Consider the following 56,657-nt stretch of genomic DNA (forward strand, 5'->3'; position numbering starts at 1 on the left):
CTGCGCTGAACACATGATCGATGGCCACCGACAGACCCTGTGGGAGCGGGCTTGCCCGCGAAGGGGCCTTCACATCCAGCATCCATGCAAGCTGATCCACCGCCTTCGCGAGCAAGCTCGCTCCCACAGTGGAATTGCGCTGAACACATGATTGATGGCCACCGACAGACCCTGTGGGAGCGGGCTTGCCCGCGAAGGGGCCTCAAGCTGATCCACCGCCTTCGCGAGCAAGCTCGCTCCCACAGTGGAACTGCGCTGAACACATGATCGATGGCCACCGACAGATCCTGTGGGAGCGAGCTTGCTCGCGATAGCCATTCCCGAACCACCCTCATTATCCAGCCATGTGCCTGCGCCGATACTCATCCGGCGTGGTGCCCATCATTTTGCGAAACATGCTGATGAACGCCGAGGCGCTGCTGTAGCCCAGGTCCAGGCCGATGGTTTCCACGCTCTGGCCACGTTCGAGCAGGGCCAGGGCTTCGATGACCTTCAGGCGCTGGCGCCATTCCACCAGTGACATGCCCAGGTCCCGCTGGGCCCGGCGCATCAGTGTGCGTTCGGTGGTGTTGGCGGCGCGGGCCAGTTGCGGCAAGGAGCGTGGGTCGCTGGGATTCGCCTCAAGGGTCCGCAACACGGGGCCCAGCAGTGGATCATCCGAGGAGGGCAAGTAACTGCCGGCATGGGGCGCCTGGATCAGCTTGTCCACCAGCACCTGCAACAAGCGCTGCTGCTCGGGCGTCTGAGGTTGGCTCGGCGGGTCGCTGCGCAGCTCTTCCAGCAACGCGCGGATCAGCGGGCTCAAGGTCAGCGCGCAAGGTACGGCCGGCAGCGCAGCGCACAGTTCGGCCGCCAGGTACAACGAACAATGACAGGCTTCATGCCGATTGAACCCAACGTGTTCCATGTCCGGCGGTAACCAGATGCCGTACTGCGGTGGTGCCAGGTAATGGTGCTGGGCGATCTCGATTTCCATCACCCCACTGTAGGAGTAGACGAACTCTCCCCAGGCATGCCGGTGCCGAGGGTAAGTGGCGTGGGCCGGCATGCAGGCGCTGCGAAAGAAAATCGGCGAGGGCAGGGCCGCGTCGAACGGAGGAATCTTCAGATGTTGAGCTGGAGGCTGCATATCGACCGTAATGGCGGATTACCGGGATGGCTTGTCGGGTAATCACTATATCCAGCAAAGGTGTCAGGCAGACAATCCTTTCATCCATTTCTGCCCAAGGACCTTTCCCATGACCACCCGCCGCGCCCTGGATGGCCAGGTCAGTGCCCTGATGACGGGCCTCTGTGCCATCTGGGGTTTCCAGCAAGTCGCGATCAAGGCCAGCGCCGCCGACATGGCGCCGATGCTGCAACTGGGCGTGCGCTCGGCCATCGCTGCGGTACTGGTCTGGCTGTTGGTGCTGGCGCGCGGTGAACGCCTGTCCCTGGCCGATGGCAGTTGGCGTCCCGGCCTGTTGGTGGGGCTGTTGTTTGCCCTGGAGTTCGTGATGGTGGGTGAAGGCCTGCGCCATACGACGGCTTCGCACATGGTGATTTTCCTCTACACCGCGCCGATGTTCGCCGCTCTGGGCCTGCACTGGAAACTGCCGAGCGAACGTCTAAAACCTCTGCAATGGCTGGGTATCGCCGTGGCATTCGGCGGTATTGTTGTGGCGTTCAGCGGAGGGACGGGGGCGGCGAACGGCAGTTCGTTACTGGGTGATGGCATGGGGCTGCTGGCCGGTGCGCTCTGGGGGGCTACGACGGTGACAGTGCGTTGTTCACGCTTGACGAACCTGCCCGCCAGCCAGACGTTGCTGTACCAATTGGTCGGCGCCGGGGTGCTGCTGGTAGGGATGTCGGTGGTGCTGGGGCAAACGTCGATCAACCCCACACCGCAACTGCTGGCCAGCCTGGCCTTTCAAGTGTTGCTGGTGTCTTTCGCCAGTTTTCTGATCTGGTTTTCCCTGCTGCGCCGCTACCTGGCTTCGCAGTTGGGGGTGCTGTCGTTCATGACGCCGCTGTTTGGCATCGGTTTTGGTGTCTGGTTATTGGATGAACCGCTGGAGCCGAACTTCATCGTCGGTGCCGCTCTGGTGCTGAGCGGTATTGTGCTGGTCAGTGGTGCCGGGTGGTTTTACCAGCGCTGGGGGCAATGGGGATTATTGCGTCGGGGGTAGTAGGTACAGATCCATGTGGCGACGGAGCAAGCTCCCTCGCCACATGAGCGCTGCTTAGACCTTGACGATCCAGCCAGCCGGCGCTTCCACGTCGCCGGTCTGCACGCCGGTCAGCTCTTTGTAGAGCTTCTGGGTGATCGGGCCGACTTCGGTTTCGCTGTGGAACACGTGCAGCTTGTCCTTGTAGCTGATGCCGCCAATCGGAGTGATGACCGCAGCGGTACCGCAGGCGCCGGCTTCCTTGAAGTCCGACAGTTTGTCGATGAACACGTCGCCTTCGATCACTTCCAGGCCCAGGCGCGATTTGGCCAGTTCGATCAGCGACAGGCGGGTGATGCCCGGCAGGACCGAAGGGGATTTGGGGGTGACGAATTTGTTGTCATGGGTGATGCCGAAGAAGTTCGCCGAGCCGACTTCCTCGATTTTCGAATGGGTCATCGGGTCCAGGTAGATGCAGTCGGCGAAACTGGCCTTTTTAGCCTGGGAGCCGGGCATCAGGCTGGCGGCGTAGTTGCCACCGACCTTGGCCGCGCCAGTGCCTTGTGGGGCGGCACGGTCGTAGCTGGAGATCAGGAAGTTGTGCGGGGTCAGGCCGCCCTTGAAGTAGGCGCCGACCGGGATGCAGAAGATCGAGAAGATGAACTCGGGTGCGGTGCGCACGCCGATGTTGTCACCCACGCCGATCACGAACGGGCGCAGGTACAACGCGCCGCCAGTGCCATAAGGCGGGATGAAGCGCTCGTTGGCGCGGACCACTTGCTTGCAGGCTTCGACGAACTGCTCGGTCTCGACTTGCGGCATCAGCAGGCGCGCGCAGCTGCGCTGCATGCGGGCGGCGTTCTGGTCAGGGCGGAACAGGTTGATCGAACCGTCCTTGCAGCGATAGGCCTTCAGGCCTTCGAAACACTGCTGACCGTAGTGCAGCGCGGTGGAGCCCTCGCTGATGTGCAGCACGTTGTCGTCGGTCAGGGTGCCGGCGTCCCAGGCGCCATCGCGCCAGTGCGACAGGTAGCGCTTGTCGGTCTTGATGTAGTCAAAGCCCAGTTTGTCCCAATTGATGCTCTCGTTACCCATGACACCCTCTATTTCTTAACAACCGTCGAAACGGTTCAAGGCTTCTGACGTTTTTTGGATGGGGACAACAATACTTCATTCCGGGGCTGTTTCGCAGCCTGTGGCGAGGGGATTTATCCCCGCTGGGCTGCGAAGCAGCCCCATTAGCTCAGATATCTGACGCCCGGCGGTGACAGGTTTTGGGGTTGCTGCGCAACCCAGCGGGGATAAATCCCCTCGCCACAAGGTTATTCACCCACAACTGTTACAGATGCAACGCATGCCCCAACGCTCGCAACGCCGCTTCCTGCACCGCCTCGCCCAGCGTCGGGTGGGCGTGGATGGTGCCGGCGATGTCTTCCAGGCGTGCGCCCATTTCCAGGGACTGGCCGAACGCGGTGGACAGCTCCGAGACGCCAACGCCGACCGCTTGCCAACCGACGATCAGGTGATTGTCCCGCCGTGCCACGACCCGCACGAAGCCACTTTTCGATTCCAGGGTCATGGCCCGGCCATTGGCGGCGAACGGGAAGCTGGAAACGATGCAGTCGAGCCCGGCGGCCTTGGCCTCGTCCGGCGTCTTGCCGACCACCACCAGTTCCGGATCGGTGAAGCACACCGCCGCGATGGCCGTCGGGTTGAACTCGCGATGCTGACCCGCGATCAGCTCGGCAACCATTTCGCCCTGGGCCATGGCCCGGTGGGCGAGCATCGGTTCGCCGCTCAGGTCGCCGATGGCCCAGACATTGCGCATGCTGGTCTGGCAACGGTTGTCGATTTTCACTGCCGAACCGTTCATCGCCAAGTCCAACGCTTCGAGGTTCCAGCCCTGGGTGTTAGGTTTGCGACCAACGGCCACCAGCACCCGGTCGGTCTCCAGGTTCAGCGTCTCGCCAGCGGGATCGCGCACTTGCAACGTGCTGGCCTGGGCATCGAAACCTTCGACGCTGTGCTTGAGGTACAGCTTCACGCCCAATTGCTTGAGTGCCTCGTGCACCGGTTGGGTCAGTTCGCCGTCGTAGGCTGGCAGGATCCGTTCCTGGGCCTCGACCACGCTGACTTCGGCGCCGAGCTTGCGGTAGGCGATGCCCAGTTCCAGGCCGATGTAGCCACCGCCCACCACCACCAGGTGCTTGGGCACCGAGGTAGGGGCGAGGGCTTCGGTGGAGGAAATGATCGCCCCGCCAATCGGCAGCATCGGCAGGTCGACGCTTTTCGAGCCGGTAGCCAGCAGCAGGTGTTCGCACTGGATGCGCGTCTCGCCGACGTCAACGGTTTTGCCATCGACTACATTGGCCCAGCCGTGAATGACCTGGACCTTGTGCTTTTTCAGCAGGGTCGCGACGCCGGTGGTCAGCCGATCGACGATGCCGTCCTTCCATTCCACGCTCTTGCCGATGTCCAGGCTTGGCGCTGACACCGTGATACCTAGGGCCGAGCCCTGGCTGTGGTGCCGTGTCTGATGGAACTGCTCGGCGACGTGAATCAACGCCTTGGACGGGATGCAGCCGATGTTCAGGCAAGTTCCGCCCAACGCCTGGCCCTCCACCAGAATGGTCGGGATGCCCAGCTGACCGGCGCGAATCGCCGCCACATAGCCGCCGGGGCCGCCGCCGATGATCAGCAGCGTGGTGTTCAAAGTTTGCATGGCCTGCTCCATTGATGATTAGTCCACAAACAGCGTGGCGGGCTGTTCGAGCAGGCCGCGCAGGGCCTGGATGAATTGCGCCGCGTCCATGCCGTCGACCACTCGGTGATCGAAGGAACTGGAGAGGTTCATCATCTTGCGGATCACGATCTGGCCTTTGATCACCATGGGCCGTTCGACAATCTTGTTCACGCCGACGATCGCCACTTCCGGCAGGTTCAGCACTGGGGTGCTGACGATGCCGCCCAACGCACCGAGGCTGGTCAGGGTGATGGTCGAGCCGGACAGCTCATCGCGGCTGGCTTTGCCATTGCGGGCCGCCGTTGCCAGACGCGAGATTTCTGCCGCGCTGTCCCACAAGCTACGGGCTTCGGCGTGACGCACCACCGGCACCATCAGGCCCACATCGCTCTGGGTGGCGACGCCGACATGCACAGCGCCCGAACGGTGGATGACCTGGGCCTCGTCGTCATAACGGGCGTTCATTTGCGGGAAGTCCCGCAAGGCTACGACCAAGGCGCGGACCAGGAATGGCAGCAAGGTCAGCTTGCCGCGATGGGCACCGTGCTTTTCATTCAAATGCACCCGCAGTTCTTCCAGGGCAGTGACGTCGATTTCCTCAACGTAGCTGAAATGCGCGGCGCGCTGGGTCGCTTCCTGCATGCGCTGGGCGATCTTGCGGCGCATGCCGATCACCGGGATCTGCTGTTCGTCGTGGCGTTCGGCATAACCCGAGCCGCCTTTGGCCGGGGTCGATGAACCCTGCGCCAGATAGGCTTCGAGGTCTTCATGCAGGATACGCCCGGCCGGGCCACTGCCCTGGACCAGACGCAATTGAATGCCCAGGTCCAGCGCATGTTTGCGCACGGCCGGGGAGGCCAGCGGCCGCTCGTCCGGATCGCGGGCCACCGGCGCTTGCGGCGCGGGGCGTGGCGCAGCAGCGGGTTGTTCTATCGTCGGCTCAGGCGTTGCCACCGGCGCGGGTTTCGGCGCTGGCGCGGCGACGGCGGGTTGCGCCGATTCCTTGAGGTTGCCGGCACCTTCGACTTCAATGCGGATCAGTTCGCTGCCCACCGCCATGACTTCGCCGGGCTCGCCACCCAGGGCGATCACCCGACCGTGTACTGGCGAGGGAATGTCCACCATCGCCTTGTCGGTCATGACATCGGCCAGCACCTGGTCTTCGACCACCATGTCGCCAACCTTGACGTGCCACACCGACAGTTCAACTTCGGCGATGCCTTCGCCAATGTCCGGCATCTTGATAACGTGCGTGCCCATTCAGACCTCCATGACCCGTTTCAACGCCGCGCCCACACGGGACGGCCCTGGGAAATACGCCCATTCCTGCGCGTGCGGGTAGGGGGTGTCCCAACCGGTGACACGCTCGATGGGCGCTTCCAGGTGGTGGAAGCAGTGTTCTTGCACCAACGACACCAGCTCGGCGCCGAAACCGCAGGTGCGGGTGGCTTCGTGGACGACCACACAGCGGCCGGTTTTTTTCACGGATTTGACGATGGTCTCAAGGTCCAGTGGCCAGAGGCTGCGCAGGTCGATGACTTCGGCGTCGATGCCGGTTTCTTCGGCGGCGGCCTGGGACACATACACCGTGGTGCCGTAGGTGAGGATGGTCACGTCCTTGCCCGGGCGGGTGATGGCGGCGACATCCAGCGGCACTGTGTAGTAGCCGTCCGGCACCTGCGCCGACGGGTGTTTCGACCATGGGGTTACCGGGCGGTCGTGGTGGCCGTCGAAGGGGCCGTTATACAGGCGCTTGGGTTCGAGGAAGATCACCGGGTCATCGTTTTCGATGGAGGCGATCAGCAGGCCCTTGGCGTCGTAAGGGTTCGACGGCATGACGGTGCGCAAGCCGCAAACCTGGGTGAACATCGCTTCGATGCTCTGGCTGTGAGTCTGGCCGCCATAGATGCCGCCGCCGCAGGGCATGCGCAGGGTCATCGGCGCGGTGAACTCGCCGGCCGAGCGATAGCGCAGGCGCGCCGCTTCGGAAATGATCTGGTCCGAGGCCGGGTAGACATAGTCGGCGAACTGGATCTCGGCCACCGGCCGCAACCCGTAGGCGCCCATACCCACGGCCACGCCGACGATACCGCTCTCGGAAATCGGCGCGTCGAACACCCGCGAGGTGCCGTACTTGTTCTGCAGGCCTTCGGTGCAGCGGAAGACGCCGCCGAAGTAGCCCACGTCCTGGCCGAACACCACGACGTTGTCGTCGCGCTCGAGCATCACGTCCATGGCCGAGCGCAGGGCCTGGATCATGGTCATGGTGGTAGTGGTCATGGCGGTGTCCAGCTGGATATTGTTGTTGTGATCGTTCATGTCAGATCCCCAACTCCTGACGCTGGCGCTTCAAGTGCTCCGGCATCTCTTTGTAGACGTCTTCGAACATGGTCGCGGCGCTTGGGATCTGCCCGCCAGCGAGGGTGCCGTACTGCTCGGCTTCCTTCTGCGCAGCGATCACCTCGGCTTCGAGTTCGGCGCTGACGGCGGCATGTTCCTCTTCGGACCAGTGGCCGATTTTCACCAGGTGCTGCTTGAGGCGCGCAATCGGGTCGCCCAGCGGGAAGTGGCTCCAGTCGTCGGCGGGACGGTATTTGGACGGATCATCGGAAGTGGAGTGCGGGCCGGCGCGGTAGGTCACCCATTCGATCAGCGTCGGGCCGAGGTTGCGGCGGGCGCGTTCGGCGGCCCAGCGCGAAGCGGCGTAGACCGCCATGAAGTCGTTGCCATCCACCCGCAGCGAAGCGATGCCGCAGCCGACGCCGCGTCCGGCGAAGGTGGTGGCTTCACCGCCGGCAATGGCCTGGAAGGTGGAGATCGCCCACTGGTTGTTGACCACGTTGAGGATCACCGGCGCCCGGTAGACGTGGGCGAAGGTCAGGGCGGTGTGGAAGTCCGATTCGGCGGTGGCGCCGTCACCGATCCAGGCCGAGGCGATCTTGGTGTCGCCCTTGATCGCCGAGGCCATGCCCCAGCCCACGCCCTGGATGAATTGCGTGGCGAGGTTGCCGGAGATGGTGAAAAAACCGGCGTCCTTGACCGAGTACATGATCGGCAACTGCCGGCCCTTGAGCGGATCGCGCTCGTTGGACAGCAGTTGGCAGATCATGCCCACCAACGGCACCTCGCGGGCCATCAGGATGCTTTGCTGGCGATAGGTGGGGAAGCACATGTCATCGATGTTCAGCGCCAGGGCCTGGCCGCTGCCGATGGCTTCCTCGCCGAGGCTCTGCATGTAGAACGACATTTTTTTCTGGCGCTGGGCGACCACCATGCGGTTGTCGTAGATGCGCGTCTTGAGCATGGCGCGCATGCCTTTGCGCAGGATCTCGAGAGGCACGTCTTCGGCCCATGGACCGTGGGCATTGCCCTGGTCATCGAGCACGCGAATCAGCCCGCGGGCCAGGTCGGCCGTGTCGGACGGTTCAACGTCGATGGAGGGTTTGCGCACCGTGCCGGCATCGCTCAGATGCAGGTAGGAGAAGTCGGTCTGGCAGCCGGGACGGCCCGAGGGTTCGGGGACGTGCAGGCGTAGCGGTTCATACGCTGGGTTCATGGCTTTCTACGCTCGATCTTGTGAATTTCTTGTAGTGGGCGCGCTAGCTGACGAACTTTCCCGGGTAAGGAAAATTGTCCTACAACAATCATAGGCTCGACGCAGAAGAATATTTTTCTCTGTTGGGTTGCTGTTCAGATCATTTGCAGATAAAAAATCTGCACAACGATAAAAAACAGGATTATTTGTCTCATGCGTAAATTGGATCGCACCGACATCGGCATTCTGAACAGCCTTCAGGAAAACGCCCGCATCACCAACGCCGAGCTTGCCCGGTCGGTCAATCTATCGCCCACGCCTTGCTTCAACCGGGTCCGGGCCATGGAGGAGCTGGGGGTGATACGCGAGCAAGTCACGCTGCTGGATGCCGATCTGCTGGGCCTGCATGTCAACGTGTTCATTCACGTGAGCCTGGAAAAACAGGTGGAGGAGGCGTTGCAGCACTTCGAAGAGGCGATCTCCGACCGACCGGAGGTGATGGAGTGCTACCTGATGGCAGGCGACCCGGATTACCTGATCCGCGTACTGGTGCCGTCGATCCAGTCGCTGGAGCGGTTCATGATGGACTTTCTGACCAAGGTCCCGGGGGTGGCGAATATCCGTTCAAGCTTTGCGCTCAAGCAGGTCCGATATAAAACGGCGCTGCCGTTGCCGGCCAACGGTTTGACCTTGGGGACCTGAGGCCCAGCCGAGCGGGAGAGAAACCTGTCTGGAGGGGTTACAGGAGTCGACACTGCATCGAAAACCCCAGCGTCACTGACTGCCCTTGCTCCAGCAAGCGCAACCCTGGCCGCCCTGGCAGGTGGTGGGCATTGACCGGATGGCTGACCGGTTCGACGCAGAAGAAATCCAGGCCCACGGGACAGTACAGCAAGAAGTATTCGCTGCCGCTGGCTCGGCATTCCAGTTCATAACCCAGGTCCGGTTGCTGGATCAGGCAATGCCCGTCCCAGCCGCCAAAGCCGTTGTCCACCAGTGTGTCCGGCAGCAAGCGGGGTTGTTGGAAGTCCCAGATTCGAGGAACGCTGCCCAACGTGGTCGGCAGTTTTTTCTCATCGCACATCCAGACTTCGGTCGCACGGGTTTGCAGGCGTGTGCCAGCAGTGCGCGGGAAGTACGGGTGCAAACCCAGCCCGTGCCACGCGGCCTGTTCGGCCAGGTGGGTGACGTGCATCGCGATCTGTAACTGACCGCCGCTCAAGCGAATCCGCAGGCTGGCGCAATAGGCGAATGGATGTTGGCTGTCGAGTTGCAACAAGGCTTCCTGGGCGCTTTGCTCTATCACTTGCCACGGTTGTTGCCAGGCGCTGCCATGGATCGGGAACGGGTCGTTGGGGCTGTTGGCGTCCAGACCGAGCCAGCCGCCGGGGCAATCGAAACCGCCCTGGGCGATCCGGTTCGACCATGGGATAAGCGGGAAGCAACCGAGTTTGCCCGGCAGGCCGTTTTCCAGCGCTTGCGGCGCGGGCGGGCGTAGCAGGGGAGCACCAGTGCTGCGCAATGTCCATTCAACGAGACTGGCGCCCAGGTGCGGGGCCAGGGTGAGGCGGGTCAGTTCGTCTTCGAGGTGGAGAAGGGGAGGCGTCATGGTGACCTTGTTTAGCAAGGTTGAAAAAACGGTTGTGGGGAAAACCGGATTTTTGTGTGCGAACCCTGTGGCGAGGACTTGTGGGAGCAAAGCTTGCTCGCGATGCAGGCTCCTCGGTTTCCTGGGAGACTGCGTCATCTTTATCGCGGGCAAGCCTTACTCCCACAAGGGGATTGTCGTTGTTTCTTACAGCACCAGACGCGGCAACCACAGCGAGATCGCCGGAATGTAGGTCACGGCCAGCAACACCAGGAACAGCACGCCGTAGAACGGCAACAGGGCCTTGACGGTGCTTTCGATACTGACCTTGCCAATGGCGGAGCCGACGAACAGCACTGCCCCCACCGGCGGTGTAATGAGCCCGATACCCAGGTTCACCAGCATGATCATGCCGAACTGCACAGGGTCCACGCCGATGCCCATGATCACCGGCATCAGGATCGGTGTCAGGATCAGGATCAGCGGCGCCATGTCCATCACCGTACCCAGGACCAGCAGCATCGCGTTGATGCACATCAGGATCACGTAGCGGTTGTCGGAGATAGTCAGGAACAGGGTGGTGATTTTCGCCGGGATCTGCATCAGCGTCATGATGTAGCCGAAGCTGGCGGCGAAGCCGATCAGGATCATCACGATCGAGATGGTACGCACCGTGCGATGCATCAGTTTCGGCAACTCACTCCACTTGTAGTCGCGGTAAATGCACATGGTCACGAAGAATGCCCAGAGCACAGCGATGGCGGCCGATTCGGTGGCGGTGAAAACACCCGAGAGGATGCCGCCGAGGATGATGAACATGGTCATCATGCCCCACATGGCTTCCCGGCAGATTTTCAGTGCCTGCTTGAGGGGAATCACTTCGCCCTTGGGGTAGTTGCGCTTCTTCGCGAAGATCAGGCACAGCACCATCAGGCAGGCGTTCATCAGCAGGCCCGGCACGATGCCGGCCATGAACAGCGCACCGATGGAAACCGTACCGCCGGCTGCCAGGGAGTACAGCACCGCGTTGTGGCTGGGCGGGGTCAGCAGGGCTTGTACCGAACCACTGACGGTCACTGCGGTGGAGAACTCCCGCGGGTAGCCGCGGCGTTCCATCTCCGGGATCAGTACCGAACCCACCGAGGCGGTGTCGGCCACTGAGGATCCGGAAATGGCACCGAAGAACGTCGAGGCCATGAGGTTGACCAGTGACAGACCGCCGCGCACGAAACCCACCAGCACACCGGCGAAGGCCACCAGCCGGCGAGACATACCACCCTCGGCCATGATTGCACCGGCCAGGACGAAGAACGGAATGGCCAGCAACGAAAATTTATTCACCCCGCCCGCGACCTGGATCATCACGGCCTGGAATGGAATATCGATCCACCACGCGCCGATCAGCGCAGCGGCACCCAGGGCGTAGGCGACCGGCATGCCGATCAGGATCAACAGGAAAAAACTGCCCAGCAGAATCAGAGCGTCCATTAAGCGGCACCTTCACTTTCTTCGACCAGGTCGAACTGCACGACCCGGCGCTTGCTCTGATCACCGAGCAAGAGTTTTTCCAGGACAAAAATCAGGGTCAGAAAACCACCGACCGGTATGGGCATGTACGTGATGCCGACCCGCAGTGTGGGCAGGGCGCTCATGTACTGGTTCCAGGTGGACAGGCAGAGTTTGGTGCCGCCGCTGATCATGAAGATGCAGATCACCGCCATCAGCAGTTGGGAAAACACCGATGCCGCGGTTTTCAAGTGAGGGGGCAGGCGGTTGGTGAGCATGTCCACGGCCATGTGCGCACCAGCGCGGTAACTGGCGGCGGCGCCGATGAACGTGAACACGATCATCAGCAAAATCGCGGTGGGTTCCGGCCAGCTTGAGCCGGTACCCAGCACGTAGCGGGCGAACACGCCCCAGGGAATCATCAGAGCAATTGCCAGGACAGAGAGGCCGGCGACCCAGATGCAAGTCATGTAAATCTTGTCGTTGATGCGCAGCAGCAAATTCTTCATCGGGTTCCACCGTAACCGGGCGCGCCCGTGACATCGGGCGCACCTGGCCTTTTCAAGTACAGATTGAGAGGTGTTACTGAACGGCTTCGATACGCTTGATCAGGTCGGCGTACGGTGCACCGTATTTGGCCCGGATCGGTGCGGTGGCGTCATAGAAGGGTTTCTTGTCGACGGTGATGAACTCAACGCCCGCGGCCTTGAGTTTCTCTTCACTGGCGGCAGTCTTCTTGTCCCACAATTCGCGCTCGTCCAGCTGGGATTGTTTGGCCGCTTTTTTCACCAGGGCTTGCTGCTCGGGGGTGAGTTTTTCCCAGGTGAACTTGGACATCACCACCGGCTCCGGCAGGATCAGGTGGCCGGTCAAACTGTAGTACTTGGCGTTCTGGTAGTGGTTGTGCTCGAGCATGGTCGGCGGGTTGTTTTCCGCACCGTCGATCACGCCGGTCTGCAGAGCACTGAAGATTTCACCGGTGTCCATGGCAATCCCGTTACCGCCCATGGCGTTGAGGGTCTCGATGAACATCGGGTTGCCCATGACACGAATTTTCATGCCATGCATGTCTTCGGGCTTGTGCACGGGTTTCTTGGTGTAGAGGTTGCGAGTACCGCCGTCCATCCAGGCCAGGGCCACCAGGTTGAATTCGGAGTTGGTGATCTTGTCGAGGATTTCCTGGCCGATTTCACCGTCGATGATCTTGCGCATGTGTGCCTGGTCACGGAACACGAATGGCATGTTGAAGACGTTTACGTCCGGCACCACCGGCCCAACGATGCCCAGGCTGACGCGGGCCATCTGGACGGCACCGACCTGAAGCTGCTCGATGACTTCTTTTTCCGAGCCCAACACACCGCCGGAATACATCTTGAAGGTGAACGGGTCTTTTTGGCCTTTGCTTTCCTCGACCAGCGTCTTGCCAAGGATTTTTTCCGCTTCCACGGTTGGATAGCCATCAGGATGGATATCGGCAAACTTGATCTCAAGAGCCTGTGCCGCTTGCGCAAGGAAGGCCAGGGGGAGGGCTGCGATCAGAAGCGTGCGTTTGAAATTCATGGTCAATCTCCAGTGTTGTTGTTTTTATGTCTATCGAATGAAGCGGCAATGCAGGTCAGTTGGCGGCGGGTTTCGATCCTCCGAAAGCCGTTTCAGCAAGGCCCTTGACGCCGGGGTTGAGGGCAAACACGCCCCCGGCCAGGGACTGCGGATCAGTGTCGTCGCCAGGGCGGATCGAGGTGACGAACAGGGTGTCCAGACGGCTGCCGCCAAAGGCGCACATCGTCGGTTTCTTCACCGGCACCGCCAAAGAGCGATCCAGTCGGCCATCCGGGGTGAAACGATGGATGAGGCCGGCATCGTTGGCGCAGATCCAATAGCAACCTTCTGCGTCCACCGCCGCGCCGTCCGGGCGTCCGGCCAGGGGCATCATGTCGACGAACAGCCGTCGGTTGGAGGGCGTGCCGCTGTCGATGTCGTAATCGAAAGCCCAGATCTGCTGGATCAACGGATGTGAGTCGGAGAGGTACATCGTGCGCCCATCCGGGCTGAAGCCCAGGCCATTGGGCACGATGAACCCGCTCAGTTGTGCCTCGACCGGCCCGCGCTGTCCGCCATCGAAGCGGTACATCCGCCCCTGGTCGGCGTTGGCCCCCATGTTCAGCACCATGCTGCCGGCCCAGAAGCGGCCCTGGCGGTCGCAACGGCCATCGTTGAGGCGCATGTCGGTGCGGGCGTGCTCGACACTGGCGCACAATTCGCTGTCCAGGCTGCCGTCATCAAAGGGGTGCAGGCGAAAGAAACCGCTCTCCATGCCGGCGATCCACCCCCCGTCCTGGTGACGGGCGATGCAGGCGAGCATTTCGGGGGTTTCCCAACCTTTGAGCTGTCCGGTTCCGGCATTCCAGCACTGCAACCCACCGCTGGGAATGTCCACCCAGTACAGGGCGTTCTCCTCGGGAACCCACACTGGGCTCTCACCGACGGCGTTGCGTGCATCGACAATCAATTCGGCTTGCATGGCGATTCCTTGGTTCGTTCGTATCCCATGAAAAACAGGCGAATCAGTCGTCGAACGGGCCGGCTGCGACAAAGGCGCCACCCTGGTAGACCCTGGCCGGGTCATCGGCGGCTGGCATCGGCTGCGCTTCGACCTTGTCACGGAAGACTTCGGAGCTGTCCTTGGGCTGGTAGCCCAGGTGCGCGGCCTGGCTGTTGTCCCACCAGACGTCGCGGTTGGCGGACATGCCATACACCACGGTGTGGCCGACTTTCGGGGTATAGAGCGAGCATTCGATCAGTTGGGTGAGATCGTCGAAGCTCAGCCAGGTGCTCATCATCCGGCGGTTTTGTGGCTCGGGGAACGACGAGCCGATGCGGATGCTCACGGTTTCGATGCCGTAGCGATCGAAGTAAAAACTGGCCATGTCTTCGCCGTAGGACTTGGACAAGCCGTAGTAGCCATCCGGACGGCGAGGGGATAGGGCATCGAGGGCCTCGTCCTGCTTGTAGAAACCGATGACGTGGTTGGAACTGGCGAAGATCACGCGCTTGACGCCATGCTTGCGGGCGGCTTCATAGATGTGGAACACGCCGCTGATGTTGGCGCCGAGGATTTCTTCGAACGGACGCTCTACCGAAACACCGCCGAAATGCAAAATGGCATCGACGCCTTCCACCAGTTGATGCACCGCCTGTTTATCAGACAGGTCGCACGGCACCACTTCTTCACTTTCATCAATGGCCGGGGCCATGTTGGCGATGTCCGACAGGCGAATGTGGCGGGCGAAAGGCTTGAGGCGTTCACGCAAGACTTTGCCCAGGCCGCCGGCAGCACCGGTCAGCAGCAGACGATTGAAGGGGTGGCGAATGTGTGTCGTAGTCATGAAATTACCTGAGCAAACGGTGAGAGGTATCAGTTGTTATAAGTTGTCGTACGACCGAGAGGGAATATCCTTATCCTACCGCTACCTTGTCAACGTTTGATCGACGAATCGCTCTACAACGGCGTCCCTGCCTTTGGCTGTCGCGTCGCCATGGCCCTTTTGAAAAGCGGCCATGGCGACCGATCCCGGCTTAAAGAAGCGAAATCGGGTAGCTGACGATCAAGCGGTTTTCATCGAACTCGTTGTTACTGAAGTCTCGACGAATCGACGCGTTACGCCATTTCACATTGAGGCTCTTCAACGCACCGCTTTGTACGGTGTAGGCCAGTTCGCTTTCGCGACCCCATTCCTTGCCGTCATTAACAGTAGCGGTGTGTACGTTGTCACCGCTGATGTAGCGGTTCATCAGGGTCAGGCCCGGTACGCCGACGGCGGCGAAGTTGAAGTCGTGGCGCACTTGCCAGGATTTTTCCTGGGCGTTGTCGTAGCTGGAGTTGTAGCTGTCGTTGGCCAGGGTGCCGCCGCTGGTGCCGTTGACGCGCATCCAGCCATCGTCGCCGCTGAGTTTTTGCAGGCCGACGTAGAAGGTGTTGCCACCGTATTTGGCCGAGAGCATGGCGAAGGCGGTCTTGTTGTCCAGGTCGCCCGCCAGGGCACTGCCTTCTTCCTTGCCGATGAAGTAGCCCAGGTTGGCGCCCAGGGTCCAGTCACCGATGGGCTGGCTGTGGGTCAGGTTGAAATATTTTTGCTGGTAGATGTCCGACAGTTCCGCGTACCAGACGCCGACCTGGGTGCGCTTGTCGTTGAAGGCGTATTCGCCGCCGCCGAAATTGAAGCGGTCGGACGTGAACGCGCCGCGGCCGTTCATCGACATGTCTTCCATGCTCGCGTCGTTACGCGGGCTGTTGGCGCGGAACTGGCCGCCGTACAGGCTCAGGCCGTTGATCTCGGTGGAGGTGACCTGACCACCGCGGAAAGTCTGCGGCAGGGAGCGGCCATCGTCAGAGCGCAGGATTGGCAGCACCGGCATCCATTCGCCCACTTTCAGCTCAGTTTTCGACACCTTGGCCTTGAGTGCGACACCCAGGCGACCAAAGTCATCGGCCGGACGGCCATCGTCATGCACCGGCAACAAGGCGGTATTGGCAGTGCCGCGACCGCCGTCGAGCTTGAGCGAGTACATGCCCAGCACGTCCATACCGAAACCGACTGTGCCCTGGGTGAAGCCGGACTTGGCGTCGAGAATGAAACTCTGGGTCCATTCCTCGGCTTTGCCTTGGGCGTTATCCGGGTTGGTGAAGTTGCGGTTGATGTAGAAGTTGCGCAGGTTGAGATTGACCTTGGCGTCATCGACGAAGCCTTCGGCGCTGGCGGTCATTGGCAGGAACGCGGCAAGGCTGCTGCAACCGAGAAGGACCAGGGCGGGGCTGGCGTTGAGAAAGGTACGGCGATTTTGACGGTGGTTGGGCGAAAAACGGACACGTGTGCTCACTATGACGCTCCCTACTTTTTTGTTGTTTTTATTTGTCATACGTCGTCGTACAACATGAGGTGGATTATTTGGAAACTGCTCCTCGTTGTCAACTGGCCATTATCGGAATTGTCCAACTCGGATGTGCTCAAAATGAGACGTTTCAATGGCTGGCGCTGGCCGAGCTCAAGATTGCAGGCCGTGGCGCCGTGTCGAAGCGTGGTTTGAGAGTAGCGGGGAGGGTGCTTGGTTGTGCGATGACTGGTCTAAGACATTAGTCGAATGCTGGCGATTGGAAGTCTTAAGGGAGCTCTTGCTCCCTCGCCACAGAAGCTTTCCCACAAGCAGCGCCGGTGTTTTTGATCGTTCCCACGCTCGGCGTGGGAATGCATCCAGTGACGCTCTGCGTCACCTTCCAGAAGCGGAACGCGGAGCGTCCCTGGCGACATTCCCACGCAGGAGCGTGGGAACGATCAAACAAGAAGGCTCTTGTGGCGAGGGTGCGTTGTTTAACCCTATGCCGGGTCCAAACGGGTTTGTGTTTATCCAGATGTAGGATCGTTCGGGGTCGGGCTACGTTGTCTTGCGCCCTTGCCTACAACTGCGCCAGAATCCGCCGGCTTGTGCGCCTGGGGGGCAGGGTTCTATCGTTTCCGGGTCGCTGATTGAATCAGTGATCGGGTTTGGTAGCCCGGCTTTTGACTTGACGCATAGCCCCTGTCATACAGTCCGTTTTGGTATCTGTTTTATGGCGGTCATGCGCAGGGCGTTTTCGGACGCGCCGGTTCTCCAAGTCACCGGTCTACCAACCCGCGTATGGCCGCCACCCTTCGTTTGGTAGCGAGAGTGATGGCTCCATTTTTCGATTTGGAGATTCACCTATGTTCAAAGTAACCCCCAACCCACCCGGGACAGATCCATCCAATTCCAAGGCGTTCGACAAAGCCGCCGACCGCATCCTCGACCACTACCTCAAGCCCAAACCCAAACCCAGCAAATCCGAGGCCGATCCCGGTCAACTGTTCACCGTCGCCAATGGCGTCGACACCGAAACCCTGCTCGCCAACCTCAGCGAAAACCTGGCCTCGGCCAATGCCATGGTCAGTGACTTGGCCTTCGACCTGGAAGGTCCCAGGCGCCACATCGCCCTGGGCATCCAGCAATTGATCGAATTGAGCGGATTGCTGGCGAACCGTGTGCTGGATAACGTCGAAGCGCACTAGCTGACTCACCCCTTGATCGTTCCCTCGCTCTGCGTGGGAATGCATCCCGTGACGCTCTGCGTCACTGCCAGAAGCGGAACGCGGAGCGTCCCTGGCGGCATTCCCACGCAGGAGCGTGGGAACGATCATCGGGAGACATGGTTAACACCTGTGTTTTCGACAGTGGGTGAATGCTAGTCTTGACCAACGCTGTCGTCAGGGAGCCCTCATGGGCAATCACAAGATCGAGATTCGTCGCAGTAACGTCGAGAAAATCCTGCTGGCCGCCGAAAAGGTCTTTGCCGAAAAGGGCTTCGGCGGCACCGCCATGGCCGACATCGCCGCCGAGGTGCAACTGCCCCGATCCAACCTGCATTATTACTTCAGCACCAAGAGCGAGCTGTACAGCGCCGTGCTGTTCGATCTGTTGGAGGTCTGGAAGCAGGATGCCTTGTGCTTCGAGATGTTCGATGACCCGCGGGTGGTGCTCAGCAGTTACATCCGCGCCAAGATGAACCACTCCCGTAGCCGGCCCTACGGCTCGAAGGTCTGGGCCAACGAAATCATCCACGGCGCCCCGACCCTGGGCCAGGCGCTGGATGCCAGCCTCTATGACTGGGCCAAGATGAAAGAGGCAAAAATCCGCCAGTGGGTGGAGGACAAACGCATCCTCCCCGTAGAGCCTTCAAGCCTGCTCTACATGATCTGGGCCTCGACCCAGCACTACGCCGACTTCGATCACCAGATCAACATCCTCAATGATCACCAGCCACTGTCCGACATGCAGTTCGAGCGGGCAGTGCAGACGGTGACTAGTGTGATTTTGCGGGGGATTGGGTTGGAGCCTTGAGATCTGTGTTGAGGCTGATGGCCCTATCGCGAGCAAGCTCGCTCCCACAGTGGATCTCTGGCGTACACAACATCTGTGAACGACACGATCCTCTGTGGGAGCGAGCTTGCTCGCGATGGCGCCCGGCCAGACACCGCAAATTTCAGACCGCTACATGATAGGGATTACGCGGATCATGGTTCCAATCCAGGAACGGCTTGCCCGTTTCCACCGTCACCATCTCGATGCAGTCCTGCACCGGGCAGGTGATCTGGCAGAGGTTGCAGCCCACGCACTCTTCATCGATCACTTCATATTTGTGCGTCCCGTCCGCTTGCTTGAGGCTGGCGATGGCCTGGTGGGACGTGTCTTCACAGGCGATGTGGCAGCGACCGCAACCGATGCAGGCCGCTTGGTCGATCTTCGCGATGACTTGATAGTTGATGTCCAGGTACTTCCAGTCGGTGGTGTTGCCCACCGCGCGACCGGAAAATGCCTGCAGGTTGGCGTGGCCGTGATCGTCCATCCAGCGTGACAGACCGTCCTTCATCTCTTCGACAATACGAAAACCGTGGAGCATCGCCGCCGTGCACACTTGCACGGCGCCACTGCCCAGGGCGATGAATTCCGCCGCGTCGCGCCAACTGCCGATGCCACCGATGCCGCAGATCGGCAAGCCCTGGGTCTGCGGGTCGCGGGCGATTTCCGCGACCATGTTCAGCGCGATCGGCTTGACCGCCGAGCCGCAGTAGCCGCCGTGGGTGCTCTGGCTGCCGACGATGGGCAGGGCGACCATGCGGTCCAGGTCGACGCTGGTGATGGAGTTGATGGTGTTGATCAACGACACTGCATCGGCGCCGCCCCGATGGGCCGCCCGGGCAGCGACGCGGATGTCGGTGATGTTCGGCGTCAGCTTGACGATCACCGGCAGCGAGCAATAGGTCTTGCACCAGCGCGTGACTTGCTCGACGTACTCCGGCACCTGGCCGACGGCCGCGCCCATGCCCCGCTCGGGCATGCCGTGGGGGCAGCCGAAGTTCAGCTCGATACCATCGGCACCCGTGGCCTCCACCAGGGGCAGAATGCGTTTCCAGGATTCTTCCACGCACGGCACCATCAACGACACGATCAGCGCCCGGTCCGGCCAGTCCTTTTTCACCTGGGTGATTTCCCGCAGGTTGATCTCCAGCGAACGGTCGGTGATCAGCTCAATATTATTGATGCCCAGCACCTCGCGATTGGCGCCGAAGTGGGCCGAGTAACGCGACGACACGTTCACGGCCGCCGGATCCTCTCCAAGGGTTTTCCAGACCACGCCACCCCAACCGGCCTCGAAGGCACGTACCACGTTGTAGGCCTTGTCGGTCGGCGGCGCGGAGGCCAGCCAGAACGGATTGGGGGCTTTGATGCCGGCGAAGACAATCGACAGATCGGCCATTTACGCAGCCTCCACGTTGAGCATGAGTTGAGCGTTGATCGCCTCGGCGGCAAGCTTGCCGTGCTGCACGGCCTGCACCGTCAGGTCCTGGTCCAGGCTGGTGCAGTCACCGCCGGCATACACGCCGGCGATGCTGGTGCGCAAATGCTCGTCTACCAGGATCCGTCCATCCTGGCGTTTGAGTTCACGGGCCAGCGGGTCCGCCAGCGCGTGGTCATCGAAGGCCTGGCCAATGGCTTTGAAAATCCCGTCAGCGGGCAGGTCGAAGGTGTCGGCGCCGGTGACCAACCGACCGTTCTCCAGGTGGGTGCGGGAGAAACGCATGCCGCGCACATTCCCGGCCTCGTCCAGCAGCACTTGTTGCGGTTGGGCCCAGGTCAGCAGACGCACCTGATTGGCCTTGGCGATGTCTTGCTCATGGCCGGTGGCGCCCATGTCCTCAAGGCCGCGCCGGTACACCAGGCTGACGTCCCGGGCACCGAGCCGGGCCATCTGCACGGCCATGTCGATGGCGGTGTTGCCGGCACCGAGGACGATGCAGCGATCGGCCAGCGGCAACTGGCTAAGGTCGTCAGCCTGGCGCAGTTCGCGGATGTACTCGGTGGCGGCCAGCAGCCCCGGCGCCTGTTCATCGCTCAGGCCCAGTTGTTTGCTGGCGGCCAGGCCGAGGCCGAGGAACACAGCGTCGAATTGCTGATGCAAGTCGCTCAAGCTGAGGTTTTCGCCCAGCTTTTGCCCATGGCGGATTTCGATGCCGCCGATGCCCAGCAGAAAGTCCAGTTCGCGCTGGGCATAATCGTCCACCAGCTTGTATTTGGCGATTCCGTATTCGTTGAGGCCACCGGCCTTTTCCCGGGCCTCGAACACCACCACATCGTGGCCGTGCATCGCGCTGCGGTGAGCGCAGGACAACCCCGCAGGACCCGCGCCGACCACGGCAATGCGCTTGCCGGTGGCGGCGGCGCGTTTGAACGGGTGTTCGCTGAAGTGGGCGTTGTCCACGGCGTAGCGTTGCAACAGGCCGATCAGTACCGGCGCGCACTCCTGAGCGTTGTTGCGCACGCAGGCTTGCTGGCAAAGGATCTCCGTGGGGCAGACCCGGGCACAACTGCCGCCGAGGATATTGGCCGAGAGAATCTTCTGCGCCGCGCCCTGGACGTTGTCCTGATGGATGTTGCGGATGAACGAAGGGATGTCGATCTCGCTCGGACAGGCGTTCACGCACGGCGCGTCGTAGCAGTACAGGCACCGGGATGCTTCCAGGTGCGCCTGTCGTGGGTTGAGCGGCGGCGCCAGGTCGCTGAAGCGCGCAGCCAGGGTGGTCGGGTCTTCCTGGGAATGGGGGAGGTGACTCAAGGGCTGGATCATGGAATTGGCCTCACGGTGTTTGAGGTGCTGCCTCTGGTGGGCAGTGTTTTTTGTGTCCGGACTGGCCTCATCGCGAGCAGGCTCGCTCCCACAGGGATCTGCGGTGCACACAGATTTTGTATCCATTCAAAATCCAGTGTGGGAGCGAGCCTGCTCGCGATAGGCCGTAGGCCGCTATCAGCGTTTCACTGCAACCGGCCGGTGCAACTCCGCCCGCTTGCTCAACAAATCGAACACCGCCGGGTAAGCCGGTCGTTCGATGTAGCGTCCGGCGCCGCGTTCGGCCCGCAGGTCGCCATCGACCCAGACCAGCCGGCCCTGGCTGATGGTGTGGCTGGGCACGCCGCGCACGGTTTTGCCTTCGAAGATGTTGAAGTCCACCTGTTGATGGTGGGTCTTGGCCGAAATCGTGCGGCTGCCTTGCGGGTCCCAGAGCACCAGGTCGGCGTCGGCGCCGACGCGAATGGCGCCTTTGCGCGGGTAAAGGTTGAAGATCTTCGCCGTGTTGGTGGAGGTGAGGGCGACGAAATCATGCATCGACAATTTGCCGCTGTTGACCCCTTCATCCCACAGCACCGCCATACGGTCTTCGATACCGGCGGTGCCGTTGGGAATCTTGCTGAAGTCTTCCCGGCCGGCGGCTTTCTGTTCGGCGCAGAAACAGCAATGGTCGGTGGCGGTGGTGTGCAGGTTGCCTGATTGCAAGCCATGCCAGAGCGCTTCCTGATGCCCGCGAGGGCGGAAGGGCGGGCTCATCACGTAACCGGCGGCGGTCTGCCAGTCGGGGTGGCGATAAACGCTATCGTCCAGCAGCAGATGCCCGGCCAGTACTTCACCGTAGACCGGCTGGCCCTGGCTGCGGGCATAGGTGATTTCATCCAGGGCTTCCTTGGTCGACACATGCACCAGGTACAGCGGCGTGCCCAGGGTCTGGGCAATACGGATGGCCCGGCTCGCGGCTTCACCTTCCACTTGCGAGGGCCGCGACAGCGGATGGGCTTCGGGACCGGTAATGCCCTGGGCCAGCAACTTGCGCTGCAGGTGATCAACCAGCTCGCCGTTCTCGGCATGCACCGTGGGCACGGCGCCCAGTTCCAGACAGCGCTCGAAGCTTGCCACCAAGGTGTCGTCGGCCGCCATGATCGCGTTCTTGTAGGCCATGAAGTGCTTGAAGCTGTTTACCCCGTGATGGCTGACGAGCTCGGCCATCTCTTCACGAACCTGTTCACTCCACCAGGTGATCGCCACGTGAAAACCGTAATCACTGGCGCTTTTTTCCGCCCAGCCGCGCCACTGGTGGAAGGCTTCCATCAGCGATTGCTGGGGATTGGGAATGACAAAGTCGATGATCGACGTCGTGCCTCCCGCCAGGCCTGCTGCCGTGCCACTGAAAAAATCTTCGCTGGCGACGGTGCCCATGAACGGCAACTGCATATGGGTATGCGGGTCGATGCCGCCCGGCATCAGGTATTGGCCGCTGCCATCGAGTACTTCGACATCGGCGGGCACATCCAGGTTTTCACCAATGGCCTTGATCACACCCTCGGCACACAACACATCGGCGCGATAACGTTCATCATGGGTTATTACGGTGGCGCCACGGATCAACAAAGACATTCCGAGTTCCTCGCAGGCATGACCGACTGATGCCGGTTCTTTATGTTGTATAGATCATGATGGGGAAGTGATGAAGTCGTGCAGAGTTCTAATCCTGTCACGGCTGTCAGGATTAGAAGCTAGCTGGAGTTTTACGAATCGGCAAGATTATTTTTAATGGGTTGTTTGAATATATAACTCATTGAAAAATATAAACTTAATCTATAAATCACCAAAATGGTGAGCCGTCTCACCATTTTGACGCACTTGACAGGATCATTATTTGAGCGAGATTTATCATGCTAAATCAGCAGCTTGAAAGGCCTTAAAGTACGGTTTAGACGCTTCGCAATATTGTGGGGTGCACCACTTTGAATCTCGGGCTCGACAGAACGTGCAGGTCATCTAGCCTCAAGGGCACTGGCGCGCAGTGCGAGCGGACAATGAAATTAAATTAAAGCGTTAAATATCATAAAGTTGTCGGTGTTATATCGTTCAACCGGTCAACCCGGCGAGGCAATCGGCACAGTTATTGAGTGCTGTCGCTGCCAGGCAGGGCCGCCGGTAGAACGCGCGCTTTACATGCAAGTACTCCGGCCATCGCCAGTCGATGAGCAAAAATAATGAAAACAGTGGAGCGGACATGACCAGATCAACAGTGACCGAGCGCGACGGGTTATTCGAGCTTGAAGCCGGCAGCGACGTTCTCGACAGCCCCCGTTACAACCATGACATCGCGCCAACCCAGGTGCATGAGCGAACCTGGAATAAATGGCACATCACCGCGTTATGGGTCGGCATGTCGATCTGTGTGCCGACCTACACCCTGGGCGGCGTGCTCACGGCCTATTTCGGGTTGTCGGTGGGTGAAGCGTTGCTGGCCATCCTGTTCGCCAACATCATCGTGCTGATTCCCCTGACCCTGAACGCCTTTGCCGGGACCAAATACGGCATTCCCTTCCCGGTGCTGTTGCGCTCTTCCTTCGGCGTCATCGGCTCCAACGTGCCCTGCCTGATCCGCGCGCTGGTGGCGTGTGGCTGGTTCGGAATCCAGACGATGTTCGGCGGGCTGGCGATTCACCTGTTTCTCGGCTCGGTGTTCGAGGGCTGGAAGAGCCTGGGTGGCACCGGCGAAGTGATTGGTTTCATGGTGTTCTGGGTCCTGAACCTGTGGGTGGTGCTGCGCGGTGCCGAGTCGATCAAATGGCTGGAAACCCTGTCCGCGCCGCTGCTGGTGCTGGTGGGGGTTGGCCTGCTGATGTGGGCGTTGCCCAACGTCTCCCTGACCGAACTGATGGCGCAGCCGGCCAAACGGCCCGAAGGTGCCGGCGTGACCAGTTATTTCCTGGCAGGGCTCACAGCGATGGTGGGTTTCTGGGCCACGCTGTCGTTGAATATTCCTGACTTCAGTCGTTATGCCAAGAGCCAGAAAGACCAGATCGTGGGGCAGATCATCGGCCTGCCGCTGACCATGTTCCTGTTCGCCGCCCTCGGCGTGGTGATGACGGCGGCCTCGGCGAAACTGGTGGGCGTGACCGTCTCTGACCCAGTGACCCTGATCGGACACATTCAGAGCCCGCTGTGGGTGGCACTGGCCATGGTGCTGATCATCATTGCCACGCTCTCGACCAACACCGCCGCCAACATCGTCTCACCCACCAACGACTTCCAGAACCTGGCGCCAAAACTGATCGGCCGTACCAAGGCGGTGATGCTGACCGGGCTGGTAGGGCTGGCGCTGATGGCCCACGAACTGCTGAAGAAACTCGGTCTGATCGTTTCCGAGGTCAGCCTTGAGTCGGTCTATTCCAACTGGCTGCTGGGCTATTCGAGCCTGCTGGGGCCGATTGCCGGGATCATGGTGGTGGACTATTTCCTGATCAAGAAACAACAACTGGACCTGGCCGGGCTGTACCGCGACGACGTCTACCCGGCCTGGAACTGGAACGGCTTCATCGCCTTTGGCGTGCCTGTGGTGCTGACGCTGTTGTCGCTGGGCAGCGACGCATTCAGCTGGTTCTACAGCTACGGCTGGTTCACCGGCTCGGCACTGGGCGGGGTGATTTATTACGGGTTGTGCAGTATGCGGGCGAGCCCGTCCATCGCTAAAACTGCGGTGTAAAGGAGGGCCTCATCGCGAGCAGGCTCGCTCCCACACTGGATTGGGGGGAATGCAAGCCTGTGTGCACAGCAGATCCCCTGTGGGAGCGAGCCTGCTCGCGATAGCGGCCTCAAGTACAACGAGAAAATGCCTGAAAAAACTGGAGATCCCCCATGAACGCAGCCGTCGACGTTCTACAGTCCACCCAACAGCACATCAATCGCGACCGCTTGTGGCAGTCGCTCATGGACCTGGCGCAGCTCGGTGCCACGGTCAAGGGGGGGGTGTGCAGGCTGGCCCTGACCGATCTGGACCGCCAGGCCCGGGACTTGTTCGTGCAATGGACCGAGGCGGCCGGCTGCACCGTCAGCATTGACGCGGTGGGCAATATTTTCGCCCGTCGGCCGGGGCGCAATCCGAACCTGCCACCGGTGATGACCGGCAGCCACATCGACACCCAGCCTACCGGTGGCAAGTTCGACGGATGCTTCGGTGTGCTGTCCGGCCTGGAAGTGCTGCGCACCCTCAATGACTTGAAAATAGAAACCGAAGCACCGTTGGAGGTGGTGGTCTGGACCAACGAAGAAGGCTCGCGCTTCGCCCCGTGCATGATGGGCTCCGGCGTATTCGCCGAGAAGTTCACCCTCGAAGAGACCCTGGCCAAGACCGACGCCGAGGGCATTACCGTCGGCCAGGCACTCAATGCCATCGGCTACGCCGGGCCACGCCCGGTCAGCGGGCATCCGGTGGGGGCGTATTTCGAGGCGCATATCGAGCAGGGGCCGATCCTGGAGGACGAACGCAAGACCATCGGTGTGGTGATGGGGGCACTGGGGCAGAAGTGGTTCGATCTGACCTTGCGGGGCGTCGAAGCCCACGCCGGCCCGACCCCGATGCACCTGCGCAAGGACGCTTTGGTCGGTGCTTCGATCATCGTCGGCGCCGTCAACCGCGCGGCCCTCGGCCATCAACCCCATGCCTGCGGCACGGTTGGCTGCCTGCAAGCCTATCCCGGTTCGCGCAATGTCATCCCCGGCGAAGTGCGCATGACCCTGGATTTTCGTCACCTGGAGCCGGCACGCCTGGATTCGATGATCGCCGAGGTCAGGCAAGTCATTGATGACACCTGTCAGCAACACGGCCTGACGTATGAACTGACCCCTACGGCCGACTTTCCGCCACTGTACTTCGACAAGGGTTGTGTCGAAGCTGTGCGCGGTGCTGCCCAAGGGCTGGGCCTGTCCCATATGGACATCGTCAGCGGTGCAGGCCACGACGCGATCTTCCTCGCCGAACTGGGGCCGGCCGGGATGATCTTCGTGCCGTGCGAAGGCGGCATCAGCCACAACGAAATCGAAAACGCCGCCCCGGATGATCTGGCCGCCGGGTGTGCGGTGCTGCTGCGAGCGATGCTCGCCGCCTCACAGGCAATTGCCGAGGGACGCATGGCGGCTTGAAGCAGCTTGAGGATTAAAAGATCGCAGCCTCGTTGCACTCGACAGTTCCTATAGGGGAACGTGTCATCGCCGCGAATGGTCGTAATCTCCATGCTCCTCTGACCACATGGAGACCCGATGAGCCAGGATGTCCCGACTACCGATACCAATCGTCGTCAACTGCTGCAGATCATCGCCGGGCTGTCTGACGGGGTGATGTTGATCGAAGTCGATCAGACCATCGCCTGGGCCAACGAAGCGGCGTTGACCATGCACGGGGTCACTGACCTCAAGGCGCTGGGGGCCAACGCCGAGGAATACGCCCAGCGGTTCAATTTGCGTTATCGCAACAACCACCCGCTGACCGCGGACAACTACCCCATTGCTCGGGTCGCCCGTGGCGATGAGTTCAGCGATGTATTGGTGGAGGTCACGCCCGAGGCTGATCCGGACCGCACCTGGGTTCATCGGATTCGCAGCATGGTGCTGACCGACCGTAGCGGCCAGGCGGAATTGCTGGTGCTGATTCTCAGCGATGCCACCGAGTGGGCCAGCGCCGAGCAGCGTTTTGAAAGAACCTTCGCGGCCAACCCGGCGCCAGCGGTAATCTGCCGCCTCAGTGACTTGCGCTATATCAAGGTCAACCAAGGCTTTCTGGAAATGACCGGCTACAGCCGCGAGCAGGTGATCGGGCGTTCGGTGTATGAGCTGGATGTGCTCGAGGCCGCCGAGAAACGTGACTTGGCCATCGAGCGCCTGGGGCAGGGCGCGACCATTCCGCAAATGCAGGCTGAGTTGAAACTGCCAGGGGGCGGCAGCAAGCAAGTGATTGTCGCGGGCCAGCCGCTGGATGACCTGCATGACGAAGACTGCATGCTGTTTTCCTTCATGGACATGGAGCCGCGCCGCAAGGCCGAAACGGCGTTGCGCCAGAGTGAGGAGCGCTTTGCCAAATCGTTCCGTCTCACGCCCGTGCCAACCCTGGTGTGCAGCGCCGAACAGCAATTGCTGGAGATCAACGAAGCCTTTCTCCAGACCAGCGGTTACGCCAGTGAAGAACTGCTGGGCAAAACCGTGGAGGAAATCGGCTTTCTCGACGCGGATGCCTGCGCCGCACTGTTTGCCACGCTGGAAAAAACCGCAACCGTGTCCAGCGTCGACGTCAAGGTTCACAAAAAAGGTGGGGAACAGATCGACTGCGAGATGGCAGCCGATACTGTCGTCATTCAGGACAAGCCGTGTTATTTGCTGGTGTTGATGAACATCACCGAACGCAAACGCTCGGAGCTGGAACTGGTGGCGGCCATCGAAGAGGTGATGAAAGATGCCTCCTGGTTCAGTCGGACCCTGATCGAAAAACTGGCCAATGTGAAGAGCATCAACGCCCAGTTGCCCAGCACTTCATTTACCGAGCTCACAGCCCGGGAGCGTGATGTGCTGGGGCTGATCTGCCAGGGCCTGGCCGACAAGGAAATCGCCGCGCGCTTGAAGCTGGCCCCCAATACCGTGCGCAATCATGTGGCGACGCTGTACTCCAAACTCGATGTTCACAGCCGCAGCGAGGCAATCGTCTGGGCGCGCGAACGTGGTTTGTTCGCCAACGAGTGGCGAATGAAGGCACCATGATGGCCAGTGCAAATGCACCGGGCGTGCTGGTGCAAATTCGGGTTTTGCCCGCGCCGTTGGCTCCTTAGGCTGTGAGGGTGCGGCATTCTCTGCGCAATGCCGCGTCCCCCACGAAACAGTCAAGGAACACGCCACAATGAGCAGTGAACGAATCAATCGTGCAATCGCCAGGACGCTTGCCGGGCCTATGAGCCCGCAGTTGCCCGCCGGTCGCTCACGGCTACAGCGCTGAGGAGCAACGGATGACCCTACTGGCCCCCCTGCGCGCCCGACTCGAAGAAAGCTTCAAGCCACTGGCCTGCGAATGCAGCCTCAACGGCGACGGAACCCTTACCGTACGTCTGTATCACCGCGAAAGCGGGGAGGTGGATCTGGTGGTGAGTGGCATGAGCGTCGACAGCGTCCGCTCGGAAGAAAGCCTGGCAAAGCTGATCGATGAGTTGCGGTATGAGCTTGAAAATACCCCGCTGTATCGAAGTGACCCCGCCTGAGTGATCCGCTGAACATTTCCGCTGAACTTGGTAGCCGCTACCTACAGCAGCGTCGCCCGGCAATCGAGTGCCAGCCGAGCGCCGCCTTGCTCGCTGCTGCCCACTTCCAGCGTGAACCCGTGCAAGTTGACAATCGCCGCGACGATCGACAGTCCCAGGCCAAAGCCGCTCTGCTGGCTGCTGCCCTCGGCGCGGTAGAAGCGGCGAAACACAGCCTTGCGCTCCGCCTCGGGGATTCCGGGCCCGGAGTCGAGTACTTCGATGCGGCTGCTGTCGCCCTGATCAACGCCACGCAGGATCACCTCACCGCCCGGCGGGGTGAATTTGATCGAGTTGCTCAGCAGGTTGGACACCGCCTCGAACAGCAATGCCCGGTCGCCGTTGAGCAAGGGCAGGGCAGCGGGTACTTGGAGGGTGAAGGTCAGTTCCCGCTCCTCGGCCAGCGGCAGATAAAAATCGTGCAGTTCCTGCAACAACTGCAACGGATCGAGGCGCACGAACCCTGAGCGTCGTTGCTGGTCTTCCAGCTCGGAAATCCGCAACAAGCCCCGAAACCTCGCCATCAGGGTGTCAGTCTCGGCAATCACCTGATCCATCTGCAACGCCTCGGACGAGCCGTCCGGGGCTTGCTGCTGGATGCGATAAAGCTGGGCGCGCAGGCGAGTCAGCGGGGTGCGCAGGTCATGGGCGATGTTGTCGCACACGCCCTTGACCTCGTTCATCAAGCGTTCGATACGATCGAGCATGGCGTTGACGATTGCCGCCAGCATGTCCAGCTCATCGCGACGGCTCGACAGCGGCAGGCGATGGGTCAGGTCACCGGCCACGATGGCCTCGGCACTGGCCTGCAGTTTGCGGATGCGTTGCAACGGTCGCCGACGCAACAGATGCCAGCCGGCAATGCCCGGCAAAATGGTCAGGGACACGCCCCAGAACAACGCGTGCAGAATGATGCGCGTGACAGCGAACAGCGAGCCGTTGTCCCGCGCCAGGACCAACCAGCGGCCGTCCTGGGTCCGGGTCGCCACCGCGTCGCAACTGTCGGAAGGAATACCTGGATCCCTGGAATCGACGCAGCCGCCGAGCATATGAATATTGCCGTCCAGCGGCAGATCGGGGGGGACGTGCCGGATCGGTCCGCTCAAGTGGCGCAATTGCGGATCGAACAGGCCGTAGGCGTCGACGCCGCGTTCATCCAGGGTCAGGCTGGCCATGAGAGCATCTTCCAACTGATCGCCATGGATACGTGCGAACAGGTGCTGACGCTGCATCAGGGAGTGCTTGGCAAGGCTGTCGAGGTAACCGAACACTTCGTAATACATCACCCCCATCAGGACCGCGCTCCAGAGCACGAACAGCGAACTGTACAGCGCCAGCAGGCGACTGCTGGAGGAGCGCCAGCCCTTAGCGGGGTTCAGCAATGACATAGCCGGAACCTCGTACCGTGCGAATCAGCGGTTCCAGGCCCGGCGGGTCGATTTTCTTGCGCAGGCGGCCGATATGGACGTCGATCAGGTTGGTGCCGGGATCGAAGTGATAGCCCCAGACCTCTTCGAAAATCATCATGCGCGAGAGGATCTGGCCGCTGTTGCGCATCAGGAACTCCAGCAGCTTGTATTCGGTGGGCAGCAGGCTGAGCAGTTGCCCGTTGCGGCTGGCTTCGCGGCTGATCAGGTTGAGTTCCAGGTCGGCCACCCGCAGTGCGGTTTCCGGCTCGCGGGCACCGTTGTTGCGTCGTAGCAGGACTTCGACCCGGGCGGCCATCTCGTCGGTGGCGAACGGCTTGGTCAGATAATCGTCGCCACCGGCCCGCAGGCCGCGTACCCGCTCGTCCACATCGGAGAGGGCGCTGATCATTAGGATGGGCGTGGCCACGCCCATGGTGCGCAAGGTCGTCACGATCACCAGCCCGTCGAGTTCGGGCAGCATGCGGTCCAGGGTGATCAGGTCGTAATCGCCGCTCACCGCCCGTTCCAGGCCCTCGCGGCCGTTGTCGACCCAGTCGACATCCAGGCCATTGCGGGTTAGTTCGGCGACGATTTCACGGGCGGTCACGGCGTCGTCTTCGATGGTCAAAATGCGGTTCATGGGCGGTACCGGGTGAGAAATTGAAGCCATTGCGCAGCATTCTGCCAAAAAATAGCTGTCGGCTTTCTGAAAAAATGTTCATGGACGCCGACAGCGGTATTCACTGGCCTGGATCAACACTTGGTCACAAATAATCCCTAACATAAATTTAGTGCGCACCATCATGCTGCGTCCGTTGCCCTGCTTTGGCGCGCTGTCGCTGATGGGCACTGACACGAACCGGTGATGGTGTGCCGCAAGGAGCCGAGACCTCACTGAACCTTCAAGGAAGAGCAACATGATGCAACCTCAAGACCTTCTACGCCGAAAATTTGATATCCAGCCGCTGCAGCAGGCCGACATGACGGTGCACCTGGACGGGCAGTCCGTCAGCGCGGCCCAAGGTGAAACCGTCCTCAGCGTCATTCAGGCCCTGGGCCAGCGCCAGGTAGCACGCAACGATCACGACCAACTCAGTGGCGCATACTGTGGCATGGGCGTGTGCCAATGTTGCCTGGTCAAGATCGACGGCCGCCACAAGCGCCGCGCCTGCCAGACCCAAGTGCGTCCCGGCATGCAAATCGAAACCCGGGCCAATCGCATCGCCGAAAGGGAGGCACCATGAACCTCCATCCGGTGATTGTCGGCGGCGGGCCGGCGGGTATGGCCGCGGCCATCGAGCTGGCCACCCACGGGGTGCGTTGCACCCTGCTCGAAGAAGCGCCGCGCCTGGGTGGCGTGGTCTACCGCGGGCCGCTGCGCGACGGGGTGAGCCTGGATTACCTCGGGCCGCGCTACAGCGAAGCCCTGAACAAACTCCACGGTGAGTTCCAGCGCTACGCCGGGCTGATCGATGTGCAACTCAACCACCGCGTCATCGGCGCCGAAGGGTTCAAGGCGCTGATGCTGCTGAACGCCGATGAACAACTGCGCGAGGTCAGCTATTCCCACCTGGTGCTGGCGGCCGGTTGTCACGAGCGCAGCGTGCCGTTCCCTGGCTGGACACTGCCGGGGGTGATGCTGCTCGGTGGTCTGCAATTGCAGATCAAGAGCGGAGCGGTCAAGCCGCCGGGGCCGGTGGTGATCGCCGGTACAGGCCCGTTGCTGCCGCTGGTGGCCTGTCAACTTCACGCTTCGGGCGTGGCCGTGGCGGGCGTCTATGAGGCTTGTGCCTTCGGCAAGATCGCCAGGGAAAGCCTGGCATTGCTGAACAAACCACAATTGTTCCTCGACGGCCTGAGCATGCTGGCTTATCTCAAACTGCATCGCATCCCCGTGCGTTATGGCTGGGGAGTGGTACAGGCCAACGGCGAGGGCGAGCTGGACATCGTCACCGTTGCACCGTATTCCAGTACCTGGGAGCCCGACCTCGAACGAGCCGAACAGGTCCCGGCCCAGACGCTGGCAGTCGGCTATGGTTTCATCCCGCGCACCCAATTGAGCCAGCAGATGGGCCTGGAGCATGGCTTCATCGATGACGGTTATTTGCGGGCAGTGTCCGATGCTTGGCAGCAAAGCAGCGAGGCGCACATTCACCTGGCCGGCGACGTGGGCGGGATTCGCGGTGGCGAAGCCGCCATGTTGAGCGGGCGCATCGCCGCACTGTCGATCCTGATGCAGGCCGACCTGCTGGATTGCTCCACTGCCCTGGAGTACCGCGACCGGTATAGGGCGCAACTGGACCGGATCATTCGCTTTCGCGCCGCCGTGGACCGCTACACGCAACGCGGCGCCGGACAAACCGCGTTGCCGACCGCCGACACGGTCATTTGTCGCTGCGAACACGCGACCCGCGCCGACATCGACCGCGCCCTGGAGCAGGGCGTGCAAGACATGGCCAGCCTGAAAATGCGCACCCGCGTGAGCATGGGTGACTGTCAGGGGCGGATGTGCGTGGGCTATTGCAGTGATCGCCTGCGCCAGGCCACCGGGCGTGCCGACGTTGGCTGGCTGCGGCCGCGTTTCCCCATCGACCCGATTCCCTTTTCAGCCTTTCAGAACGTCGGCACGGAGGCCCTCCGGCATGACTGAGCATTCAGACCTCAAGCACTATGATGTCGTTATCGTCGGCGGGGGCGTGATCGGTGCGTCCTGTGCCTATCAACTGTCCAAACGCAAGCATTTGAAGATCGCCTTGATCGACGCCAAGCGCCCCGGCAACGCCACCCGCGCTTCGGCCGGCGGCCTGTGGGCCATCGGTGAATCCGTGGGCCTGGGCTGCGGGGTGATTTTCTTTCGGATGATGTCGGCCAACCGCAAGCGCCAGGCCCAGGGCGCCGCCGTGGCGGTGGACGCCAGCACGCCGCACATCCTGCCCCAGTCGTTCTTCGATTTCGCCTTGCAGTCCAACGCGATGTATCCCCGACTGCACCGCGAGCTGATGGACAACCACGGCATGGACTTCAAGTTCGAGGAGACCGGGCTCAAGTTCGTGATCTACGACGATGAAGACCGTTTGTATGCCGAGCACATCGTCGCCTGCATTCCCCACCTGGCCGATCAGGTACGCTGGCTCGATCAGGCCGCCCTGCGCGAGGCTGAGCCGAATGTCAGCCATGAGGCCCGGGGCGCGCTGGAGTTTCTGTGCGACCATCAGGTCAGCCCGTTCCGGCTGGCCGATGCCTACACCGAGGGCGCCCGGCAGAACGGCGTCGATATGTTCTTCAACACCAACGTGGCGCAGGTACTTCGAGACGGTGCGCGGGTGACGGGGGTGAGAACCGCCGAAGCCGGGACATTCAACTGCCGGACGCTGATCAATGCCGCCGGTGCCTGGGCGGCGGACCTGAGCGAGCAGGCCACCGGTGTGCGAATCCCGGTCAAGCCGGTCAAGGGGCAAATCCTGCTGACCGAACGCATGCCGAAGATCCTCAACGGGTGCCTGACCACCAGCGACTGCTATGTCGCGCAAAAGGACAACGGCGAGATCCTCATCGGCAGTACCACCGAGGACAAGGGTTTCGACGTGACCACCACCTACCCGGAAATCGAGGGGCTGGTGCAGGGCGCGATGCGCTGCATACCGCAGTTGGCCGACGTCAACCTGAAACGCACCTGGGCCGGTTTGCGCCCCGGCTCACCTGATGAGTTGCCCATCCTGGGCCCGATGCGCGGCATTGAAGGGTACCTAAATGCCTGTGGGCACTTTCGCACCGGCATCCTGACCTCGGCCATCACTGGAGTGTTGCTGGACAAACTGGTGAACAACGAGCCCTTGCCGCTGGACATCACGCCGTTCCTGGCGGATCGCTTCGAGGTGGCGCCGGTGGTAAAGCCAAAGGAAATGGAGCTGACTTGAAGCAACTCTTTGTGCCGAACACAAATTTTGCAGTCCCCCGGCCCCAAACTGTGGGAGCGAGCCTGCTCGCGATGGCGTCGGATCAGTGCCATTGATGTTGATTGACCCACCGCTATCGCGAGCAGGCTCGCTCCCACATAGATCTGGGGGGTCCTCATCCGATGGTCACTCAGGAACCAACTGTGGGAGCGAGCCTGCTCGCGATAGCGGTCTATCTGAGACGATGATGTTGAGTTTGCCACCGTCTTCGCGAGCAAGCCCGCTCCCACACAAGCCGCGCTCGTCCGCTATACCATCGGCGTGCTGGCGAACGCCTCCAACCCTTCGGCATAGGCGGTAAACGCGCTGATCGATGGAAATGACTTGCCCTGCACCTGATCCGGCACCACCAGGTTGGTGAAGCTCCAGGCCACTGCCACGGTGATGCCCGCCTGATCGAGGGTGCCATCGGTGGTCAGGGGCTGTTTCACCAGTTCCTGTTCGAGCATGTCATAGGCCGCCGCCAGTTGGCCTTCCACGCGTTCGACCCAGGGGGCGTGTTGGATTTCTGTCGGCCGAAGGTTGCGTTCGTAGTAGATCTGCACTGACTTCTCGCACGCCGCCAGGGCCAGGCCAATCACGCGCAATGCGCGCAGCCGTTGCCCACTGTCGACCGGCATCAGGCTTTTGCCCGGCGCGGCCAAGGCCTCGAGGTAGTCGATGATCAATGTGGAATCCATCAGCACGTTGCCATCGTTGAGCACCAGGGTCGGTGCCTTGACCACCGGGTTGATGCGCTGGAACTGTTCGAAATGCCTGAACACCGAAACGGACTCGTGTTCCAGGGCAACCCCCAGGCACTTGGCGGAAATGGCGACGCGTCGCACGTAGGGCGAGTCCAGCATGCCGATCAGTTTCATGACGTCTCCTTCAGAAGAATCTTGCGGGGTTAATCCTCGAACCCGACCTGTTCATGGATTTCATCGACCTTGAGTTCCAGTCGGTAAGCCACGGCGATGAACAACGCCTGGCACAGGCACAACGTGGCACTCAACGAGCGGAAGGCGAAAGAGCTGCCTTCGTTCACCAACAGTACCGCATTGGCCCGTTTGGCCAGGGGCGACAGGTTGCTGTCGGTGATGATCAGCGTCTTGGCCTGATGATGCTGGGCAATGCGCAGGCAGTGCTGGGTTTCCTTGCCGTAGGGCGTAAAGCTGATCGCGATCACCAGGTCGTTGGCCCGCACGCTGCGCATTTGCTCGCGATAACTGCCCCCCAGGCCGGACACCAGATGGATGCGCTTGTTGGTGTGTTGCAGGTTATAGACCAGGTAATCGGCCACCGCGAACGAGCGTCGCACGCCGACCACATAGATGTTGTCGGCGTTGACCACCAGGTCTACGGCTTTGTCGAAGGCTTGATCGTCCAGCTCCAGGCCCAGACGCTCGATGCCCGAGAGGGTGGCGTTGACGCATTCGCGCGCCAGGTCGCCGCCGCTGGCTTTCTGCGACTTGTTGGCGATCATGCTGCGGATGCGCTGCTGGTAGTTTTGCACCGGCGTGGTCTTGTGGGTATAGGCCTCGCGAAACAAGGCCTGCATTTCGCTGAACCCGCTGAAGCCGAAACGCTGGGAAAACCGCACGATGGCCGACGGATGCACTTCGCATTCGCGCGCAATGTCGCTGATGCGATCGACCATGATCCGGTCGCTTTGCTGGCTCATGTAGCTGGCGATGCGTTTGAGCTGTCGCGGCAGGCTTTCATACTCGTCGGTAATCAGTTGCAGCAGGCGCTCGGCATTGATCGGTGGGCTTGAAAGGGCGGGTTCGGACGCGCTCTCGGACGGCGCCGGCAGATCGGGGCGGGTCATAGAAAATCCTTCTGGCTTGTTCTTATAGGGCGGCCCGGGAAAAGGGCCGGCCCTCGACAATAGGTTGGCTGATCGCAGTCTACAGCGTAGGCACGGGGAAAATCATGAGCAGACAACGTTGCGGCACCTGCTGAAACGATGCACCGCGTCTGGCGCGCTCCAGTGATAGCGTATTGGAAAAAATATTCCACGTAAAAAATTTATAGAATAATTATTGATTGTTGGCCGCTGCTCGTTTTAGTCTGCATCCACCAAGAGCGTTGGCGCCGGTTTCGGTGGCAAGCGCGGGCTGATAAAAATAACAGGAGCCAGCATGGGCCAGACTCGTTTTGCCAGTGGGCGTCAATTGGATGTGATCTGCCTGGGACGCCTGGGCGTCGACCTCTACGCGCAGCAAGTCGGAGCGCGCCTGGAAGATGTCGCAAGTTTCGCCAAATACCTGGGTGGCTCGTCGGCCAACATCGCCTTCGGCACCGCGCGGTTAGGGCTCAGGTCGGCGATGCTGAGCCGGGTAGGGGACGATCATATGGGCCGTTTCCTGGTGGAGTCCCTGGCCCGCGAAGGCTGCGATGTCAGTGGCATCAAGGTCGACCCTGAACGCCTGACGGCCATGGTCCTGCTGGGTATCAAGGACCGGGAAACCTTTCCCCTGGTGTTCTACCGGGAAAACTGCGCCGACATGGCGCTGCGCGCCGAAGACATCAATGAAACGTTCATTGCCTCCAGCAAGGCGCTGCTGATCACCGGCACGCATTTCTCTACCGAAAGTGTCTACAAGGCCAGCACCCAGGCGTTGGATTACGCCGAGAAACACAACGTCAAACGCGTGTTGGACATCGATTATCGCCCGGTGCTCTGGGGCCTGGCGGGCAAGGCCGATGGGGAAACCCGTTTCGTCGCCGACCAGAAAGTCAGCCAGCACGTGCAAAGCATCCTGCCGCGTTTCGACCTGATCGTCGGCACCGAAGAAGAATTCCTGATCGCCGGCGGCAGCGAAGATCTGCTGAGCGCGTTGCGTACCGTGCGCTCGCTGACGGCGGCGACCTTGGTGGTCAAGCTCGGCCCGCAAGGTTGCACGGTGATCCACGGCACCATCCCTAACCGACTTGAAGATGGCGCCATCTATCCCGGGGTTCGTGTCGAAGTCCTGAATGTATTAGGTGCAGGTGATGCGTTCATGTCGGGCTTTCTCGCCGGTTGGCTGGAGGACGCCAGTGATGAACGCTGCTGCCAGCTGGCCAATGCCTGCGGTGGCCTGGTGGTGTCGCGACATGCCTGTGCGCCAGCGATGCCGACCCGGGCTGAACTCGACTATCTGTTCAATAGCCCGGTGCCGATTACCCGGCCGGATCGAGACGCGGCATTGCAACGTCTGCATCAGGTCAGCGTGCCGCGCAAACAGTGGAAGCAACTGTTCATTTTTGCCTTCGATCATCGCTGGCAACTGGTGGAACTGGCCCACAAAGGCGGGCGTGAGCTGGGCGCTATCAGCGAACTCAAGCAACTGTTCATCCAGGCCGTGGAACGGGTCGAAGCCGACCTGAAACGTCAGGGCATCGAGGCCGATGTCGGTCTGCTGGCCGACCAACGTTTCGGCCAGGACTCGCTGAACGCCGCCACTGGACGTGACTGGTGGGTTGCCCGGCCAGTGGAGGTGCAGGGTTCGCGGCCGCTGGCGTTCGAACATGGGCGCTCTATCGGCAGCAACCTGATCGCCTGGCCACAGGAACAGATCATCAAGTGCCTGGTGCAATTTCACCCCGACGACGAACCGCTGCTGCGCCTGGAACAGGAGGCGCAACTCATGGCGCTGTATCAGGCGTCCCAGGTCAGCGGTCATGAACTGCTGCTGGAAGTCATTCCACCCAAGGATCATCCGTCGCCGCACCCGGACGTGCTGTATCGCGCCCTCAAACGCCTCTACAACCTGGGCATCTTCCCGGCCTGGTGGAAAATCGAAGCCCAGACGGCCGACGAATGGAAACAACTCGATGAGCTGATTCAACAGCGTGATCCCTATTGCCGAGGTGTGGTACTGCTGGGCCTCAACGCCCCGGCCTCCGTGCTGGCCGAGGGTTTCCGCCAGGCCAGCCAGAGCACAACCTGCCGTGGATTTGCCGTGGGACGGACAATCTTCCAGGAACCGAGTCGTGCCTGGCTGGCCGGGGAAATCGACGATGAAACGTTGATCCGGCAGGTGCAGGGTAGGTTTGTGGAGTTGATCGAGGCGTGGCGTGCTGCGCGAAGTTAGACGCTGTGAACACTGATCCTGTGGGAGCGAGCCTGCTCGCGATAGCGGACTGATAGTCAATATTAAGTCGCCTGACACACCGCTATCGCGAGCAGGCTCGCTCCCACAGGGTTCATCGCCGCCTTCAATGGTTAGGTAAAAACAATAAAAGGTGCAGCCATGCCCGCAATTCGAATTGGCATCAACCCGATTTCCTGGAGCAACGACGATCTGCCATCGCTGGGTGGCGAGACGCCGTTGAGTACGGCGCTGAGCGAAGGCAAGGAAATCGGTTACGAAGGTTTCGAGCTCAACGGCAAATTTCCCAAGGATGCCAAGGGCGTTGGCGATGTGCTGCGGCCCTATGACCTGGCGCTGGTCTCCGGCTGGTATTCCAGTCGTCTGGCCCGGCGCTCGGCGGCCGAAGAGATCGATGCCATCGCCAGCCATGTCGAGTTGCTCGCGCAAAACGGTGCGACGGTGCTGGTGTACGGCGAGGTGGCCGATTCCATTCAAGGCCAGCGCATCCCACTGATCGAGCGACCGCGTTTTCACACGGACGAAGCCTGGCAAGACTATGCCGAAAAACTCACCGAACTGGCGCGCTTCACCCTGTCCCGGGGTGTGCGCCTGGCGTATCACCATCATATGGGCGCCTATGTCGAATCGCCTTCGGACATCGACAAACTGATGGCCCTGACCGGCAGTGAGGTTGGCCTGCTGTTTGACTCGGGCCACTGTTACATGGGCGGCGGCGAACCCTTGCAGGTGTTGCGCAAGCACATCGAGCGCATTTGCCATGTGCATTTCAAGGACGTGCGCAAGCCTGTGGTGCAACTGGCGCGCAACAACCTCTGGAGTTTCCCCGACTGCATCGTCAACGGCACCTTCACCGTACCGGGTGATGGTGACATCGACTTTGCCGCGTTGCTGGACGTGCTGCTTGCCGCCGACTATCACGGCTGGCTGGTGGTCGAAGCCGAACAGGATCCGGCCGTGGCACCGAGTTATGCCTACGCCAAGAAAGGCTACGACACCCTGCGCGCCTTGCTGCAAGAGAGGACTGCGTCATGAGCCTGTTGATCAAAAGCCAGCCAAGCGGCCAGACCATAGTCCAGCTACCCGCCGACGAACTGGAGTATGTCGGGTTTGCCGCCTACCGCTTGAGCCTTGGTGAAAAGCTCCCGGTGGCTGCCGCCGACAAGGAACTGTGCCTGGTCTTGCTCAGCGGGCGCATCAGCCTCAAGGGTGAAGCACCGGGGCAGGGTGCCTTCGATTGGGACAACCTCGGTGATCGCCAGTCGGTATTTGAGGATAAATCGCCCTACGCCGCGTATCTGCCGCCCGGCAGCCAGGCCCAGGTCACCGCTCTGAGCGATGTACAGATTGCCGTGTGTGCTGCGCCGGGTTCTGCGCAAAACAGTTACGGTCCACGGCTGATCCGCCCGGACAGCATGAAGCGCAGCGTGCGCGGCAAGGGTGCCAACACCCGCTATGTCTGCGACATCCTGCCCGACAGTGAGCCGGCCCACTCGCTGCTGGTGGTGGAAGTGCGCACGCCGTCGGGGCATTCGTCGAGCTACCCACCCCACAAGCACGACACCGACGACCTGCCGCACCAGAGCTTCCTGGAAGAAACCTATTACCACCAGGTCAACCCGTCCCAGGGCTTCGTGTTCCAGCGGGTCTATACCGACGACCGCAGCATCGACCAGGCCATGGCCGTGGAAAACAGCGACCTGGTGGTGGTGCCCAAGGGTTACCACCCGGTCAGCGTGCCCTACGGGTACGAGTCGTATTACCTGAACGTCATGGCCGGCCCGAAGCGGGTCTGGCAGTTCCATAACGATCCGCAGCACAGTTGGCTGCTTGATCTCTGATTTCCACCCTTTGCACGGAGAACAAGAACAATGAGCGATGCCCCGGTAGTAGGCCATTACATCAACGGTCGAGTGCAGGACAGCGACACGGTGCGGTTCAGCAACGTCTTCAACCCGGCCACCGGCGCGATACAGGCCCGGGTGGCGCTGGCCGAACCGGGCACCGTCGAGGCCGCGGTGACCTCGGCGCTGGCGGCATTCCCGGGCTGGTCCGAGCAATCGTCATTGCGCCGTTCGCGGGTGATGTTCAAGTTCAAGGAATTGCTCGACCGCCATCACGACGAACTGGCGCAGATCATCAGTCGCGAGCACGGCAAGGTGCTATCCGACGCCCATGGCGAAGTCACCCGCGGCATCGAGATCGTCGAGTACGCCTGCGGCGCGCCGAACCTGCTCAAGACCGATTTCAGTGACAACATCGGCGGCGGCATCGACAACTGGAACCTGCGCCAGCCCTTGGGTGTGTGTGCCGGAGTCACGCCGTTCAATTTTCCGGTGATGGTGCCGCTGTGGATGATTCCCCTGGCACTGGTCGCCGGTAACTGTTTCATCCTCAAGCCTTCGGAGCGTGACCCGTCCGCCAGTTTGCTGATGGCTCGGCTGTTGACGGAGGCCGGGTTGCCGGACGGTGTGTTCAACGTGGTCCAGGGCGACAAAGTGGCGGTAGATGCGCTGTTGCAGCACCCGCACATCGAGGCGATTTCTTTCGTCGGCTCCACGCCGATTGCCGAGTACATCCACCAGCAGGGCACGGCGAACGGCAAGCGCGTGCAGGCGCTTGGCGGGGCGAAAAATCACATGATCGTCATGCCCGACGCCGACCTCGACCAGGCGGCGGACGCATTGATCGGCGCGGCCTACGGCTCGGCCGGTGAACGCTGCATGGCGATTTCCATTGCCGTAGCGGTGGGGGACGTGGGCGATGAATTGATTGCCAAACTGTTGCCGCGCATCGATCAGTTGAAGATCGGCAACGGCCAGCAACCCGGCACCGACATGGGGCCGCTGGTGACCGCCGAGCACAAGGCCAAGGTCGAAGGCTTCATCGACGCCGGGGTCGCCGAGGGCGCGCGCCTGATCGTCGACGGCCGTGGTTTCAAGGTGCCGGGGGCCGAGCAGGGGTTCTTTGTCGGCGCGACGCTGTTCGACCAGGTCACCGCCCAGATGAGCATCTACCAGCAAGAGATCTTCGGCCCGGTGCTGGGCATCGTTCGCGTGGCGGATTTCGCCAGCGCCGTGGCCTTGATCAATGCTCACGAGTTCGGCAACGGCGTGTCCTGCTTCACCCGTGACGGCGGCATTGCCCGGGCGTTTGCCCGCAGCATCAAGGTCGGTATGGTGGGCATCAACGTGCCGATTCCAGTGCCCATGGCCTGGCATTCCTTTGGCGGCTGGAAGCGCTCGCTGTTTGGCGATCACCATGCCTACGGTGAAGAAGGTTTGCGCTTTTACAGCCGCTACAAAAGCGTGATGCAGCGCTGGCCCGACAGCATCGCCAAGGGCCCCGAGTTCAGCATGCCGACTGCCCAATAACCGTTTATGAATGCCGGAGGGATAACAACAATGAACAAGCCCCTGCGTTTTGCCTTGAACCGAATGGTTGCTCCGCGCCTGTCACTGCCCGATTTCATTGACCTGGCGCTGGCGCTGAAAACCGATGCCATCGAGATCCGCAACGATCTGAAGGGCGTCGAGATCGAAAACGGCATGCCACCGACACAGGTGCGTGAGTTGTGCGAGGAGCGGGGCATCAAGGTGTTGTCGATCAACGCGTTGTATCCCTTCGACGTATGGAACGAGGAGCGCCGTGCCCAAGCCGTGCGGCTGGCCGACTATGCTCGCGAATGCGGCGCCGAGGGGCTGGTGATGTGCCCGCTCAACGAGCGCGACGACCCGCGCGGCGAGGCCGAACGCGCCGCGGGGCTGCGTACGGCCCTCAGTGAGCTGGCGCCGATCCTGCGGGCTTTCGGCATCTACGGTTTCATCGAGCCGTTGGGGTTTGAAGAGTGTTCGCTGCGACGCAAGCGCACGGCAGTGGAAGCGATCAAGGCCATTGGCGGGCTGGATGTGTTCCGTCTGGTGCATGACACCTTTCATCATCACCTGGCCGGTGAGCAGGAATTTTTCCCCGAGCTGACCGGGCTGGTGCACATCTCCGGTGTCGAGGATGCCCAGGCACCCTTGACGACCATCCGCGACGGCCACCGCGTGCTGGTGGGCGAGGCCGACATTCTCGGCAATGCCGCGCAGATCGAGGCGTTGCGGGCCGGTGGTTACGAGGGCTACCTGTCCTTCGAACCCTTTGCCCAGAGCATTCATGAACTGGCCGACATCCGCCAGGCATTGGGGGCGAGCATGAATCACCTGCAAAGCTCCCAGGCCTGACCCGACTTTCAAGAATGACGAAGCCCCCCTGTGGGAGCGAGCTTGCTCGCGATGGCGGCAGCACATTCAACAGATAAGTCGCCTGAAATACTGTTATCGCGAGCAAACTCGCTCCCACAGTGGACTGAGCCAGCCGCCAAATTTGCATTCCAGACAAGGTGCAAGCATGACCACAACACGACTGACCATGGCCCAGGCCCTGGTGAAATTCCTCGATAACCAGTACGTCGAGGTCGATGGCGTCCAGAGCAAATTCGTCGCCGGGGTCTTTACGATTTTTGGCCACGGCAATGTGCTGGGCCTGGGTCAGGCGCTGGAGCAGGACAGCGGTGACCTGGTGGTCCATCAGGGGCGCAACGAGCAGGGCATGGCCCACGCTGCCATCGGTTTCGCCAAGCAGCATCTGCGCCGCAAAATCTACGCCTGTACTTCGTCGGTCGGCCCCGGCGCGGCGAACATGCTGACCGCCGCCGCCACCGCGACGGCCAATCGTATCCCGTTGCTGCTGTTGCCTGGTGATGTCTACGCCAGCCGCCAACCGGATCCGGTGCTGCAGCAGATCGAACAGTTCCATGACCTGAGCATCAGCACCAACGATGCGTTCAAGGCCGTGAGCAAATACTGGGATCGCATCAACCGCCCCGAGCAACTGATGAGCGCCGCGATCCACGCCATGCGCGTGCTCACCGACCCGGCCGAAACCGGCGCGGTGACCCTGGCGTTGCCCCAGGACGTGCAGGCCGAAGCCTACGATTACCCCGATTACTTTCTGCAAAAGCGCGTTCACCGCATCGACCGTCGCCCGGCCACCGAAGCCATGCTCGGCGATGCCCAGGCGCTGCTCAAGGGCAAGCGCAAGCCGCTGATCATCTGCGGCGGCGGGGTGAAATACGCCGGAGCCAACGCAGCGTTGCAGGCTTTTGCCGAGCGCTTCGAAATCCCCTTTGCCGAGACCCAGGCCGGCAAGAGTGCGGTGGTGTCCAGTCATCCACTGAACGTCGGAGGCGTCGGTGAAACCGGTTGCCTGGCGGCGAACCTGCTGGCCAAGGAAGCGGACCTGATCATTGGTATCGGCACCCGCTACAGCGATTTCACCACCGGGTCCAAATGGCTGTTCCAGCATCCGGATGTGCAGTTTCTCAACCTCAACATCAGCCCTTGCGATGCCTTGAAGCTTGACGGTGTGCAACTGCTGGCCGACGCGCGCTCAGGCCTGCAGGCTTTGTCCGCCGCGATGGGTGACTATCGTGCCGAATGGGGCGGGCAGATCACTGATGCCAAAGCCCAACTGGATGCCGAAGTGGACCGGATCTATCAGGCTGACTTCCAGACCCAGGACTTCGTCCCAGAGATCAACGATCACCTGGACCCGGCGGTGTTTCGTGAATTCATCGAACTCACCGGTTCCTGCCTGACCCAGAGCCGCGTGCTGGGCACCCTCAACCAAGCCCTGGCCGATGAGGCGATCATCGTTGCCGCCGCCGGCAGCCTGCCCGGCGACTTGCAGCGCAGCTGGCGCAGCAAGGGGGTCAACACCTATCACGTCGAATACGGCTATTCGTGCATGGGCTATGAGGTAAACGCGGCGCTGGGCGTGAAGCTGGCCGAGCCCGACAAAGAGGTCTATGCCCTGGTGGGTGATGGCTCCTACATGATGCTGCATTCGGAGCTGGCGACCTCGATCCAGGAGCGTCGCAAGATCAATGTGGTGCTGCTGGACAACATGACGTTCGGTTGCATCAACAATTTACAGATGGGCAACGGCATGGACAGCTTCGGCACCGAGTTCCGCTTCCGCAACCCGGACACCGGCAAGCTCGATGGCGGCTTCGTGCCGGTGGACTTCGCCATGAGCGCGGCGGCCTACGGCTGCAAGACCTACAAGGTCAAGACCCTCGACGAACTCCACGCGGCCCTGGCCGATGCGCGGCTGCAAACGGTCTCGACCCTCATCGATATCAAGGTCTTGCCCAAGACCATGATCCACAGCTACCTGTCCTGGTGGCGGGTCGGCGTGGCGCAAGTCTCCACCAGCGCGCGCACCGATGCGGCCGCCCAAACCCTCAATGAACGACTGGCCGAGGCTCGCCAGTATTAACAGCCCCAACCCTACGAAAGGAGTTTTTCATGTCTTTGAAGCTGGGCGTCATCGGCACCGGGGCCATCGGCCAGGACCATATCCGTCGTTGCAGCCAGACCTTGCTCAACAGCCAGGTGGTGGCGGTGACCGACATCAACCTCGCCCAGGCGGCGAAGGTGCTGGCCGACTTGAAACTGACCGCCGAGGTGTATCCCGACGGCCATGCCTTGATCAATGCGCCGGACGTTGAGGCGGTCCTGGTCACCTCCTGGGGGCCGAGCCACGAAGAGTTCGTGCTGGCGGCAATCGCGGCGGGTAAACCGGTGTTCTGTGAAAAGCCCCTGGCGGTCACGGCCGAAGGCTGTCGCAAGATCGTCGAAGCCGAAGTCGCCCATGGCAAGCGGCTGGTTCAGGTCGGTTTCATGCGCCCTTACGATGAAGGCTATCGAGCGCTCAAGGCGGTGATCGACAGCGGTCAGATCGGTGAACCGCTGATGCTGCACTGCGCGCATCGCAATCCGAGCGTGGGGGAGAACTACAAGACCGACATGGCGATCACCGACACACTGATCCATGAGCTGGATGTGCTGCGCTGGCTGCTGGCCGATGACTACGTTTCGGTGCAGGTGGTATTCCCGCGCAAGACCAGCAAGGCGCTGGCGCACCTGCGCGATCCGCAGATCGTGTTACTGGAAACCGCCAAGGGCACGCGCATCGATGTGGAGGTTTTCGTCAATTGCCAATATGGCTACGACATCCAGTGCGAAGTGGTGGGGGAGACGGGCATCGCCAAACTCCCGGAGCCGTCCCAGGTGCAACTGCGCAGTGGCGCCAAGCTGTCCAATGCGATCCTGATGGATTGGAAGGATCGTTTCATCGCGGCCTACGACGTCGAATTGCAGGCTTTCATCGACGGCGTGCGCGCCGGACAGGTGGGCGGGCCGTCGGCCTGGGACGGGTTCGCCGCGGCAGTGGCGGCGGATGCCTGTGTTCAAGCGCAGCAGAGTGGGCAGATCGTCAAGGTCGAACTGCCCGAACGCCCGCGTTTCTACGGCTAACCACAATCCGCTGTGGGAGCGGATTGACCTGAAGGTACTCCCACAAGGATTCGGTGGCGGACGCCGAATCTGTGAGCAGCCAAGAGCGCCTGTGGGAGCCGAGCTTGCTCGCGATGACGGCGGCACACTCAGCATCAATGCAAGCTGATCCACCGCCATCGCGAGCAAGCTCAGCTCCCACAGGGGTTGCATTCATTCAGTGATTAACCAGGAGCTTTCATGCGAATCGGACTAGTGGGCTACGGCAAGGGCGGACGGTTTTTCCATGCACCGCTGATCAGCAGTCTGCCCGGGGCTACGTTTGTCGGCGTGGTGACGCGGTCCGCTGAGCGGCGCCAGCAACTGGCGAGCGAGCACCCGCACGCCCAAGCCTTCGATACCCTCGAACAGTTGGTGGCCGCAGGCGTCGATGCGGTGGTGGTGTCCACGCCGCTGGACGGTCGCCCGGCCGTGGTCATGCAGGCCATTGAACTGGGTATTGCAGTGGTCAGCGACAAACCTTTCGCCCTTGATGCCGCACAGGCCGAGGCGATGGTGCTGGCCGCCGAGCAGCACAACGTGCCGCTGACCGTGTATCAGAACCGCCGCTGGGATTCGGACTACCTGACTTTGCGCAAACTGCTGGAGTCCGGTGCGCTGGGGCAGGTCATTCGCTTTGAGTCCAGCGTCGAGCGTTATTCGCCAACATCGGTCGGCAAAGGTAGCGGCGGCGGGTTTCTGCGGGACCTGGGTAGCCATCTGGTGGACCAGGCGCTGCAACTGTTCGGCCCGGTGACCAGGGTTTACGCCGAGTTGGATTACCGGCAACCCGGGCAGGTGTTCGACAACGGCTTTTTTATCTCCCTGACCCATGCCAGCGGCGTGCTTTCCCACCTGAGCGGCAGTTGCCTGCAAAACGCACCGCGCCCGCGCTTTCGGGTCAGCGGCACCGGAGGCTGCTACACCGTCGAGGGCCTGGACGGCCAGGAGGCCCAGGCGCTGGCCGGGTTGAGCCCGGCGACCGAGGGTGAGCGCTGGGGGAGCGAAGAGCATCGGCGCTGGGGCTGGTTCGAGCAAGGCAGCGAGCGCGAGCGTGTGGCATCGGAGCGCGGCTGCTGGATGACGTTCTACCAGCGTCTGCAAACCGCGTTGCAAGGCGTTGGTCCTTTGCCGGTGGAGGCCCGTGATGCCCTGGCGACCACTCGCATCCTCGACGCTGCAAGGCTGAGCGCCGAGCAGGGCGAAGTGGTGGTTTTGGCCACGTCTGTCGGCCATGGAATAAAAAACGAATAAAATTCTAAAATGAGTTGATATGGAAAATATTTTCCAATAAAGTCGATTCCAGGTTACCGACACCCCTGTTCGTCTTTTGCCAAGTCAGCCTTGAGCAAATGACGGACAAAACAAAAACAAGAAACACAGCCAGGTACCGTCGATGAAAACCTTCAGCCGTTCTGCGTTTCACCTGCCAAGCTCGCTGCGCCTGTGCGCAATCCTTCCCCTGTTCGAATCCCTGTGCATTCAGCGCAACGGCACCGTGGTGTGTTGCATGCCCGGTGCGCCCATCGTGCGTTTGCCCCGTTCCTGAGATCCATCACGCCTTATCCATAAAACCAACAAAAAAGTGGAGAAAGACCGTTCATGAAGACCAAGACCCGTATCGCCTCGCTGGCCCTGTCGTTGATGCTCACCAGCGGCGCCGCCCTGGCGGACCTGAAGATCGGCGTCAGCATGTCCCAGTTCGATGACACCTGGCTGACGTATCTGCGTGAGTCGATGGACAGCAAAGCCAAGTCCCTGCCGGATGGCGTCACCTTGCAGTTCGAAGATGCACGCAGTGATGTGGTCAAGCAACTGAGCCAGGTGGAAAGCTTTATCAGCCAGAAGGTCGACGCAATCATCGTCAACCCGGTGGACACTGCCGCCACCCAGCGCATTACCAAGGCCGCGGTCGCCGCCGGGATCCCGTTGGTGTACGTCAATCGGCGTCCCGACGACCTGAAACTGCCCGCAGGCGTGGTGACCGTGGCGTCCGACGATCTGGAAGCCGGCCGGATGCAGATGCAATACCTGGCCGACAAAATGTCGGGCAAGGGCAACATCGTGATTCTGCTGGGTGACCTGGCGAACAACTCCACCACCAACCGCACCAAGGGTGTCAAGGAAGTGCTGGCCAAGTACCCCGATATCAAGATCGAACAAGAGCAGACCGGTATCTGGTCGCGGGATAAAGGCATGACACTGGTGAACGACTGGCTGACTCAGGGCCGCGAGTTCAATGCCGTGGTCTCCAACAATGACGAAATGGCCATCGGCGCGGCCATGGCACTCAAGGGTGCCGGCAAGGAGAAAGGCAGCGTACTGATCGCCGGGGTCGATGGCACGCCGGACGGCCTGAACGCCGTGAAGAAAGGCGAGATGGCGGTCTCGGTGTTCCAGGACGCCAAGGGCCAGGCCGACGGTTCGATCGACACGGCGGTGAAAATGGTCAAGAAACAGCCGGTCGAGCAGGCCGTATGGGTGCCGTATCGCCTGATCACGCCGGAAAACGTCGATCAGTTCAAGTGACGTTTAACGTACTGCTACCACAACAATAAACAGGCGAGGTCGCCCACTGACCTTGCCGAGGGAGTACCTGATCATGTTCGCTTCAGCGACTGCTTCGAGCGCCCCGGCGATGACTTTCCGGCCGGACGTAATGCCTGATGAACCGTATCTGCTGGAAGTCGTCAACGTCAGCAAAGGCTTTCCCGGCGTGGTGGCCCTGTCGGATGTGCAATTGCGGGTGCGCCCCGGTTCCGTGCTGGCTTTGATGGGCGAGAACGGTGCGGGCAAATCCACCCTGATGAAAATCGTGGCCGGCATCTACCAGCCGGACGCCGGTGAACTGCGCCTGCGGGGCAAGCCGGTGAAGTTCGACACACCTCTGGCAGCCCTGCAGGCCGGCATCGCGATGATCCACCAGGAACTGAACCTGATGCCCCACATGAGCATCGCTGAAAACATCTGGATCGGCCGCGAGCAGCTCAACGGCTTGCATATGGTCGATCACGGGGAAATGCACAGCTGCACCGCCAAGTTGCTGGAGCGCCTGCGCATCAACCTCGATCCTGAAGAGCAGGTGGGCAACCTGAGCATTGCCGAGCGGCAGATGGTCGAGATCGCCAAGGCGGTGTCCTACGACTCTGACATTCTGATCATGGACGAGCCGACCTCGGCCATCACCGAGACGGAGGTCGCCCATCTGTTTTCGATCATCGCCGACCTCAAGTCTCAGGGTAAGGGCATCATCTACATCACCCATAAAATGAACGAAGTGTTCGCCATCGCCGATGAAGTCGCGGTGTTTCGCGACGGCGCCTACATCGGCCTGCAACGGGCCGACAGCATGGACGGCGACAGCCTGATATCAATGATGGTCGGGCGCGAACTGAGCCAGTTATTCCCGGAACGGGACAAACCCATCGGCGATCTGGTGCTGTCGGTGCGTGATTTGAGCCTGGAGGGCATTTTCAAGAATGTGTCCTTCGACTTGCATGCCGGAGAAATCCTGGGCATTGCCGGGCTGATGGGCTCGGGCCGGACCAACGTGGCCGAGGCGATCTTCGGCGTGACGCCCAGCACGGGCGGAGAGATCCTGCTCGACGGGCAACCGGTGCGCATCAGCGACCCGCACATGGCCATCGAGAAGGGGTTCGCGCTGTTGACCGAGGATCGCAAGCTCAGTGGCCTGTTCCCGTGCCTGTCGGTGCTGGAAAACATGGAAATGGCCGTGTTGCCCCATTACGTCGGCAACGGCTTCATCCAGCAGAAAGCCTTGCGCGCGTTGTGCGAAGACATGTGCAAGAAGTTGCGGGTCAAGACTCCGTCCCTGGAACAGTGCATCGACACCTTGTCCGGCGGCAACCAACAGAAGGCCCTGCTGGCCCGATGGCTGATGACCAACCCACGCATCCTGATCCTCGACGAGCCGACCCGTGGCATCGACGTTGGCGCCAAGGCCGAGATCTACCGGCTCATTTCCTACCTCGCCAGCGAAGGCATGGCGGTGATCATGATTTCTTCGGAACTGCCGGAAGTACTGGGCATGAGCGACCGGGTGATGGTGATGCATGAAGGAGACCTGATGGGCACGCTGGACCGTAGCGAGGCGACCCAGGAGCGGGTAATGCAGTTGGCTTCTGGCCTGTCCTGATAATTGAGGGCGCAAGCTCGCCACAGAGAAAAAGGTGAATGCTATGAACGCGATACTGGAAAACAAACCCGCGGCCGCACCGGCCAGGACGCGTCGGCGGCTGCCGACGGAACTGAGTATCTTCCTGGTGCTGATCGGCATCGGCCTGGTGTTCGAAGTGTTTGGCTGGATCATGCGTGACCAGAGTTTCCTGATGAACTCCCAGCGCCTGGTGCTGATGATCCTGCAAGTGTCGATCATCGGTCTGCTGGCCATCGGTGTGACCCAGGTGATCATCACCACCGGTATCGACCTGTCGTCCGGCTCGGTGCTGGCGTTGTCGGCCATGATCGCCGCCAGCCTGGCCCAAACCTCGGATTTCACCCGGGCGGTGTTTCCCTCCCTGACTGACTTACCGGTGTGGATACCGGTGGTGGCGGGGTTGGGCGTTGGGCTGTTGGCCGGAGCGATCAACGGCAGCATCATCGCCATCACGGGTATCCCGCCCTTTATTGCCACCCTCGGCATGATGGTCTCGGCCCGCGGTCTGGCGCGTTACTACACCGAAGGCCAGCCGGTGAGCATGTTGTCCGATTCCTATACCGCCATCGGCCATGGCGCCATGCCGGTGATCATTTTCCTGGTGGTGGCGGTGATCTTCCATATTGCCCTGCGCTACACCAAGTACGGTAAGTACACCTACGCCATCGGCGGCAACATGCAGGCGGCACGCACCTCGGGCATCAACGTCAAACGCCATCTGGTGATCGTCTACAGCATCGCCGGGCTGCTGGCGGGGCTGGCCGGGGTGGTGGCCTCGGCGCGGGCCGCCACCGGGCAGGCCGGCATGGGCATGTCCTATGAGCTGGACGCGATTGCTGCGGCCGTGATCGGCGGCACTAGCCTGGCCGGTGGGGTGGGGCGCATCACCGGAACGGTGATCGGCGCGCTGATCCTCGGGGTCATGGCCAGTGGCTTCACGTTCGTCGGCGTGGATGCCTACATTCAGGACATCATCAAGGGCTTGATCATTGTGGTGGCGGTGGTCATCGACCAGTACCGCAATAAGCGCAAACTCAAACGCTGAAGGTCCCTACGCTGCGACAAAGCGCCACGCCTGACCCGCGTGGCGTTGCCATTTGTCTTCTTGATACAGCTATTGAATCGAATTTCTTGTTATAAACGCACTCCGATGACTGCCAAAAGCTTGTCAGAGAACATTTAGAAGGGTTGTCGGACATTTTCCCTATGTTTTCAGTTGCTGAGGCTTCGACTCGGCCTTAGACTGCCGCCCCTCGTAAATTGAGTGCCGGGTGGCGCTTGGAATAGACGGCGCCTTCCCGATGAGCGTGGCAGCGCGCTGCGGGACGCTTCATAATTCGCCTTAATGCACGTTTTTTTATAGAGAAATCAATGACAAAGGAAAAGTTGCTGGCCATGCCGGCGGATGACTACATGAATGCCGAGCAGCTGGCTTTCTTCACCAAGCTGTTGCAGAACATGAAAGTGGAAACCCACGAGCGCATCGAACAGAACCGAATCGCCATTGAGAGCCTGGATACCCCGGCTGACCCGGCGGACGCTGCTTCCGTAGAAGAAGAGCGGACCTGGTTGGTCAACGCCATCGATCGCGACCAGCGCATGCTGCCTCAGCTGGAGCAGGCCCTGGACCGTATCAACGACGACAGCTTCGGCTGGTGTGATGACAGCGGCGAGCCGATCGGCCTCAAGCGCCTGCTGATCAGCCCGACCACCAAGTACTGCATCGAAGCGCAGGAACGTCACGAGCAGATCGACAAGCACCAGCGTCAGGCCTGATCCGCGTTTCAGAAAAGATCGCAGCTTTCTTCGGGAAGCTGCGATCTTTTATTTTTTTCTGCGCCTGTTCGTCTACTTCCGTTGACCCCCCGCAAGAACGCGACTAATGGACCATGGATAATGGCTCCGTAGTGGCGTTTAATGCAGGCATAACAACGAGAAATGTGGGTGATCAACATGGCGACAGACGGTTCCGTGGCGAATGCGGCGCAGGTGCAGGTGCCTGTAACCAACAGCATGGCGCGCTGGTTGACGCCGACCTTGCAGAGTCTGGCGCTGACATTGCTGCTGTGCGGCATGACGTTGGGCGGCTGGTCGTTGTATCTGGGCCTGCCCCTGGCGATGCTCATCGTCTGGCTGCCGCGCCTGCGCTCGCGCCTGGCCGCCGCGCCTGAGCCGGTAGCCGCGGACAAGCTGGCCGAGCTGACCCGTGATCTGTCCTACACCACCAGCCATAACGCGTTGTCGGCGGCCGGCGTCGCCTATTCGGTCAAGCAACTGGCTGGCAAGGTCCAGTCGCAGCTCGACGCGGCGGCGCAGATCGTCGGTAATGCCGAATCGATGATCACCACTGAACAGGCCACCTCGCAACTCAGCCAGCAGGCCCTGAGTGCCGCCAGTGAGGCCCATCGCAGCAGCGTTGCCGGGCGCAGCGAACTGGTGGAGTCCATCAGCCGGATGCATCAGCTCAGCCAGCGCGCGAACGACAGCCGCGAGTTGATCGAGGCGCTGAGCGTGCGCAGCGATGAAATCCAGCGGGTCAGCCTGGTAATTCAGTCGATCGCCAGCCAGACCAACCTCCTGGCGCTCAACGCGGCCATCGAAGCTGCACGGGCCGGTGAGCACGGTCGCGGCTTCGCGGTGGTGGCGGACGAGGTCCGTGGACTGGCCGGGCGTACGGCCGCGGCCACCGGCGAGGTCGGGGTCATGGTTGCGGATATCCAGCAGCGCACCGCCCAGGTGGTGGAGCAGATCCGGCAACTGGCCAGCGACCTGGACAGTGGCGTGCAGCAGGTCGAGCACACCGGTCAGCACCTGGAAAACATAGCCCGGCTGGCGGCCGGTGTTGAAACCCAGGTCAGCGCCATCGCCCAAGGCACTGACACCAATCGCGAACAACTCGACAGCCTGTTTCACGCCATCGAACAGATGCGCAGTGACCTGTCCATCAGCGACCAGCAGACCCAGCGCCTGGCCCAAGCGGCAGTGCAAATGGAGGGCCAGGCCGAAACCATCAGCGAACGCCTGGCCGAGGTTGGCCTGGACGATTATCACCAACGGGTCTACGACCTGGCGCGCGAAGGGGCGAGCCAGATCGCGGCCCAGTTCGAGGCAGACATTGACCAGGGTCGTGTCAGCCTGGAGGACCTGTTCGACCGCAGCTACCAGCCCATCCCCAATACCCAGCCCGCCAAGTTCCAGACCCGTTTCGACCGCTACACCGATCAGGTCCTGCCGGCTATTCAGGAACCTTTGCTCGCCCGGCACGAAGGCCTGGTATTCGCCATTGCTTGTACTCAGGAAGGTTATGTACCGACCCACAACAAGGTCTTCAGTCAACCCCTGACCGGCGATCCGCAAGTGGACACGGTGAACAATCGCACTAAACGCAAGTTCTCCGACCGCACCGGGATTCGTTGCGGTAGCCACCAGCAGCCCGTGCTGTTGCAGACCTACACCCGAGATACGGGTGAGCTGATGCATGACCTTTCCGTGCCGATCATGCTCAAGGGGCGTCATTGGGGTGGTTTGCGGCTGGGTTATAAGCCCGAGAAGCCGCGCTAGGCTGGCCCGCGCTGGGGGGCTGGGCACGGCTGCTGCGCAGCCGAGCGGAAGCAAGCTCCCTTGTCACAGGGGTTAAAGGGTTGAGGGTTATTTACCGTCGTGCAAGCGGACATTCAATTGATCCACCAGCACTGCCTCCTCGCCGTCAGCGAGCAGCCATTCGCGCAGTAGATCTTTCTGTTGCTCCGACCAGAAGTCGGCCTCCACCAGTTTGATCTCCGGCTCCAGCGGATAGGCCATGATGAAGTCATCAATGGCTTTGTCATCCGAAGGCAGGCCGAGTTGATCGAACAAGGTACTCAGTTCGTGCGAGGGCTGTTCCATGGGGTTCTCCTTTGGGCGGGCGCCGTCATGGCGCCTCGGTTGCTTCCCTTTATCTGAGGCAAACGCCCGTCAGGAGTTCGATCGGGTTCAGGCTTTCAACGCGCCTTCATCCACTGCGAGTTTCAGGGCTTTTGCCGCTGCCCGCGCAGCCTCGGCGGCGAGTTCGGGGGTTTTGAACCAGCGATCCTTTTCCACCTGATGATAACGGGTGGTGGTCAAGGGGGGCTTGGCGCGCATCACGATGACAGCCTGAAATTCGCCTTCGACCTCTCTGGCCTCACCCCGGATGAAAAACTCGCCAATATCAAATTCCGTCACGTCGCGCCTTTCCTTCACAAGTCATAGTATGGGTGCGCGATCGTCAATGGGGGACGGTCTTCGCTGGGCAGGCAGTATGGCAGCAGTTGCCTGTCGCGGCTGAGTTAAGTGATGGGCGTGTGGTATCTCAGGTCAAACGCTTCGTTCCAGACGCCTGGCCAGGTAACAGGCCTCGTTATGATCGGTACGGAAACCTCTTACACGGCCAGTCGAGGTTTCTTCAATATGGAAAAAGCACTTACCGGCCAGAACCACCCGATATCGCGGTTGAAACAAAGAAACCGGCAGGTAATGGACTTGGTCAAACCCGTCAGGCTTGTCAGCGATGCAAGGGGTGAGGGGTTGGGTCAGGGTTGTGAAAGTGGCCATGTGAATTCCTTTTCTATGGTTTACCGACGAATTACCGAGTGTTTTGAGTAGTCTCCACGCCTGCGGCTGCTCTAGAATCGGCAGCACCGTGTGGATGGCTGTGTCTATCTAAAGCAATTTTTTTTGCCCTCGATGTCAGAAAAATGCTTTTCTAAGTGAGAAATTTCCCTAAAGTTAGTAGTCCCACCTTTTCCGATGCTCAGAGTGGCGTTTTCCTTCAGCCTCTGACGACCCCGCGGGAAAGACGGCGAGAGTGGCAATCCTTTAGTCTTCTCTCGCCCCGGGGCAGGGCACGCCGTTCACTTCGAATTTTCAGTTACAGGTCCACTGCGACACACACAGTCGGCACGGGTTCTCGTGGTCCGTCCTTTTCAGAGGGCGGGCCGTTTACAAAGATGGGGATGTTTCCTTGGCAGTAAGTAATCTCGACATGCATGCGTTATTCGTACTTGGTGATCTGCGGGCAAAGCTGGTCAAGCAGTTCCAGTCGCGCTTCGTCTACATCACCGAGCAAACCGCCGAAGGTATTTATGTTGCCGAAATCGATACTGAATCGGCCCTGGTGGTCGATGACAAACCCAGGCTTGAACTCAAAGTCGGTGATCATTTTCGTGCAGCGGTATTGCCCAGCCGTGAAGGTGGCAAGTTTGAAATCCGCTTTCGCGATATCAAGCTGACGGTCTATGGCCTTGGGGATTACGCCTTCGTGGCCACCCCCGGTGGCCACGCGATCCTGTTCAAGGAAGGGCACAGCGTGCTGACTGTTTTCGCCGCCAACGAGCAGTTGCACGAGGGCCTGACCAAGACCCTCAAGGCCGTGACCGCCAAAGCCGCCAAGTGGCGCAAAGGTGAACTCGTCACCTTCAAGGCCAGCGAGTGATGTGCACCTCGTCTGCCCGATGGATGTGATAGGCGGGCTGACACAGCGTTCGGGTTTTGCGCCCTGCCAACGGTTTTCGCAAGGTCTGCGTGGAACCTCGGCTACAGTGAGTTGACTGAACTAATCAGAGGCTTGCGTCCGGTTACGCAGGACCGTTGAGCTATCGCTGTGTCTGGTACGAGGTGCAACGCATGAAACGAGTTCGACAGTGGTTGGCTGCCTGGGCCACCTGTGCGGTGTTGGTTTCGTCACTTCCGGCATCGGCCGCGCAGGCGCCGATCCATTTTGCCGACCTGAATTGGGAAAGCGGCAGTCTGATCACCGATATCCTGCGGGTCATCGTCGAAAAGGGTTATGGGCTGCCGACCGACACATTGCCGGGCACCACCATTACCCTGGAAACGGCGCTGGCCAACAACGACATCCAGGTGATCGGGGAAGAATGGGCCGGTCGCAGCCCGGTGTGGGTCAAGGCCGAGGCCGAAGGCAAGGTGATCGCCTTGGGCGATACCGTCAAGGGTGCGACCGAAGGCTGGTGGGTCCCGGAGTATGTGATCAAGGGCGATCCGGCCCGGGGCATCAAGCCTCTGGCGCCGGATTTGCGCAGCGTCGAAGACCTGGCGCGCTACAAGCATGTCTTCAAAGACCCGGAAAGCCCCAGCAAGGGTCGCTTCCTCAACAGCCCCATCGGCTGGACCTCCGAAGTGGTCAACAAACAGAAGCTCAAGGCCTATGGGTTGTCCGACAGCTATGTGAATTTCCGGAGTGGTTCGGGGGCGGCGCTGGATGCGGAGATCAGCTCGTCGATCCGCCGGGGCAAGCCGATCCTGTTTTACTACTGGTCGCCTACACCGCTGCTGGGACGTTTCAAGTTGGTGCAGTTGCAAGAACCTGCGTTCGATGCCGAGGCCTGGAAAACCCTGACCGATGCCGACAACCCCAACCCCAAGCCAACCCGCTCCCTGGCCTCGAAGCTGTCGATTGGCGTATCCGCGCCGTTTCAGAAGCAACACCCGGACATTGCCGAGTTCTTCAGTAAAGTTGATCTGCCGATCGAGCCGTTGAACAAGGCCCTGGCCGACATGAGCGAAAAGCACACACCGCCGCGTGAAGCCGCCGAGGCGTTCCTCAAGGCCCATCCACAGGTCTGGCAGGCCTGGGTGCCCAAGGAGGTTGCCGACAAAGTCGCCGCCGGTCTGTAGCGCGCCAGGTTGAACTCTTGATCTTGAGCAATGCGTCATTCGCCGAAAACCGGCAGTCTGCGCCCGTGCGGCGAAATGCCGAATTCGAGCTAGGATGATTGTTCAACCTTTCAAGGAGGCTGGCGAATGACGCTTTTAGTGGCTCGGTCGCTGGTCGCAGTATTTGCGACCATCAGCTTGATTCATTTGTATTGGGCCCTGGGCGGGCGATGGGCGGCCCTGGCGGTCGTGCCTCAGGTTCCGGTGAGGCAAGGAGAGTCGCTGCGCCCGGCGTTCAACCCATCGGGTTGGCTGACACTGCTGGTGGCCCTCGCGCTGCTGCTGATTGCAGTTCTGGTGTGCCTGCGGGTCGGCTTGCTGGCACCGCCCGTCACCCATCGGGCGTTGCAATGGCTGATCAGCGCGATCGCCTTGCTGATGTTCGCCCGCGCCATTGGCGAATCGAACCTGGTGGGTTTCTTCAAGGAGGTCAAGGGCTCGACGTTCGCCAAGCTCGAC

At 61.0% G+C, this 56,657-nt stretch carries 51 protein-coding genes (1 of these 51 running past the window's edge); 28 read left to right on the forward strand and 23 right to left on the reverse strand.

Going from position 1 to position 56,657, the window contains the following annotated elements; translation table 11 throughout:
* Positions 1 to 334 precede the first annotated feature (334 nt).
* A complete protein-coding gene (locus tag T3A99_RS14170) occupies positions 335 to 1,129 on the reverse strand; it encodes an AraC family transcriptional regulator (protein ID WP_047227610.1) in 795 nt (264 codons plus the stop codon).
* Between the two features lie 109 nt (positions 1,130 to 1,238).
* On the opposite strand from T3A99_RS14170, the gene T3A99_RS14175 reads away from it, so the two are divergent.
* Complete coding sequence (locus tag T3A99_RS14175; protein ID WP_139050561.1) at positions 1,239 to 2,168, forward strand: DMT family transporter; 930 nt, start codon at positions 1,239 to 1,241, stop codon at positions 2,166 to 2,168.
* 54 nt (positions 2,169 to 2,222) lie between these two features.
* Here the strand turns inward: T3A99_RS14175 and T3A99_RS14180 are convergent, their stop codons facing one another.
* The 5 genes from T3A99_RS14180 to T3A99_RS14200 all read right to left on the reverse strand — a co-directional run bounded on the left by T3A99_RS14180 (position 2,223) and on the right by T3A99_RS14200 (position 8,446).
* On the reverse strand, positions 2,223 to 3,242 hold the full coding sequence (locus T3A99_RS14180) for a branched-chain amino acid aminotransferase (RefSeq protein ID WP_047227608.1): 1,020 nt from the start codon (positions 3,240 to 3,242) through the stop codon (positions 2,223 to 2,225).
* A gap of 244 nt (positions 3,243 to 3,486) precedes the next feature.
* Positions 3,487 to 4,869 carry a dihydrolipoyl dehydrogenase gene (lpdA, locus tag T3A99_RS14185; RefSeq protein WP_274091183.1) on the reverse strand — a complete coding sequence of 461 codons (1,383 nt, stop codon included), beginning with the start codon at positions 4,867 to 4,869 and terminating at the stop codon, positions 3,487 to 3,489.
* Between the two features lie 18 nt (positions 4,870 to 4,887).
* Positions 4,888 to 6,150 (reverse strand): dihydrolipoamide acetyltransferase family protein, encoded by a 1,263-nt coding sequence (locus tag T3A99_RS14190; RefSeq protein ID WP_274091182.1) that lies wholly within the window; start codon positions 6,148 to 6,150, stop codon positions 4,888 to 4,890.
* Positions 6,151 to 7,209 carry an alpha-ketoacid dehydrogenase subunit beta gene (locus T3A99_RS14195; protein WP_047227605.1) on the reverse strand — a complete coding sequence of 353 codons (1,059 nt, stop codon included), beginning with the start codon at positions 7,207 to 7,209 and terminating at the stop codon, positions 6,151 to 6,153.
* 1 nt (position 7,210) lies between these two features.
* Positions 7,211 to 8,446, reverse strand: coding sequence for a 3-methyl-2-oxobutanoate dehydrogenase (2-methylpropanoyl-transferring) subunit alpha (locus T3A99_RS14200; RefSeq protein WP_274091181.1), 1,236 nt, complete (start codon positions 8,444 to 8,446; stop codon positions 7,211 to 7,213).
* Between the two features lie 192 nt (positions 8,447 to 8,638).
* Between T3A99_RS14200 and bkdR the strand changes: the two genes are divergently transcribed.
* On the forward strand, positions 8,639 to 9,127 hold the full coding sequence (bkdR, locus tag T3A99_RS14205) for a Bkd operon transcriptional regulator BkdR (RefSeq protein WP_047227603.1): 489 nt from the start codon (positions 8,639 to 8,641) through the stop codon (positions 9,125 to 9,127).
* Between the two features lie 37 nt (positions 9,128 to 9,164).
* Here bkdR and T3A99_RS14210 read toward each other — a convergent pair whose 3' ends face one another.
* From T3A99_RS14210 to T3A99_RS14240, 7 genes are all read right to left on the reverse strand, one after another.
* A complete protein-coding gene (locus T3A99_RS14210; protein ID WP_274091180.1) occupies positions 9,165 to 10,034 on the reverse strand; it encodes an aldose 1-epimerase in 870 nt (289 codons plus the stop codon).
* 186 nt (positions 10,035 to 10,220) lie between these two features.
* Positions 10,221 to 11,501 (reverse strand): TRAP transporter large permease, encoded by a 1,281-nt coding sequence (locus T3A99_RS14215; RefSeq protein WP_047227601.1) that lies wholly within the window; start codon positions 11,499 to 11,501, stop codon positions 10,221 to 10,223.
* Complete coding sequence (locus T3A99_RS14220; RefSeq protein ID WP_047227600.1) at positions 11,501 to 12,028, reverse strand: TRAP transporter small permease; 528 nt, start codon at positions 12,026 to 12,028, stop codon at positions 11,501 to 11,503. Before T3A99_RS14220 ends, T3A99_RS14215 begins: the two co-directional genes overlap by 1 nt.
* 73 nt (positions 12,029 to 12,101) lie before the next feature.
* On the reverse strand, positions 12,102 to 13,079 hold the full coding sequence (locus T3A99_RS14225; protein WP_047227599.1) for a TRAP transporter substrate-binding protein: 978 nt from the start codon (positions 13,077 to 13,079) through the stop codon (positions 12,102 to 12,104).
* A 55-nt stretch (positions 13,080 to 13,134) separates the two neighbouring features.
* On the reverse strand, positions 13,135 to 14,040 hold the full coding sequence (locus T3A99_RS14230; protein ID WP_076385292.1) for an SMP-30/gluconolactonase/LRE family protein: 906 nt from the start codon (positions 14,038 to 14,040) through the stop codon (positions 13,135 to 13,137).
* A gap of 43 nt (positions 14,041 to 14,083) precedes the next feature.
* Positions 14,084 to 14,905 (reverse strand): NAD-dependent epimerase/dehydratase family protein, encoded by an 822-nt coding sequence (locus T3A99_RS14235; protein WP_160891782.1) that lies wholly within the window; start codon positions 14,903 to 14,905, stop codon positions 14,084 to 14,086.
* 190 nt (positions 14,906 to 15,095) lie between these two features.
* Positions 15,096 to 16,283: an OprD family porin gene (locus tag T3A99_RS14240; protein ID WP_416221558.1), complete on the reverse strand. Its 1,188-nt coding sequence runs from the start codon at positions 16,281 to 16,283 to the stop codon at positions 15,096 to 15,098.
* Positions 16,284 to 17,257: 974 nt separating this feature from the next.
* On the opposite strand from T3A99_RS14240, the gene T3A99_RS14245 reads away from it, so the two are divergent.
* On the forward strand, positions 17,258 to 17,599 hold the full coding sequence (locus T3A99_RS14245; RefSeq protein WP_274091071.1) for a DUF6124 family protein: 342 nt from the start codon (positions 17,258 to 17,260) through the stop codon (positions 17,597 to 17,599).
* 208 nt (positions 17,600 to 17,807) lie between these two features.
* Complete coding sequence (locus T3A99_RS14250) at positions 17,808 to 18,428, forward strand: TetR/AcrR family transcriptional regulator (protein ID WP_047230182.1); 621 nt, start codon at positions 17,808 to 17,810, stop codon at positions 18,426 to 18,428.
* 142 nt (positions 18,429 to 18,570) lie between these two features.
* Here the strand turns inward: T3A99_RS14250 and preA are convergent, their stop codons facing one another.
* The 3 genes from preA to hydA all read right to left on the reverse strand — a co-directional run bounded on the left by preA (position 18,571) and on the right by hydA (position 22,830).
* A complete protein-coding gene (gene preA / locus T3A99_RS14255) occupies positions 18,571 to 19,845 on the reverse strand; it encodes an NAD-dependent dihydropyrimidine dehydrogenase subunit PreA (RefSeq protein WP_047230183.1) in 1,275 nt (424 codons plus the stop codon).
* Entirely contained in the window at positions 19,846 to 21,213 is a 1,368-nt protein-coding gene (locus tag T3A99_RS14260) for an NAD(P)-dependent oxidoreductase (RefSeq protein ID WP_076385282.1), read from the reverse strand.
* A gap of 177 nt (positions 21,214 to 21,390) precedes the next feature.
* The gene (gene hydA / locus T3A99_RS14265) at positions 21,391 to 22,830 is read right to left on the reverse strand and encodes a dihydropyrimidinase (RefSeq protein ID WP_160892436.1); all 1,440 of its coding nucleotides are present in this window, start codon (positions 22,828 to 22,830) and stop codon (positions 21,391 to 21,393) included.
* A gap of 622 nt (positions 22,831 to 23,452) precedes the next feature.
* Here hydA and T3A99_RS14270 point away from each other — a divergent pair.
* From T3A99_RS14270 to T3A99_RS14285, 4 genes are all read left to right on the forward strand, one after another.
* Complete coding sequence (locus tag T3A99_RS14270) at positions 23,453 to 24,931, forward strand: NCS1 family nucleobase:cation symporter-1 (protein WP_047230186.1); 1,479 nt, start codon at positions 23,453 to 23,455, stop codon at positions 24,929 to 24,931.
* Positions 24,932 to 25,083: 152 nt separating this feature from the next.
* On the forward strand, positions 25,084 to 26,367 hold the full coding sequence (locus T3A99_RS14275; RefSeq protein ID WP_047230187.1) for a Zn-dependent hydrolase: 1,284 nt from the start codon (positions 25,084 to 25,086) through the stop codon (positions 26,365 to 26,367).
* 117 nt (positions 26,368 to 26,484) lie between these two features.
* Positions 26,485 to 27,972: a helix-turn-helix transcriptional regulator gene (locus T3A99_RS14280; RefSeq protein WP_281459322.1), complete on the forward strand. Its 1,488-nt coding sequence runs from the start codon at positions 26,485 to 26,487 to the stop codon at positions 27,970 to 27,972.
* A 242-nt stretch (positions 27,973 to 28,214) separates the two neighbouring features.
* The gene (locus T3A99_RS14285; protein ID WP_047230189.1) at positions 28,215 to 28,463 is read left to right on the forward strand and encodes a DUF1652 domain-containing protein; all 249 of its coding nucleotides are present in this window, start codon (positions 28,215 to 28,217) and stop codon (positions 28,461 to 28,463) included.
* 41 nt (positions 28,464 to 28,504) lie between these two features.
* Here the strand turns inward: T3A99_RS14285 and T3A99_RS14290 are convergent, their stop codons facing one another.
* Positions 28,505 to 29,890, reverse strand: coding sequence for a sensor histidine kinase (locus T3A99_RS14290; RefSeq protein WP_076385276.1), 1,386 nt, complete (start codon positions 29,888 to 29,890; stop codon positions 28,505 to 28,507).
* Positions 29,868 to 30,551 carry a response regulator transcription factor gene (locus tag T3A99_RS14295; RefSeq protein WP_047230191.1) on the reverse strand — a complete coding sequence of 228 codons (684 nt, stop codon included), beginning with the start codon at positions 30,549 to 30,551 and terminating at the stop codon, positions 29,868 to 29,870. The genes T3A99_RS14290 and T3A99_RS14295 overlap by 23 nt, the downstream gene beginning before the upstream one ends.
* Before the next feature lie 280 nt (positions 30,552 to 30,831).
* Between T3A99_RS14295 and hcnA the strand changes: the two genes are divergently transcribed.
* From hcnA to hcnC, 3 genes are read left to right on the forward strand one after another with little or no spacing between them, the layout of a single operon-like run.
* A complete protein-coding gene (gene hcnA / locus T3A99_RS14300; protein WP_076386697.1) occupies positions 30,832 to 31,155 on the forward strand; it encodes a cyanide-forming glycine dehydrogenase subunit HcnA in 324 nt (107 codons plus the stop codon).
* The gene (gene hcnB, locus T3A99_RS14305; protein ID WP_076385274.1) at positions 31,152 to 32,561 is read left to right on the forward strand and encodes a cyanide-forming glycine dehydrogenase subunit HcnB; all 1,410 of its coding nucleotides are present in this window, start codon (positions 31,152 to 31,154) and stop codon (positions 32,559 to 32,561) included. Before hcnA ends, hcnB begins: the two co-directional genes overlap by 4 nt.
* Positions 32,554 to 33,828 carry a cyanide-forming glycine dehydrogenase subunit HcnC gene (gene hcnC / locus T3A99_RS14310; protein ID WP_322834497.1) on the forward strand — a complete coding sequence of 425 codons (1,275 nt, stop codon included), beginning with the start codon at positions 32,554 to 32,556 and terminating at the stop codon, positions 33,826 to 33,828. Before hcnB ends, hcnC begins: the two co-directional genes overlap by 8 nt.
* Before the next feature lie 287 nt (positions 33,829 to 34,115).
* Here hcnC and T3A99_RS14315 read toward each other — a convergent pair whose 3' ends face one another.
* Both T3A99_RS14315 and T3A99_RS14320 read right to left on the reverse strand, forming a co-directional pair.
* Positions 34,116 to 34,727 (reverse strand): glutathione S-transferase, encoded by a 612-nt coding sequence (locus T3A99_RS14315; RefSeq protein ID WP_188251652.1) that lies wholly within the window; start codon positions 34,725 to 34,727, stop codon positions 34,116 to 34,118.
* 29 nt (positions 34,728 to 34,756) lie between these two features.
* Positions 34,757 to 35,677 (reverse strand): MurR/RpiR family transcriptional regulator, encoded by a 921-nt coding sequence (locus T3A99_RS14320; RefSeq protein ID WP_047230196.1) that lies wholly within the window; start codon positions 35,675 to 35,677, stop codon positions 34,757 to 34,759.
* A gap of 313 nt (positions 35,678 to 35,990) precedes the next feature.
* Between T3A99_RS14320 and T3A99_RS14325 the strand changes: the two genes are divergently transcribed.
* From T3A99_RS14325 to T3A99_RS14390, 14 genes are all read left to right on the forward strand, one after another.
* Entirely contained in the window at positions 35,991 to 37,928 is a 1,938-nt protein-coding gene (locus tag T3A99_RS14325; protein ID WP_322834498.1) for a bifunctional 5-dehydro-2-deoxygluconokinase/5-dehydro-2-deoxyphosphogluconate aldolase, read from the forward strand.
* Positions 37,929 to 38,087: 159 nt separating this feature from the next.
* Positions 38,088 to 38,981, forward strand: coding sequence for a myo-inosose-2 dehydratase (gene iolE / locus T3A99_RS14330; protein WP_047230198.1), 894 nt, complete (start codon positions 38,088 to 38,090; stop codon positions 38,979 to 38,981).
* Positions 38,978 to 39,787 (forward strand): 5-deoxy-glucuronate isomerase, encoded by an 810-nt coding sequence (gene iolB, locus T3A99_RS14335; protein WP_047230199.1) that lies wholly within the window; start codon positions 38,978 to 38,980, stop codon positions 39,785 to 39,787. The genes iolE and iolB overlap by 4 nt, the downstream gene beginning before the upstream one ends.
* 30 nt (positions 39,788 to 39,817) lie before the next feature.
* A complete protein-coding gene (locus tag T3A99_RS14340) occupies positions 39,818 to 41,320 on the forward strand; it encodes a CoA-acylating methylmalonate-semialdehyde dehydrogenase (protein ID WP_047230200.1) in 1,503 nt (500 codons plus the stop codon).
* A gap of 30 nt (positions 41,321 to 41,350) precedes the next feature.
* Complete coding sequence (locus T3A99_RS14345; protein ID WP_047230201.1) at positions 41,351 to 42,172, forward strand: TIM barrel protein; 822 nt, start codon at positions 41,351 to 41,353, stop codon at positions 42,170 to 42,172.
* A 166-nt stretch (positions 42,173 to 42,338) separates the two neighbouring features.
* Positions 42,339 to 44,270, forward strand: coding sequence for a 3D-(3,5/4)-trihydroxycyclohexane-1,2-dione acylhydrolase (decyclizing) (gene iolD / locus T3A99_RS14350; RefSeq protein ID WP_160892452.1), 1,932 nt, complete (start codon positions 42,339 to 42,341; stop codon positions 44,268 to 44,270).
* A 29-nt stretch (positions 44,271 to 44,299) separates the two neighbouring features.
* The gene (locus T3A99_RS14355) at positions 44,300 to 45,310 is read left to right on the forward strand and encodes a Gfo/Idh/MocA family protein (protein WP_076385262.1); all 1,011 of its coding nucleotides are present in this window, start codon (positions 44,300 to 44,302) and stop codon (positions 45,308 to 45,310) included.
* A 219-nt stretch (positions 45,311 to 45,529) separates the two neighbouring features.
* Positions 45,530 to 46,582, forward strand: a complete 1,053-nt coding sequence (locus T3A99_RS14360) for a Gfo/Idh/MocA family oxidoreductase (RefSeq protein WP_322834499.1) — start codon at positions 45,530 to 45,532, stop codon at positions 46,580 to 46,582.
* 142 nt (positions 46,583 to 46,724) lie between these two features.
* Positions 46,725 to 46,877, forward strand: a complete 153-nt coding sequence (locus T3A99_RS14365) for a hypothetical protein (protein ID WP_171061383.1) — start codon at positions 46,725 to 46,727, stop codon at positions 46,875 to 46,877.
* A 53-nt stretch (positions 46,878 to 46,930) separates the two neighbouring features.
* On the forward strand, positions 46,931 to 47,857 hold the full coding sequence (locus T3A99_RS14370) for a sugar ABC transporter substrate-binding protein (RefSeq protein ID WP_322834500.1): 927 nt from the start codon (positions 46,931 to 46,933) through the stop codon (positions 47,855 to 47,857).
* A 73-nt stretch (positions 47,858 to 47,930) separates the two neighbouring features.
* Complete coding sequence (locus T3A99_RS14375; RefSeq protein ID WP_322834501.1) at positions 47,931 to 49,484, forward strand: sugar ABC transporter ATP-binding protein; 1,554 nt, start codon at positions 47,931 to 47,933, stop codon at positions 49,482 to 49,484.
* 43 nt (positions 49,485 to 49,527) lie between these two features.
* Positions 49,528 to 50,550, forward strand: a complete 1,023-nt coding sequence (locus T3A99_RS14380; protein ID WP_047230207.1) for an ABC transporter permease — start codon at positions 49,528 to 49,530, stop codon at positions 50,548 to 50,550.
* A gap of 326 nt (positions 50,551 to 50,876) precedes the next feature.
* A complete protein-coding gene (locus T3A99_RS14385; protein ID WP_003202859.1) occupies positions 50,877 to 51,281 on the forward strand; it encodes a TraR/DksA family transcriptional regulator in 405 nt (134 codons plus the stop codon).
* A 561-nt stretch (positions 51,282 to 51,842) separates the two neighbouring features.
* Positions 51,843 to 53,066, forward strand: a complete 1,224-nt coding sequence (locus T3A99_RS14390) for a methyl-accepting chemotaxis protein (protein ID WP_370695191.1) — start codon at positions 51,843 to 51,845, stop codon at positions 53,064 to 53,066.
* A gap of 87 nt (positions 53,067 to 53,153) precedes the next feature.
* On the opposite strand, the gene T3A99_RS14395 is transcribed toward T3A99_RS14390, so the two are convergent.
* The 3 genes from T3A99_RS14395 to T3A99_RS14405 form a co-directional block, all read right to left on the reverse strand.
* The gene (locus T3A99_RS14395; RefSeq protein ID WP_107321655.1) at positions 53,154 to 53,390 is read right to left on the reverse strand and encodes a DUF2789 family protein; all 237 of its coding nucleotides are present in this window, start codon (positions 53,388 to 53,390) and stop codon (positions 53,154 to 53,156) included.
* Between the two features lie 87 nt (positions 53,391 to 53,477).
* A complete protein-coding gene (locus T3A99_RS14400) occupies positions 53,478 to 53,708 on the reverse strand; it encodes a hypothetical protein (RefSeq protein ID WP_047230209.1) in 231 nt (76 codons plus the stop codon).
* 132 nt (positions 53,709 to 53,840) lie between these two features.
* Positions 53,841 to 54,077, reverse strand: coding sequence for a hypothetical protein (locus T3A99_RS14405; protein ID WP_139050514.1), 237 nt, complete (start codon positions 54,075 to 54,077; stop codon positions 53,841 to 53,843).
* 430 nt (positions 54,078 to 54,507) lie between these two features.
* On the opposite strand from T3A99_RS14405, the gene T3A99_RS14410 reads away from it, so the two are divergent.
* The 3 genes from T3A99_RS14410 to T3A99_RS14420 all read left to right on the forward strand — a co-directional run.
* A complete protein-coding gene (locus tag T3A99_RS14410; RefSeq protein WP_047230210.1) occupies positions 54,508 to 54,957 on the forward strand; it encodes a hypothetical protein in 450 nt (149 codons plus the stop codon).
* A 191-nt stretch (positions 54,958 to 55,148) separates the two neighbouring features.
* Positions 55,149 to 56,159 (forward strand): ABC transporter substrate-binding protein, encoded by a 1,011-nt coding sequence (locus T3A99_RS14415; protein ID WP_047230211.1) that lies wholly within the window; start codon positions 55,149 to 55,151, stop codon positions 56,157 to 56,159.
* Between the two features lie 126 nt (positions 56,160 to 56,285).
* A protein-coding gene (locus tag T3A99_RS14420) for a DUF3995 domain-containing protein (protein ID WP_047230212.1) crosses the window boundary here: on the forward strand, positions 56,286 to 56,657 show its 5' portion. It continues 66 nt past the right edge of the window; the window shows 372 of its 438 coding nt (coding positions 1-372); its start codon is at positions 56,286 to 56,288; its stop codon lies off the right edge, out of view.

The organism is Pseudomonas sp. N-137, from assembly GCF_034555295.1.
Classification (GTDB): domain Bacteria; phylum Pseudomonadota; class Gammaproteobacteria; order Pseudomonadales; family Pseudomonadaceae; genus Aquipseudomonas; species Aquipseudomonas rhizophila.

Excerpts from the sequence above, each read along its gene's own strand:
- T3A99_RS14170 (WP_047227610.1), bottom strand. The coding sequence starts at position 1,129 with ATGCAGCCTCCAGCTCAACATCTGAAGATTCCTCCGTTCGACGCGGCC.
- T3A99_RS14175 (WP_139050561.1), top strand. The coding sequence starts at position 1,239 with ATGACCACCCGCCGCGCCCTGGATGGCCAGGTCAGTGCCCTGATGACG.
- T3A99_RS14180 (WP_047227608.1), bottom strand. The coding sequence starts at position 3,242 with ATGGGTAACGAGAGCATCAATTGGGACAAACTGGGCTTTGACTACATC.
- lpdA (WP_274091183.1), bottom strand. The coding sequence starts at position 4,869 with ATGCAAACTTTGAACACCACGCTGCTGATCATCGGCGGCGGCCCCGGC.
- T3A99_RS14190 (WP_274091182.1), bottom strand. The coding sequence starts at position 6,150 with ATGGGCACGCACGTTATCAAGATGCCGGACATTGGCGAAGGCATCGCC.
- T3A99_RS14195 (WP_047227605.1), bottom strand. The coding sequence starts at position 7,209 with ATGAACGATCACAACAACAATATCCAGCTGGACACCGCCATGACCACT.
- T3A99_RS14200 (WP_274091181.1), bottom strand. The coding sequence starts at position 8,446 with ATGAACCCAGCGTATGAACCGCTACGCCTGCACGTCCCCGAACCCTCG.
- bkdR (WP_047227603.1), top strand. The coding sequence starts at position 8,639 with ATGCGTAAATTGGATCGCACCGACATCGGCATTCTGAACAGCCTTCAG.
- T3A99_RS14210 (WP_274091180.1), bottom strand. The coding sequence starts at position 10,034 with ATGACGCCTCCCCTTCTCCACCTCGAAGACGAACTGACCCGCCTCACC.
- T3A99_RS14215 (WP_047227601.1), bottom strand. The coding sequence starts at position 11,501 with ATGGACGCTCTGATTCTGCTGGGCAGTTTTTTCCTGTTGATCCTGATC.
- T3A99_RS14220 (WP_047227600.1), bottom strand. The coding sequence starts at position 12,028 with ATGAAGAATTTGCTGCTGCGCATCAACGACAAGATTTACATGACTTGC.
- T3A99_RS14225 (WP_047227599.1), bottom strand. The coding sequence starts at position 13,079 with ATGAATTTCAAACGCACGCTTCTGATCGCAGCCCTCCCCCTGGCCTTC.
- T3A99_RS14230 (WP_076385292.1), bottom strand. The coding sequence starts at position 14,040 with ATGCAAGCCGAATTGATTGTCGATGCACGCAACGCCGTCGGTGAGAGC.
- T3A99_RS14235 (WP_160891782.1), bottom strand. The coding sequence starts at position 14,905 with ATGACTACGACACACATTCGCCACCCCTTCAATCGTCTGCTGCTGACC.
- T3A99_RS14240 (WP_416221558.1), bottom strand. The coding sequence starts at position 16,283 with ATGACCGCCAGCGCCGAAGGCTTCGTCGATGACGCCAAGGTCAATCTC.
- T3A99_RS14245 (WP_274091071.1), top strand. The coding sequence starts at position 17,258 with ATGTTCAAAGTAACCCCCAACCCACCCGGGACAGATCCATCCAATTCC.
- T3A99_RS14250 (WP_047230182.1), top strand. The coding sequence starts at position 17,808 with ATGGGCAATCACAAGATCGAGATTCGTCGCAGTAACGTCGAGAAAATC.
- preA (WP_047230183.1), bottom strand. The coding sequence starts at position 19,845 with ATGGCCGATCTGTCGATTGTCTTCGCCGGCATCAAAGCCCCCAATCCG.
- T3A99_RS14260 (WP_076385282.1), bottom strand. The coding sequence starts at position 21,213 with ATGATCCAGCCCTTGAGTCACCTCCCCCATTCCCAGGAAGACCCGACC.
- hydA (WP_160892436.1), bottom strand. The coding sequence starts at position 22,830 with ATGTCTTTGTTGATCCGTGGCGCCACCGTAATAACCCATGATGAACGT.
- T3A99_RS14270 (WP_047230186.1), top strand. The coding sequence starts at position 23,453 with ATGACCAGATCAACAGTGACCGAGCGCGACGGGTTATTCGAGCTTGAA.
- T3A99_RS14275 (WP_047230187.1), top strand. The coding sequence starts at position 25,084 with ATGAACGCAGCCGTCGACGTTCTACAGTCCACCCAACAGCACATCAAT.
- T3A99_RS14280 (WP_281459322.1), top strand. The coding sequence starts at position 26,485 with ATGAGCCAGGATGTCCCGACTACCGATACCAATCGTCGTCAACTGCTG.
- T3A99_RS14285 (WP_047230189.1), top strand. The coding sequence starts at position 28,215 with ATGACCCTACTGGCCCCCCTGCGCGCCCGACTCGAAGAAAGCTTCAAG.
- T3A99_RS14290 (WP_076385276.1), bottom strand. The coding sequence starts at position 29,890 with ATGTCATTGCTGAACCCCGCTAAGGGCTGGCGCTCCTCCAGCAGTCGC.
- T3A99_RS14295 (WP_047230191.1), bottom strand. The coding sequence starts at position 30,551 with ATGAACCGCATTTTGACCATCGAAGACGACGCCGTGACCGCCCGTGAA.
- hcnA (WP_076386697.1), top strand. The coding sequence starts at position 30,832 with ATGCAACCTCAAGACCTTCTACGCCGAAAATTTGATATCCAGCCGCTG.
- hcnB (WP_076385274.1), top strand. The coding sequence starts at position 31,152 with ATGAACCTCCATCCGGTGATTGTCGGCGGCGGGCCGGCGGGTATGGCC.
- hcnC (WP_322834497.1), top strand. The coding sequence starts at position 32,554 with ATGACTGAGCATTCAGACCTCAAGCACTATGATGTCGTTATCGTCGGC.
- T3A99_RS14315 (WP_188251652.1), bottom strand. The coding sequence starts at position 34,727 with ATGAAACTGATCGGCATGCTGGACTCGCCCTACGTGCGACGCGTCGCC.
- T3A99_RS14320 (WP_047230196.1), bottom strand. The coding sequence starts at position 35,677 with ATGACCCGCCCCGATCTGCCGGCGCCGTCCGAGAGCGCGTCCGAACCC.
- T3A99_RS14325 (WP_322834498.1), top strand. The coding sequence starts at position 35,991 with ATGGGCCAGACTCGTTTTGCCAGTGGGCGTCAATTGGATGTGATCTGC.
- iolE (WP_047230198.1), top strand. The coding sequence starts at position 38,088 with ATGCCCGCAATTCGAATTGGCATCAACCCGATTTCCTGGAGCAACGAC.
- iolB (WP_047230199.1), top strand. The coding sequence starts at position 38,978 with ATGAGCCTGTTGATCAAAAGCCAGCCAAGCGGCCAGACCATAGTCCAG.
- T3A99_RS14340 (WP_047230200.1), top strand. The coding sequence starts at position 39,818 with ATGAGCGATGCCCCGGTAGTAGGCCATTACATCAACGGTCGAGTGCAG.
- T3A99_RS14345 (WP_047230201.1), top strand. The coding sequence starts at position 41,351 with ATGAACAAGCCCCTGCGTTTTGCCTTGAACCGAATGGTTGCTCCGCGC.
- iolD (WP_160892452.1), top strand. The coding sequence starts at position 42,339 with ATGACCACAACACGACTGACCATGGCCCAGGCCCTGGTGAAATTCCTC.
- T3A99_RS14355 (WP_076385262.1), top strand. The coding sequence starts at position 44,300 with ATGTCTTTGAAGCTGGGCGTCATCGGCACCGGGGCCATCGGCCAGGAC.
- T3A99_RS14360 (WP_322834499.1), top strand. The coding sequence starts at position 45,530 with ATGCGAATCGGACTAGTGGGCTACGGCAAGGGCGGACGGTTTTTCCAT.
- T3A99_RS14365 (WP_171061383.1), top strand. The coding sequence starts at position 46,725 with ATGAAAACCTTCAGCCGTTCTGCGTTTCACCTGCCAAGCTCGCTGCGC.
- T3A99_RS14370 (WP_322834500.1), top strand. The coding sequence starts at position 46,931 with ATGAAGACCAAGACCCGTATCGCCTCGCTGGCCCTGTCGTTGATGCTC.
- T3A99_RS14375 (WP_322834501.1), top strand. The coding sequence starts at position 47,931 with ATGTTCGCTTCAGCGACTGCTTCGAGCGCCCCGGCGATGACTTTCCGG.
- T3A99_RS14380 (WP_047230207.1), top strand. The coding sequence starts at position 49,528 with ATGAACGCGATACTGGAAAACAAACCCGCGGCCGCACCGGCCAGGACG.
- T3A99_RS14385 (WP_003202859.1), top strand. The coding sequence starts at position 50,877 with ATGACAAAGGAAAAGTTGCTGGCCATGCCGGCGGATGACTACATGAAT.
- T3A99_RS14390 (WP_370695191.1), top strand. The coding sequence starts at position 51,843 with ATGATCACCACTGAACAGGCCACCTCGCAACTCAGCCAGCAGGCCCTG.
- T3A99_RS14395 (WP_107321655.1), bottom strand. The coding sequence starts at position 53,390 with ATGGAACAGCCCTCGCACGAACTGAGTACCTTGTTCGATCAACTCGGC.
- T3A99_RS14405 (WP_139050514.1), bottom strand. The coding sequence starts at position 54,077 with ATGGCCACTTTCACAACCCTGACCCAACCCCTCACCCCTTGCATCGCT.
- T3A99_RS14410 (WP_047230210.1), top strand. The coding sequence starts at position 54,508 with ATGCATGCGTTATTCGTACTTGGTGATCTGCGGGCAAAGCTGGTCAAG.
- T3A99_RS14415 (WP_047230211.1), top strand. The coding sequence starts at position 55,149 with ATGAAACGAGTTCGACAGTGGTTGGCTGCCTGGGCCACCTGTGCGGTG.